Annotated in this window: 49 protein-coding genes and 1 pseudogene (2 of these 50 cut by a window edge); 29 read left to right on the forward strand and 21 right to left on the reverse strand. The window is 69.9% G+C overall.

Features of this window, described 5'->3' with window-relative positions:
* A protein-coding gene (locus FNH24_RS00250; RefSeq protein WP_152360133.1) for a hypothetical protein crosses the window boundary here: on the forward strand, positions 1-3839 show its 3' portion. Its footprint begins 130 nt before the window's first position; only the last 3839 of its 3969 coding nucleotides appear in the window; its start codon lies off the left edge, out of view; the stop codon is at positions 3837-3839.
* Between the two features lie 44 nt (positions 3840-3883).
* Positions 3884-5077, forward strand: a complete 1194-nt coding sequence (locus FNH24_RS00255; RefSeq protein WP_152360134.1) for a GTP-binding protein — start codon at positions 3884-3886, stop codon at positions 5075-5077.
* 3 nt (positions 5078-5080) lie between these two features.
* Here the strand turns inward: FNH24_RS00255 and FNH24_RS00260 are convergent, their stop codons facing one another.
* Positions 5081-5860 carry a DsbA family protein gene (locus tag FNH24_RS00260; RefSeq protein WP_152360135.1) on the reverse strand — a complete coding sequence of 260 codons (780 nt, stop codon included), beginning with the start codon at positions 5858-5860 and terminating at the stop codon, positions 5081-5083.
* A gap of 381 nt (positions 5861-6241) precedes the next feature.
* Here FNH24_RS00260 and FNH24_RS00265 point away from each other — a divergent pair, with 381 nt between their 5' ends.
* The gene (locus FNH24_RS00265) at positions 6242-6871 is read left to right on the forward strand and encodes a 50S ribosomal protein L25/general stress protein Ctc (protein WP_152360136.1); all 630 of its coding nucleotides are present in this window, start codon (positions 6242-6244) and stop codon (positions 6869-6871) included.
* Positions 6872-6900: 29 nt separating this feature from the next.
* On the forward strand, positions 6901-7485 hold the full coding sequence (pth, locus tag FNH24_RS00270) for an aminoacyl-tRNA hydrolase (RefSeq protein ID WP_152360137.1): 585 nt from the start codon (positions 6901-6903) through the stop codon (positions 7483-7485).
* A gap of 14 nt (positions 7486-7499) precedes the next feature.
* Here the strand turns inward: pth and FNH24_RS00275 are convergent, their stop codons facing one another.
* The 4 genes and pseudogenes from FNH24_RS00275 to FNH24_RS00285 all read right to left on the reverse strand — a co-directional run bounded on the left by FNH24_RS00275 (position 7500) and on the right by FNH24_RS00285 (position 10444).
* Positions 7500-7961: a class I SAM-dependent methyltransferase gene (locus FNH24_RS00275; RefSeq protein WP_425486872.1), complete on the reverse strand. Its 462-nt coding sequence runs from the start codon at positions 7959-7961 to the stop codon at positions 7500-7502.
* Positions 7944-8272: pseudogene (locus FNH24_RS31860) on the reverse strand (class I SAM-dependent methyltransferase); the annotation flags it as partial. The gene FNH24_RS00275 and the pseudogene FNH24_RS31860, both read right to left, overlap by 18 nt.
* A gap of 90 nt (positions 8273-8362) precedes the next feature.
* The gene (locus tag FNH24_RS00280; RefSeq protein WP_152360138.1) at positions 8363-9571 is read right to left on the reverse strand and encodes an FAD-dependent oxidoreductase; all 1209 of its coding nucleotides are present in this window, start codon (positions 9569-9571) and stop codon (positions 8363-8365) included.
* 183 nt (positions 9572-9754) lie between these two features.
* The gene (locus tag FNH24_RS00285) at positions 9755-10444 is read right to left on the reverse strand and encodes a PadR family transcriptional regulator (protein WP_152360139.1); all 690 of its coding nucleotides are present in this window, start codon (positions 10442-10444) and stop codon (positions 9755-9757) included.
* A 109-nt stretch (positions 10445-10553) separates the two neighbouring features.
* On the opposite strand from FNH24_RS00285, the gene FNH24_RS00290 reads away from it, so the two are divergent.
* The 3 genes from FNH24_RS00290 (at position 10554) to mfd (ending at position 15910) form a co-directional block, all read left to right on the forward strand.
* Complete coding sequence (locus FNH24_RS00290) at positions 10554-11156, forward strand: Uma2 family endonuclease (protein WP_246186678.1); 603 nt, start codon at positions 10554-10556, stop codon at positions 11154-11156.
* Positions 11157-11223: 67 nt separating this feature from the next.
* Entirely contained in the window at positions 11224-12255 is a 1032-nt protein-coding gene (locus FNH24_RS31865; protein ID WP_217427971.1) for a hypothetical protein, read from the forward strand.
* Positions 12256-12319: 64 nt separating this feature from the next.
* On the forward strand, positions 12320-15910 hold the full coding sequence (gene mfd, locus FNH24_RS00300) for a transcription-repair coupling factor (protein WP_246186679.1): 3591 nt from the start codon (positions 12320-12322) through the stop codon (positions 15908-15910).
* Between the two features lie 15 nt (positions 15911-15925).
* On the opposite strand, the gene FNH24_RS00305 is transcribed toward mfd, so the two are convergent.
* From FNH24_RS00305 to FNH24_RS00320, 4 genes are all read right to left on the reverse strand, one after another.
* Entirely contained in the window at positions 15926-16207 is a 282-nt protein-coding gene (locus tag FNH24_RS00305; protein ID WP_152360140.1) for a hypothetical protein, read from the reverse strand.
* On the reverse strand, positions 16204-17040 hold the full coding sequence (locus FNH24_RS00310) for a hypothetical protein (RefSeq protein WP_152360141.1): 837 nt from the start codon (positions 17038-17040) through the stop codon (positions 16204-16206). The genes FNH24_RS00305 and FNH24_RS00310 overlap by 4 nt, the downstream gene beginning before the upstream one ends.
* A complete protein-coding gene (locus tag FNH24_RS00315; RefSeq protein ID WP_152360142.1) occupies positions 17040-17621 on the reverse strand; it encodes a hypothetical protein in 582 nt (193 codons plus the stop codon). Before FNH24_RS00315 ends, FNH24_RS00310 begins: the two co-directional genes overlap by 1 nt.
* 70 nt (positions 17622-17691) lie before the next feature.
* Positions 17692-19809 carry an alpha-amylase family protein gene (locus FNH24_RS00320; RefSeq protein ID WP_152360143.1) on the reverse strand — a complete coding sequence of 706 codons (2118 nt, stop codon included), beginning with the start codon at positions 19807-19809 and terminating at the stop codon, positions 17692-17694.
* Positions 19810-19991: 182 nt separating this feature from the next.
* Between FNH24_RS00320 and FNH24_RS00325 the strand changes: the two genes are divergently transcribed.
* The 5 genes from FNH24_RS00325 (at position 19992) to FNH24_RS00345 (ending at position 23030) form a co-directional block, all read left to right on the forward strand.
* Positions 19992-20543 (forward strand): hypothetical protein, encoded by a 552-nt coding sequence (locus FNH24_RS00325; protein WP_152360144.1) that lies wholly within the window; start codon positions 19992-19994, stop codon positions 20541-20543.
* A 110-nt stretch (positions 20544-20653) separates the two neighbouring features.
* Entirely contained in the window at positions 20654-21241 is a 588-nt protein-coding gene (locus tag FNH24_RS00330; protein WP_246186717.1) for a nucleoside triphosphate pyrophosphohydrolase, read from the forward strand.
* On the forward strand, positions 21238-21930 hold the full coding sequence (locus tag FNH24_RS00335) for a phosphoribosyltransferase (RefSeq protein WP_152360146.1): 693 nt from the start codon (positions 21238-21240) through the stop codon (positions 21928-21930). The genes FNH24_RS00330 and FNH24_RS00335 overlap by 4 nt, the downstream gene beginning before the upstream one ends.
* Positions 21912-22475 carry a P-loop NTPase family protein gene (locus FNH24_RS00340; RefSeq protein ID WP_217427972.1) on the forward strand — a complete coding sequence of 188 codons (564 nt, stop codon included), beginning with the start codon at positions 21912-21914 and terminating at the stop codon, positions 22473-22475. The genes FNH24_RS00335 and FNH24_RS00340 overlap by 19 nt, the downstream gene beginning before the upstream one ends.
* A 186-nt stretch (positions 22476-22661) precedes the next feature.
* Complete coding sequence (locus tag FNH24_RS00345) at positions 22662-23030, forward strand: hypothetical protein (RefSeq protein ID WP_152360147.1); 369 nt, start codon at positions 22662-22664, stop codon at positions 23028-23030.
* 750 nt (positions 23031-23780) lie between these two features.
* On the opposite strand, the gene ilvY is transcribed toward FNH24_RS00345, so the two are convergent.
* Entirely contained in the window at positions 23781-24674 is an 894-nt protein-coding gene (ilvY, locus tag FNH24_RS00350) for an HTH-type transcriptional activator IlvY (RefSeq protein WP_152360148.1), read from the reverse strand.
* Positions 24675-24831: 157 nt separating this feature from the next.
* Between ilvY and FNH24_RS00355 the strand changes: the two genes are divergently transcribed.
* The 10 genes from FNH24_RS00355 (at position 24832) to def (ending at position 33761) form a co-directional block, all read left to right on the forward strand.
* Complete coding sequence (locus tag FNH24_RS00355) at positions 24832-26298, forward strand: ketol-acid reductoisomerase (RefSeq protein WP_152360149.1); 1467 nt, start codon at positions 24832-24834, stop codon at positions 26296-26298.
* A 107-nt stretch (positions 26299-26405) separates the two neighbouring features.
* Positions 26406-27419, forward strand: a complete 1014-nt coding sequence (locus tag FNH24_RS00360) for a threonine ammonia-lyase (protein WP_217427973.1) — start codon at positions 26406-26408, stop codon at positions 27417-27419.
* Positions 27420-27560: 141 nt separating this feature from the next.
* Entirely contained in the window at positions 27561-28841 is a 1281-nt protein-coding gene (gene eno, locus FNH24_RS00365; protein ID WP_152360150.1) for a phosphopyruvate hydratase, read from the forward strand.
* Between the two features lie 14 nt (positions 28842-28855).
* On the forward strand, positions 28856-29467 hold the full coding sequence (locus FNH24_RS00370) for an FtsB family cell division protein (RefSeq protein WP_152360151.1): 612 nt from the start codon (positions 28856-28858) through the stop codon (positions 29465-29467).
* A 217-nt stretch (positions 29468-29684) separates the two neighbouring features.
* Complete coding sequence (locus tag FNH24_RS00375; protein WP_152360152.1) at positions 29685-30182, forward strand: DUF501 domain-containing protein; 498 nt, start codon at positions 29685-29687, stop codon at positions 30180-30182.
* Between the two features lie 244 nt (positions 30183-30426).
* On the forward strand, positions 30427-31347 hold the full coding sequence (locus FNH24_RS00380; RefSeq protein WP_152360530.1) for a Ppx/GppA phosphatase family protein: 921 nt from the start codon (positions 30427-30429) through the stop codon (positions 31345-31347).
* Positions 31348-31404: 57 nt separating this feature from the next.
* Complete coding sequence (locus FNH24_RS00385; protein WP_152360153.1) at positions 31405-31821, forward strand: helix-turn-helix domain-containing protein; 417 nt, start codon at positions 31405-31407, stop codon at positions 31819-31821.
* Positions 31818-32660: an alpha/beta fold hydrolase gene (locus FNH24_RS00390; protein WP_152360154.1), complete on the forward strand. Its 843-nt coding sequence runs from the start codon at positions 31818-31820 to the stop codon at positions 32658-32660. Before FNH24_RS00385 ends, FNH24_RS00390 begins: the two co-directional genes overlap by 4 nt.
* Positions 32661-32706: 46 nt before the next feature.
* Complete coding sequence (locus tag FNH24_RS00395) at positions 32707-33219, forward strand: glycine cleavage system transcriptional repressor (protein ID WP_152360155.1); 513 nt, start codon at positions 32707-32709, stop codon at positions 33217-33219.
* Entirely contained in the window at positions 33216-33761 is a 546-nt protein-coding gene (gene def / locus FNH24_RS00400; RefSeq protein WP_152360156.1) for a peptide deformylase, read from the forward strand. Before FNH24_RS00395 ends, def begins: the two co-directional genes overlap by 4 nt.
* Positions 33762-34339: 578 nt before the next feature.
* On the opposite strand, the gene FNH24_RS00405 is transcribed toward def, so the two are convergent.
* The gene (locus tag FNH24_RS00405; protein WP_152360157.1) at positions 34340-35260 is read right to left on the reverse strand and encodes a TIGR03620 family F420-dependent LLM class oxidoreductase; all 921 of its coding nucleotides are present in this window, start codon (positions 35258-35260) and stop codon (positions 34340-34342) included.
* 103 nt (positions 35261-35363) lie between these two features.
* On the opposite strand from FNH24_RS00405, the gene FNH24_RS00410 reads away from it, so the two are divergent.
* The gene (locus tag FNH24_RS00410; RefSeq protein ID WP_246186718.1) at positions 35364-36050 is read left to right on the forward strand and encodes a TetR/AcrR family transcriptional regulator; all 687 of its coding nucleotides are present in this window, start codon (positions 35364-35366) and stop codon (positions 36048-36050) included.
* A 103-nt stretch (positions 36051-36153) separates the two neighbouring features.
* Here FNH24_RS00410 and FNH24_RS00415 read toward each other — a convergent pair whose 3' ends face one another.
* The 5 genes from FNH24_RS00415 to FNH24_RS00435 all read right to left on the reverse strand — a co-directional run bounded on the left by FNH24_RS00415 (position 36154) and on the right by FNH24_RS00435 (position 42421).
* Positions 36154-36591 carry a nuclear transport factor 2 family protein gene (locus tag FNH24_RS00415; protein ID WP_152360159.1) on the reverse strand — a complete coding sequence of 146 codons (438 nt, stop codon included), beginning with the start codon at positions 36589-36591 and terminating at the stop codon, positions 36154-36156.
* 75 nt (positions 36592-36666) lie between these two features.
* Complete coding sequence (locus tag FNH24_RS00420; protein ID WP_152360160.1) at positions 36667-38766, reverse strand: heparinase II/III domain-containing protein; 2100 nt, start codon at positions 38764-38766, stop codon at positions 36667-36669.
* A gap of 28 nt (positions 38767-38794) precedes the next feature.
* Positions 38795-40465 (reverse strand): extracellular solute-binding protein, encoded by a 1671-nt coding sequence (locus FNH24_RS00425; protein WP_152360161.1) that lies wholly within the window; start codon positions 40463-40465, stop codon positions 38795-38797.
* A 25-nt stretch (positions 40466-40490) separates the two neighbouring features.
* Positions 40491-41393: a carbohydrate ABC transporter permease gene (locus FNH24_RS00430; protein ID WP_152360162.1), complete on the reverse strand. Its 903-nt coding sequence runs from the start codon at positions 41391-41393 to the stop codon at positions 40491-40493.
* The gene (locus FNH24_RS00435; RefSeq protein WP_246186681.1) at positions 41393-42421 is read right to left on the reverse strand and encodes an ABC transporter permease; all 1029 of its coding nucleotides are present in this window, start codon (positions 42419-42421) and stop codon (positions 41393-41395) included. The genes FNH24_RS00430 and FNH24_RS00435 overlap by 1 nt, the downstream gene beginning before the upstream one ends.
* 317 nt (positions 42422-42738) lie before the next feature.
* Between FNH24_RS00435 and FNH24_RS00440 the strand changes: the two genes are divergently transcribed.
* The gene (locus tag FNH24_RS00440) at positions 42739-43596 is read left to right on the forward strand and encodes a helix-turn-helix domain-containing protein (RefSeq protein ID WP_152360163.1); all 858 of its coding nucleotides are present in this window, start codon (positions 42739-42741) and stop codon (positions 43594-43596) included.
* Between the two features lie 72 nt (positions 43597-43668).
* On the opposite strand, the gene FNH24_RS00445 is transcribed toward FNH24_RS00440, so the two are convergent.
* Positions 43669-44487, reverse strand: a complete 819-nt coding sequence (locus FNH24_RS00445; RefSeq protein ID WP_152360164.1) for an SDR family oxidoreductase — start codon at positions 44485-44487, stop codon at positions 43669-43671.
* 39 nt (positions 44488-44526) lie between these two features.
* Positions 44527-47529 (reverse strand): glycoside hydrolase family 2 TIM barrel-domain containing protein, encoded by a 3003-nt coding sequence (locus tag FNH24_RS00450; protein ID WP_152360165.1) that lies wholly within the window; start codon positions 47527-47529, stop codon positions 44527-44529.
* A gap of 168 nt (positions 47530-47697) precedes the next feature.
* Here FNH24_RS00450 and FNH24_RS00455 point away from each other — a divergent pair, with 168 nt between their 5' ends.
* Positions 47698-49218, forward strand: coding sequence for an alpha-L-fucosidase (locus tag FNH24_RS00455; RefSeq protein ID WP_152360166.1), 1521 nt, complete (start codon positions 47698-47700; stop codon positions 49216-49218).
* A gap of 29 nt (positions 49219-49247) precedes the next feature.
* Positions 49248-51911, forward strand: coding sequence for a family 78 glycoside hydrolase catalytic domain (locus tag FNH24_RS00460; RefSeq protein ID WP_152360167.1), 2664 nt, complete (start codon positions 49248-49250; stop codon positions 51909-51911).
* Between the two features lie 79 nt (positions 51912-51990).
* On the opposite strand, the gene FNH24_RS00465 is transcribed toward FNH24_RS00460, so the two are convergent.
* Complete coding sequence (locus FNH24_RS00465; RefSeq protein WP_152360168.1) at positions 51991-53418, reverse strand: esterase/lipase family protein; 1428 nt, start codon at positions 53416-53418, stop codon at positions 51991-51993.
* Between the two features lie 89 nt (positions 53419-53507).
* On the opposite strand from FNH24_RS00465, the gene FNH24_RS00470 reads away from it, so the two are divergent.
* Entirely contained in the window at positions 53508-54293 is a 786-nt protein-coding gene (locus tag FNH24_RS00470; protein WP_152360169.1) for an NAD(P)-binding domain-containing protein, read from the forward strand.
* Between the two features lie 157 nt (positions 54294-54450).
* Here the strand turns inward: FNH24_RS00470 and FNH24_RS00475 are convergent, their stop codons facing one another.
* On the reverse strand, positions 54451-55371 hold the full coding sequence (locus FNH24_RS00475; protein WP_246186682.1) for an amidohydrolase family protein: 921 nt from the start codon (positions 55369-55371) through the stop codon (positions 54451-54453).
* A 9-nt stretch (positions 55372-55380) separates the two neighbouring features.
* On the opposite strand from FNH24_RS00475, the gene FNH24_RS32085 reads away from it, so the two are divergent.
* Complete coding sequence (locus FNH24_RS32085) at positions 55381-55575, forward strand: hypothetical protein (protein WP_246186683.1); 195 nt, start codon at positions 55381-55383, stop codon at positions 55573-55575.
* 100 nt (positions 55576-55675) lie between these two features.
* Here FNH24_RS32085 and FNH24_RS00480 read toward each other — a convergent pair whose 3' ends face one another.
* The gene (locus FNH24_RS00480) at positions 55676-57208 is read right to left on the reverse strand and encodes a UxaA family hydrolase (RefSeq protein ID WP_152360171.1); all 1533 of its coding nucleotides are present in this window, start codon (positions 57206-57208) and stop codon (positions 55676-55678) included.
* A gap of 141 nt (positions 57209-57349) precedes the next feature.
* On the opposite strand from FNH24_RS00480, the gene FNH24_RS00485 reads away from it, so the two are divergent.
* A protein-coding gene (locus FNH24_RS00485; protein ID WP_217427975.1) for a glucosamine-6-phosphate deaminase crosses the window boundary here: on the forward strand, positions 57350-57671 show its 5' end (the start). It continues 443 nt past the right edge of the window; 322 of the gene's 765 nt are visible here — the first part of the coding sequence; the start codon lies at positions 57350-57352; its stop codon lies off the right edge, out of view.

Here is a 57671-nt window from a genome sequence, read left to right on the forward strand (position 1 = left end):
ACGGCGGGATCTACAACCTGGTGGTGATCAATCTGGCGCCCGCCGGCCCGACCTTCGGGGCGATGGCCGACGACCCCGCCTGGTTCAGCGAGGAGTGGTGGGACCGGTTCGAGTATGCCTGCCGGATCGCGCGCGAGCTCGACCTGAAGATCTGGTTCTACGACCAGATCGGCTTCTCCGGCGCCAACATCCAGGGCCGGATCACTCTTGATCATCCGGAGGTGACCGGGCAGTCGCTGCGCCGGAGCGAGGTGATCGCCGCGTCCGGACGGGTGCCGTTGCGCGGCGCGGAAACCCTGCTCGCCTGCTACGACCACGCCGGTCGCCGGGTCGATACCGCGGCCACCGGAGCCGTGGCCGCGCCGGACGGGGCGGCACTGACCGCGATCACCGTGGTGCCGACCGCCTTCGACTACCTCAACCCGGCCGCGGTCGAGTTGTTGATCGACACCGTCCACGGCGAGTTCGAGCGTCGGCTGCCGGACTACCTCGGCACCGTGATCCCCGGCAGCTTCCAGGACGAACTGCCCGCCACCAACGCCTGGAGCGCGACCTTCGCCGAGGAGTTCGAGCAGCGGACCGGGTACGACCTCCGTGATCATCTGGACAGCCTGTTCCGGAGCGGGCCGGACGGCGAGGCGACGGCGGCGAGCAAGATCAGATCCGACTACTACGCGGTCCGGTCGGCGCTGACCGAGGAGGCGCTGTTCCGGCCGCTGGGGGAGTGGCACACGAAGCGCGGGCTGCTGCTCGGCGCCGACCAGAGCCATCCGGCCCGCGCGGGCTTCCCGACCCAGTCGACCCAGCTCTACACCGACTACTTCCGCACCCACCGCTGGTTCAACGCGGCCGGCAGTGATCATGACGGCGACTCCAAGGTGCACAGCTCGATGGCGCACCTCTACGGGCATGACCGGGTCTGGCTGGAAGCCTTCCACTCCAGCGGTTGGGGCGGCACCCTCGAGGACACGTATGACTGGCTGCTGCCCTTCCTGCGCAGCGGCGCCACCCTCTACGACCCGCACGCCAGCTACTTCGACACGGCGGCCGGCTGGTTCGAGTGGGCACCGCCGTCCACCGACTGGCGGCAGCCGTACTGGAAGCAGTATCGGTCGTTCGCCGAGGCGGTGTCGCGGATCTGTTCGATCATGACCTGGGGCGACTACGACGCCGACGTCGCAGTGCTGCATCCGACGACGACGGCTCAGGCGACCGTGCCGATCGACCTTCCGGTGCAGCATTTCGGCGACGGCCTGCTCGGCGATCCGCACGCGGCCGCGGATCGGGCCCAGCAGACCTACCTGGCGCTCTGCGGCGTCAACAACTGGCGGCACTGGCAGGGCGGATTGCTGGACGCGGCGGGGATCGCGTTCGACGTGATCGACGACGCCTCGATCCAGGTCGCCGACCTCGACGAGGGCCGGCTGTCCGTTCGCACCCAGCGCTACCGGACGGTGATCCTGCCGCAGACGACGGTGCTGGAGACCGCCACCGCCGAGGCGCTGGCCGACCTGCTCGACACCGGCGGCCGGGTGATCACGATCGGCGAACCGCCGACGACGGCCGCCGGGCTCGGCGGTGAGGATCTGGTGGTCCGCCGGCTGGCTGAGCACCCGCGGCTGATCAAGGTCGCCGATGCCGCGGCCGCGGTCGCCGGGCTGGATCCGGCGGAGCAGCACGTGGCCGGCGACCTGCCGCTGCTGGTCCGGCGCTCCGGCAGCACCGGCGTCGCGTTGATCACCGGAGTCCATCCGAACGCGAGCCAGCAGCCCGACGGCCCGACCGGCCGCTGGACCGACGACTTCGACCGCAGCCGGTACGCGAGCCGCCGGCAGCTCAGGATCCGTGCCGAAGTGGCCGAGGCCGAGGTCTGGGACCCGGCCGGCGGCGAGCGTCGCCCGGTGCTGATCACGGCCGCCGGCGACGGCACGACCATGATCGACATCGACCAGCAGGGCGCCCCGGCGCTGCTGCTGGTCTGGCGCGAAGGTGCCGCCGAGCCGACCGGCTCCGCGCCCTCCGGCTCCGCCCCGGCCGAAGCCGAACCGGCGGCGACCGGAGGCACCGCCGACCTCAGCGACGGCTGGACCGGCACCCTGGTGCCGACCCTGGACAACAGCTGGGGCGATCTGGCCCGCCCGGCCGGCCGGGAGCTTGATCAGCTCGAGCTCTGGCACGTCGAGGCCGCCGACGGAGACGGACCGTGGCAACCGAGCCGGTCCGGCTACGGCCAGCGGGTGATGATCAACACCGGTCCGGCGCCGGAGCCGCTGACCGTGGCTCAATGCGACCAGATCGCTGCCGGGGCAGGGGAGTTGGCCGGACCGGGCTGGCAGCCGTACGTCTTCTCCGCCAGCCGGGGCGTCGAACGCGACCCGGTCAGCCCGCTGGGCGGCAAGGGCCTGGTGCCGGCCGAATTCGTCCAGGCCCCGAACCCCGAGCCGGGCGAACAGACCACCGTGCGCGCGGTGTTGCGGCTTGATCATCGGGGCCCGGCCGACCTGGTCGTCACGGCCAGCGCGGCCAAGCGGGTCAGCTGGAACGGCGTGCCGCTGGCGGCGCCGGATCACTACGCTGCGGTGCACCGGGTCCCGGTCGACCGGGAGATCAACATCCTCGAATACGCGCTGACCGAGACCCGGACCGCCGGCCGTCGGTCGGAGGCCGGGTCCGGCTTCACGCTGGTGCCGCCGGACGGCTACGGCCCGCGGCCGGAATACATGGCCTTCGGCGACACCGGGGCGAGTGGCGAGCCGGCGATCAGCGACGGCCTGATCACCTTCTCGACCACGATCAGCCTGGCCGAGGCCGCGACCACCGCCGCGCTGGTGGTCGGTGCGGCCGGCTCGGCCACGGTGCTGATCGACGGGACCGTCGTCGGTCGGCAGGAGAAGGTCGAGTACTACGACTGGGGCGCCCGGCCGATGTATTTCCGGCACGACGTGACCGGGCTGCTCGGCGCCGGTGATCATGTGCTGGCGGTGCGGCTGGAGTCGTCCGACATCACCGATCTGATCTTCGTCGACCTGGTCGCCCACACCGAGGCCGGCCCGGTGGTCGCGGTCAGCGGTCCCGGCTGGACCTGCACCACCGCCGGCCAGTCGGCGCCGTCCGCGGTCCGGCCGGAGCAGTGGAATGCGATCGAGACCATGCACGCCGGGCACCGGCCGCATCCGTTGCGGCGCGCGTCCTGGCTGCGCGGCGAGGCCGAGGTCGGCGTACCGTCACTGGACTTCGACACCGCCGACTCGGCCGCGGCCCGGCCGCGACGTCTCCGCACCCGGGTGCCCAGCGGCACCGCCCGGCTGCGGGTGCCGCTGCGGGTGCCGGCGGAGATCACCATCGACGGCAGCGCGCAGACGCCGGACCCCGACGGCTGGATCACCCTGGCCGACCCGCCGGCCGCACCGGCGTGGCTGGAGTTGATCACTGAACCGGTCGCCTTCCTGCCCGGCGCCTCGGTGCTGGACGGCCCGATCGAGGTCGAGCACCGGTCGGCGCCGATCACCCTCGGCGACTGGCGCGGGCTCGGGCTGGGCGACTACAGCGGCGGCCTCAGCTACCGGCGCACGCTCGAGGCGGGCGACCGGCCGCGGACGCTGGACCTCGGCGACCTCCGCGGCAGCGTGGACGTGCTGCTGGACGGTGAACCGGTCGGCTCGGCGTTCTGCGCCCCGTTCCGGTTCACCCTGCCGCCGACCGAGCGGCCGGCGGAGTTGGAGATCGTCGTCTACAACACCCTCGGGCCGTATCTGCACGCGGCCACCTCGACCACCTGGGTCTTCCCGACTCAGCTCTCGTCCGGGCTGTACGGTCCGGTCACCATCGATCGAACCTGAGACAGTTAGGTAAGCCTAAGCAAATTCCGTGTAGGGTTCGTGGGGTGACGGCCCATGTCAGTTGTGTGTCCGGCCTGGACGCCAGGCAGGTCCGCGACGTTCGTGATCATTTCCGGCACAGCGGCCTGCGGTTGCCGACGATCGACTACCACATCGATGACCGCGGTCAGCTGATCCGGGCGACGAGCTCCGGCTGGGCCGAATGGGACAGCCGGGCCATCGCGACGGCGGCGTCCTGCCGGGCCTGCTCGGTGCACCGGGACCTGATCCGCTGTCTCGACCAGTACGCGAGCTCGGGTTGGGACTCGGATCTGCTGGTCACCCTGCCGCCGGGGGTGTCCGGAACGACGGTGCTGGACGCGGTCGAGGCGGTGCCGGAGGCGGGCCCGAGACCGGTCGGGTACGCGATCGGATCGATCATGACCGTGATCGATCCGGGCACCCTGACCGCCACCCTGCGATCCACCGAAACCCTGGCCGAGAAGGGATTCTGCCTCGGCTACGGGGATCTGACCTGCGGCCGGCTGCTGGTCGAGGACCTGCTGCTCAGCGACTGCTACATCCTGGCCCACGACGGCCCGGACCGGGCCGGCCTCGAACTCGGGGTCGAGCTGGCCCACCACCTCGCGCCGCAGAGCCGGGCGACCGCGCTGACCTCGGCTAGCTCGGCCGGGCCGCTGCCCCTGCCCACCCTGGAGTACCGGTTCGATCAGCTCGAGGTGACCTGGCGCGCCTCCGCCGGTGCGGTCGTGATGCCGCTGGTGGCGGACGGCCGGCGGGTCCGGACCCATCTCGCCTCGACCCGGCGGCCGCTCCATCCCGCCCGGCTGCGCGCTGCCCTGGGCGAGCTGACCGCCGGCAGCGTCTGGGCCCGGGGCCGGATCTGGGCCGCCTCGGTGCCGGACCGCAAGTTCGGGATGACCGTGATCGGGCACTGCGTGGATTTCGCCGACGGCGGCCCCTGGCTGGCCGACCGGCCCGGCTCGATCGAATCGACCACCGACACCGAGGGACTGCTGAACTGGCAGGACGACTGCGGTGACCGGGGCACCTGGCTGGCCTTCACCGGCGAGGCCGTCGACCCGGCCCGGATCGACGCCTGCCTGGCCGGCTGCGAACTCACCGACGACGAGCTCGGCTTCGGTGCCGCGCGCTGGCGGGAGCTCGACGATCCGCTGCAGCTCCGCTCCGTCATCTGCGCCCACTGCCCGAACCACCAGGCCGACCCGGCCTCGTAGGAGTCAGGATCCGGCCAGCTGCCGGACCCGGTCGGCCAGGGCCTCGGCCGGCAGCAGCTCGGTCGGCTGGCCGTTCAGCAGCAGCGTCGGGGTCTTCCGGTAACCGGCCTTGACCGCCTGCTCGGTGTTGTCCTTGATCCAGGATGTGTAGCGCCCCTCGTCGATGGAGGCCAGGGCCTCCGGTGCCGCGATCCCTTGCTGGCTGGCGAAGTCGCGCAGTTGCGGAGCCTGCCAGCCTTCGGTCGCCGCGGACTGGTTGACGAACAGGGCGGAGTGGAAGGCCAACCAAGCCTCGGGTTGGTGCGCGGCCACGGCGGCGCTCGCGTTTCCGGCCAGCGGCGCGTAGCGGGACTCGGTCGGGATGTGGACCAGGTGATAGCTGACGGCCACGTCGCCGCCGGCGATCAACTCCTCGAACGTGCTGGCGGTGGCGGCGTCGTAATCCTTGCAGTGCGTGCAGCCGTACGACTCGTACAGCTCGATCTGCACCTTGGCGTCCGCCGGGCCGAGCCGGACCGTCGAGCCCTCGACCCGGAACGGGACCTGGGCCCCGCCGACGGGAACGACCGTGTCCGCGGTCGGCGTCTGGCGGCCCTGGGTGACGACCGAGATGATCACGGCGGCGGCGATGATGCCGATCACCACCACGGCGACCCCACCGATGACCAGGACCTGCATCAGCCGACCCCGCCGCCCGGCCGCCGCGGCCTCGGCCCGGGCCCGTTCGCGGGCCGAAGTCCGGGAGCCGCTGCCGGCCTTCTGGTCCCGCTTGTCCTGACTCATCCGCACTTCTCCTGTCAGCCGTCGAGCTGTCCGCAGCCGCGTTGTCCGCAGTCGAGACGACACACCCTAATCGCCGGCCGGTCACCGGAGAGGACACCGCGAACCGCCGGCAGCTCAGCCGCCGAGCCGTCAGATCCGTTGCGACACGCCGCCGAAATGGCCGCGGAGGTGACGGGTCGGCGGATTAGGGGTGGGGCGGAGGTGTCCGCTAGGGTGAACCGGTTGCCTCGGCGAGGGTGACCCCGGCCTCGGTCGGCGGTCGACCGTGATCGACATTGGGCGACGCGCTCCGACGATTCCCGTCGGTCCGCGGATCTCAGCGGTCGCTCGCTCGCCGCGGAACAGCCGATTCCACACATCAGTCGTTCGAGGAGTTCGTTCGTGCCCGAGGTCAAGCTCACCGCCGAAACACGTACCGAATTCGGCAAGGGCGCTGCCCGCCGGATCCGTCGTGCCGACAAGGTCCCCGCCGTCCTGTACGGGCACGGTGCCGATCCCGTTCACATCACCCTGCCCGGTCACGAGACGCTGCTCGCGCTGCGGGTCGCGAACGCCCTGCTGTCGATCGACATCGCGGGCTCCAAGTCGCAGCTGGCCCTGCCGAAGCAGGTGCAGCGCGACCCGATCAAGGGCCTGATCGAGCACGTCGACCTGGTCATCGTCCGCCGCGGCGAGAAGGTCACCGTCGACATCCCGATCCACGTCGAGGGCGAAGCCGCTCCCGAAACGCTGGTCGTGGTGGAGAACTCCACCATCTCCATCGAGGCCGAGGCGACCCACCTGCCGCAGCAGATCGTGGTCTCCGTCGAGGGCCTGGAGGCGGGGTCGCAGATCACCGCCGCCGAGCTCGACCTGCCGAGCGGTTCCGCGCTCGCGGTCGAGGACGACCTGCTGATCGTCAACGTCACCAACGCGCCGGTTGCCGAGCCCGAGCCGGAGACCGAGTCCGAAGGCGAGGCGACTGCTGAGGCCGCCGCCGAGGGCGAGGGCGGCGAGTCCGAGGAGAGCTGAGCTCACCTCGCGCCGGTACGAGCTGAGTGATGCAGCCCTGGCTGGTGGTCGGCCTCGGTAACCCGGGGCCGGCCTACGCAAACCATCGTCACAACGTCGGTCACCTCGTCGTCGACCGGCTGGTCGCCCGCGCCTCGGCCAAACTCAAGGCGCCGCTCGGCATGCGGGCCGAGCTGGCCGAGTTGCGGGTCGGGCCGCCCGGGTCCGACGCGCCGCGGATGATCGTGGCCAAGTCCCGGACCTACATGAACGAGACCGGCGGTCCGGTGTCGAAGTTGATCAAGTACTACAAGATCACCCCGGCGGCGCTGATCGTCGTGCACGACGAGCTGGACATCGATCCCGGGCAGCTGCGGGTCAAGTTCGGCGGCGGCGACAACGGGCACAACGGTCTCCGGTCCATCCGGGCCTCGCTGGGCACCGGCGACTTCTACCGGATCCGGTTCGGCGTCGGCCGTCCGCCCGGCCGACAGGAGGCCGCGGACTACGTGCTCAGCAACATCCCCGCCGCCCAGCGGGCCGACTACGACGTCGAGGTCGAGCGCGCCGCCGACGCCGTCGAGTCCTTGATCACGGCCGGTCTCGACCGGACCCAGAGCGCCTACAACAGCTGACCCGGCCGCACTGATCACTCCCCGGGCAGTCGGCCGCGGACGGCCCAGGCGCGGGCCGGCAGGCTGAACGCCCCGGCCGGGGACTCGAGTTCCGTGAACAGGGCGGCCCGCAGTGCCGTCTGCCGTTCGTGATCGAGGCCGGCGCAATAGGCCCCGGCTGGTCCGATCTCGTACGTCAGCGGCTGCCAGAGGTCGTCGAAGTCGGCGTACCGGGCGCTGACCGTGAGTGGGGCGGTCTCGATCTTGATCAACCCGGCGCCGTGCCACAACGCGGTCAGGCTTTCGGCCGTGCGCAGCCGTTGGTGGCCCTCGTCCGGAGCCGCCGGATCGAGCGTCGCGGCAGCGCGCCAGAAGGCGGCCAGCATCCGCATGCCCACGGCGTAGTCCCAGGTGCAGGCGACGATCGTGCCGCCGGGGCGGACCACTCGGGTCAGTTCGACCAGTCCCGCCTCCGGGTCCGGGACGAAGTTCAGCACCAGCTGGGCCAGCGCGGCGTCGAACGCGTCGTCCGGCCACGGCAGCCGGTCGATCCCGGTCTGCCGGACCGTCGCGCCGGGCACCGGTCCCGGCAGGCGTCGACGAAGGAGGCCGACGGGTCCACCGCGGCGACCCGGTCGGCCCCGACCCGTTCCGCCAGCCGCGCGGTCAGGGCGCCGGGGCCACACCCGACGTCCAGCACCCGCGACTCGGGCTCGAGCTCCGCGAAGTCGATCAGCCGAGGTGCCAACTCGCGCGAATAGCGCCCCATGAACCGGTCGTACGCGTCGCCGGTGACTGCGAAGCTCATGGCTCCATTGACCGCCCGGGCGCGGCGGCTGTCAATGATCCCGACCGGTGCGCACCGTGCCCATGATCGCCGGACACGGTGCGCCCGGCATCAGGCCCGGACGGCGGAGAGCTCCGTCCGCACCGGTGCCTCCCAGTCGATCCGGTAGCGCTGCTCGGCGCCCATCGTCTGCTCCGGATCCATCTTCTTGATCATCATCGGCATCAGCACCGACATCATCCGGCGGGCCACCGGCCCCGGAGTCTTGCTGTGGTTGATCTTGCGCGCGCGGGCGGCGACGCCCTCGACCCGGGGCCGCCGGAGCCGTTCGTAGGCGGCGAAGGCCGACGAAGGATCGGGCAGGTCACGCAGGCAGCGAGCCAGCTGGATCGAGCTCTCGATCGCCAGCGAGGCGCCCTGGCCCGAGCTGTTGGACGGAGCGTGCACGGAGTCGCCGACCAGCACCATCCGGCCGCGATGCCAGCGCGGCACCGGCGGCATGATGTGCAGCGCGCCCTGTGTCTCCAGGTTCGCCGCGGTGGTGTGCCGGACGAACTCGGCCCCGGGATCGTCGTCGCTGTAGGTCTCCCGCAGCCGTTGCAGCCAGTGCTCGGCCGGGATCGCGCGGGCCTCGGTCAGCGACAGATAGTCCGGGTGCGGCAGGTTGGCGCCCCACATGATCCGGTCCTGATCCAGCGCGCCGTAGAGGTAGTAGGCCCGCCGGCCGAAGGCGAAGACCATCGATCCCGGCGTCAGCCCGAGGTGGTTGTCGATGATCGCGCCGAAGCCGATCATGCCGGTGTAGTCCGGTCCCGGATTGGCCGGATCGATCTGCCCGCGGACGGTGGACCGGACGCCGTCGGCGCCGATCAGGACGTCGGCGGTGGCGGTGCTGCCATCGGCGAAGTGCGCGGTGACGCCGGCATCGTCCTCGGTGACCCGGACCAGGCGCTTCTCGTACTCGAACGGTACGCCGGCGGCGACCGCGTGATCATGAAGGATCCGATGCAGATCGTTGCGATCGACCAGCTGCAAGGGTTCCAGGCCGGCCGGCTGCGGAGTCGACAGCCTCTTTCCGCCGACGGACAACTCCATCCGCGAGATCGGGTCGGCGACGGCACGGACCAGATCACCGGCGCCGATCAGGTCGAGCGCGGCGACCCCGTTCGGGGCCAGGGCGAGGCCGCTGCCGATCCCGAAGGTCGGGCCCGGGTAGGCCTCGTAGACGCGGGCGGCGATGCCGGCCTTGAGCAGGGCGGTGGCGGTGACCGGACCGGCGATGCCGCCGCCGATCACGAGCGCGGATTGGGTGGTGGACATGGGCGTGCTCCAGTTCTGTGCGGTACGGGTTTGGTTCGCTGACCCGTCCGACCTGCACACACCCGGTTATCCTGTGGATTGCCAGCCTGGGCCGGTTGCGTCGTCAGATGCGGACGGTTCGGGACTGCATACATCGGGCTCGGCGGTGGTGTTGCTGCACCTCGTCGGGCCCGATCTGATTTGTCACTCCTGCCGATGGTTGCCGGCTCCGGAATTGGTGTTCGCCTGGTCGGCCATCCTCCTTTCGACCAGCTCCACGACCTCGGCGGGTCGCAGGCCCTCGGTGTGGAAGCTCCGCCACAGCTCGACCTCGGGGAACTCGCCCCGGGCGATCTCGTCGCGCAGCGATCGCGCCCACGTCGCCTCGGCCTGCAGCATGGCCAGGTCGTACTCAACCTCGACGATGAACAATCTGGGCAGCCCGGTCGTCGCGTGCTCCTCGACGATGCGGCGGACCGACGCGATGCTGCGGTCCAGCGCCTCGGCGCGGCGGCCGAGCAGGTCGGCGACCTCGTCCGGCGGCAGGGCGGCCATCACGGAGAGCCCGGCGGTGAAGCGGTGCGCCTCGTACTCCGGCTCGGCGATCAGCTCCCGGGTCCAGTCGGCCATCTCGGCCCGGCCGGCCTCGGTGATCGCGTAGATCGTCCGCTCCGGGCGGGCGCCGGCGCGTTCGCTGCCGACGATCTCGAGGAAGCCCGCCTTCTCCATGTTCTGCACGACCGTGTAGAGCGACCCCCACTTGATGTCCATGTCGCGGTCCTTGCCGCGCTCCCGCATCGTCGTGGCGATCTCGTAGCGGTGCAGCGGCCGTTCGACCAGCGCCGCCAGCACGGCCAGGGCCAGCAGATTGTTCACCTTGCGCTTGGTAGCCATCGCACCTCCTTACTCGTCTACGAATATACGTCGACGACTATTCCGACGCAAGGGTGCTGAGTTGTCCACAGGGTTCGCCGGTGGAGCGTGACAGCATTCGCGGTCCGCCTTGGCGTCGCCTGATGGGGAGAAAGGTGGAACTACCATGGCGTCCATGACTGCCGAGGCAGAGGCCTGGGGCCTGCCGCACGGTCGATCGCTCACCCGGGCGGATCTGGCGGATGCTCCCGATGACGGGCACCGCTACGAGCTCATCGACGGGGTCCTGATCGTGTCGCCGGCTCCGACGCAGCGACATCAACGAGCGGCCTTCCTGCTGGCGATGCAACTTGAGATCGCATGCCCGCCAGGGCTTCGGGTGATCCCTGCCCCGTTTGACGTGGTGCTCGCTGTCGACACGGTGATGCAGCCCGACATTGTGATAGGTCGGATCGCTGAGCTGACCGATGCGGATCTTCCGGCGGCTCCCGTATTGGCGGTCGAGGTGCTGTCGCCGTCAACCCGACGATTTGATCTTGTACTGAAGCGGTCCCGGTTCGAATCCGCCGGTGTGGCTCACTACTGGGTCATCGATGCGGCGGAGCCATCGATCACGGTGTGGACCCTGGTCGACGGCCGCTATGGCGACCCGGTGCGGGTCACGGGGGATGAGCCGCTGGCGGTCGCCGAGCCGTTCGCCCTGCGGATCACGCCGAACGACCTGGTCGACTGAGGCCTCCGCAGGGTGCGGAGCGCGTCGTCGTGGCCGATGAGCCGACGGATTGAGAGAATCGGCCGCCATGATGGACCGAGCGGCTGCAGTGTGGGCGTCGAACCCGAAGCGATACGTCCGGGCGACGGGTGAGGTCCTCGACGAGGACGCAGGGTGGGATGGCGACGGTTCGCGCCGCGCGGCTGCGGTTTTCCGAACCTCCTACCTGGTGCCGAACGATCCCGCGCTGATCGACGCGCTGCCGACCGCGCACCGCCTGTTCGTGGGATTCGGAGTGAACGGGGCAACTCCGCCGGAGGGGCAAGGAGCAACGGTCACAGCCAGAGCCGCGAACCTGTACCGCGAGTTGCTGAGATCGTTCGACGACGCGGCGCGGGCACGGCTGGGGAACGACAGTCAGGGCTTCCTGATCGCGATGTCGCGCAGCTTCTCCGTCATTCAGGCCATCCATCAGTTCGCCGCGCACCGTACGGTCGAGCGAGCGGCGATCGAGCGCGCGGCGGCCGAGCACGCGGCGGCCGAGCGAGCTGCAGCCGAGCGCGCGGTCGCCGTGCAAGCTGCGACCGGCCCGGCGGGGGTCCCTTACGTGGCGCGGGCCGGCTTCACCGTCTCGACGGCGTTCACCCTGTTCGGCAGTGCCGGCTTCGTTCTGTTGGGGTTGCTGTTGCCGTACGAGCAGGCCGGCCCGATCTCGCTGATCATCGTCGTCTTCTTCGGCGCCTGCGGGCTGCTCAGCCTGCTGGACCTGGCGCTACGCAGGGTCAGGCTCCGGGTCGATGCCGAAGGTGTGACCCTCGGCGGGCCGCTTCTCAACTACCGGAGGTCCACGAAGCGGCTGACCTGGTCGGAGGTTCGCCGCGTGGTGCTGTTCCGGGGGATCGGTGTCATCACCTGCGTCGGTGTCGAACCGTGGACCGGAGCCGGGGTGAGGAAGCCGTTGTCCATGTCCGACGAGTTGAACCAGCTGATGGCGCCGCACGTGCCGGCCGCCGTTGTCCGGCACAGCGTGATGGTCCACGGGTGGCGACTGGACCGCGATCGACTGGTGGCGGCGGTGCGAGACTTCGCGCCCTCGGTCGAGATCGTGGAGGCCGGCTGACCAGCGAGATCGCTTCCAGCGAATAGGACGGGTGAATGTCGGCGGGGAGTTGTAGGTTGTCTCGGTGACCCTTTCGGGACTCGTCGACCTTTTCCTCCAAGAACCCACCGTTTCCGAGACCATCGGTGACGCGCGCTCGCGTACCGTCAAGGCTCTCGACCTGACCGCCCCCGCGCCGATGCGACCGCTGATCGCCGCCGCCCTGGCCGCGGCCACCGACCGTGGCGGCGCGGACCGCCCGGTGCTGCTGGTCAGCTCCACCTACCGCGAGGCCGAGGAGCTCACCACGGCCCTGCAGTCCTTGCTGAGCGAGGACGACGTCGTCTACTACCCGGCCTGGGAGACGCTGCCGCACGAGCGGCTCAGCCCCCGGTCCGACACGGTCGGCCGCCGGCTGGCCGTGCTGCGCCGGCTGGCCGGCACCGGGGACGAGGCGCCACCCAAGATCATCGTCGCTCCGGTCCGCAGCGTGCTGCAGCCACAGGTGAAGGGGCTGGCCGAGCTGCGGCCGGTCCGGGTCGAGGCCGGCAGCGACTACGACCTCGACTCGCTCGCGCACGATCTGGTCGGCGCCGCCTACGTGCGGGTCGACCTGGTCGAGCGGCGGGGCGAGTTCGCCGTCCGCGGCGGGATCCTCGACGTCTTCCCGCCGACCGAGGAGCACCCGGTCCGGGTCGATTTCTTCGGCGACACGGTGGAGGAGATCCGGCACTTCTCGGTCGCCGACCAGCGCTCCGACGAGGAGACCATCAGCACCTTCGTCGCCTCGCCCTGTCGCGAGTTGCTGCTCACCGACGAGGTCCGGGAGCGGGCGAAGGCGCTGGCCGTCGAGCATCCGGAACTGATCGAGATGCTGGACAAGATCGCCGCCGGGCACGCGGTGGACGGGATGGAGTCGCTGTCCCCGGCGCTGGTCGAGGGGATGGAGTTGCTGGTCGAGCTGCTGCCGGTCGAGACCCACGTCCTGCTCTGCGATCCGGAGCTGATCCGCGGCCGGGCGCAGGATCTGGTCACCACCAGCCAGGAGTTCCTGCAGGCGTCCTGGGCCGCTGCGGCCGGCGGCGGCAAGGCGCCGATCGATCTCGGCGCGTCGGCCTATCGGGGCCTGGCCGAGGTGCGCCAGGTCGCGATGGATCGCGGCCTGGCCTGGTGGACCCTGTCGCCGTTCAGTTCCGGCCCGGCGCCGGCGGGCGCGGACCCGATCCGGACCGAGGACGGCGAGCTGATCGACTTCTCGACCCGGATCAGCACCGCCGGCGTGGAGTCGCGGGTGATCGCCGGCCAGGTCGGTGAGACCTATCGCGGCGACACCGAGGCGGCAGTTCGTGATCTTGCGGCCCGGGTGCACGACAACTGGCGGCTGGCGGTGATCGCCGAGGGTCAGGGCCTGGCCCAGCGGATGATCGAGGTGCTGTCCGAACATGATCTTCCGGTCCGGATCGGCGACGGCACCGAACCTCCCGCCGCGGGCACGATCACGGTCAGCACGGGCGCGCTACGGCACGGCTTCGTCGCCGATGAGCTGCGGCTCGCCGTGCTCACCGCCGGTGATCTTTCCGGGCGCGGAGCCATTGCGGACAAGGAATCCCGGTCGATGCCGAGCCGGCGTCGCAACCAGATCAACCCGCTGGAGTTGATCCCGGGTGACGCCGTCGTGCACGAGCACCACGGCGTCGGCCGCTATTTGGAGATGGTGCAGCGGACGGCTGCCGGCACCACCCGGGAATATCTGGTGGTCGAATACGCGGCGTCCAAGCGCGGCCAGCCCGGCGACCGGCTCTACGTACCGATGGATCAGCTCGACCTGCTCACCCGCTACGTCGGTGGCGAGCACCCGAGCCTGGACCGGATGGGCGGCGCCGACTGGAACAAGCGCAAGGGCCGGGCCCGGCGCGCGGTGCGCGAGATCGCCGCCGAGTTGATCAAGCTGTACGCGGCGCGGCAGGCCAGTCGCGGTCACGCCTTCGAGCCGGACACCACCTGGCAGCGCGAGCTGGAGGACGCGTTCGGCTACGTCGAGACGCCGGACCAGCTGGCCGCGATCGACGAGGTCAAGCGGGACATGGAGCAGATCGTGCCGATGGACCGGCTGATCTGCGGCGACGTCGGTTACGGCAAGACCGAGATCGCCGTCCGGGCCGCGTTCAAGGCGGTCCAGGACGGCAAGCAGGTGGCGGTGCTGGTGCCGACCACCTTGTTGGTGCAGCAGCACTACGCCACCTTCGCCGATCGCTACGCCGGTTTCCCGGTCCGGGTCGCGCCGATGAGCCGGTTCCAGTCCGACTCCGAGATCAAGGCGACCAAGGAGGGCGTCACCGACGGCAGCGTCGACGTGGTGATCGGCACCCATCGACTGCTCAGTGGCGAGGTCAAATTCAAGGATCTCGGCCTGGTGATCATCGACGAGGAGCAGCGGTTCGGCGTCGAGCACAAGGAGCAGTTGAAGAAGCTGCGGATGGACGTCGACGTGCTGGCCATGTCGGCCACCCCGATCCCGCGCACGCTGGAGATGGCGGTCACCGGGATCCGGGAGATGAGCACGATCGCCACCCCGCCGGAGGAGCGGCATCCGGTGCTCACCTTCGCCGGCCCGTACGAGGACGCGCAGGTGACGGCCGCGATCCGGCGCGAGCTGCTCCGCGAGGGACAGGTCTTCTTCATCCACAACCGGGTGCAGAGCATCGACAAGATGGCCAAGCGGCTGTCGGAGCTGGTGCCCGAGGCCCGGGTGGTCACCGCGCACGGGCAGATGAGCGAGCAGCGGCTGGAGCAGGTGATGGTCGACTTCTGGGAGCGGCGGGCCGACGTGCTCGTCTGTACCACGATCGTCGAGGCCGGGCTGGACATCTCCACCGCCAACACGCTGTTGATCGAACGGTCCGACCTGCTCGGGCTGTCCCAGCTGCACCAGTTGCGCGGCCGGGTCGGCCGGGGCCGGGAGCGCGGCTACGCGTACTTCCTCTATCCGCCGGAGAAGCCGCTGACCGAGACGGCCCATGATCGACTCGCGACGATCGCCGCACACACCGATCTCGGCGCCGGGATGGCGATCGCGATGAAGGACCTGGAGATCCGCGGCGCGGGCAACCTGCTCGGCGGCGAGCAGTCCGGGCACATCGCCGACGTCGGCTTCGATCTCTACATCCGGCTGGTCGGCGAGGCGGTCGCGGAGTATCGCGGCGTCGAGACCGACGAGCAGTCCGAGGTCCGGATCGAGCTGCCGGTCGACGCGCGGCTGCCGACCGACTACGTGGAGTCGGAGCGGCTCCGGCTGGAGATGTACAAGCGGCTGGCCGAGGTGCGCACGCTGGACGACGTGGCCGAGGTCCGCTCCGAACTCGAAGATCGTTACGGTACGCCGCCGGCCGAGGTGGGCAACCTGTTGGCGATCGCGGAGTTCCGGATCCTGGCCCGGCATGCCGGGCTGTCCGAGGTGGTCGGCCAAGGCAACTACATCCGGTTCGGCCCGGCCGAGCTGCTGGAGTCGAAGGCGCTGCGGCTGAAGCGGCTCTACCCGGGCAGCGTGATCAAGGAAGCCGCCGGCTTCATCCTGGTCACCCGGCCGCGGTCCCGGACCATCGGCGGGCCGCCGATCGTCGACACCGAGCTGCTGTCCTGGGCCACCGAGGTGATCAACAACATCTTCCTGGCCTGAACCCTTGGCGAGGGTTCAGGATCCCTGGTAGGTCGGCGCGGGCTCGCCGAAGAGGTGTTCGTAGGCCTTGGCGATGTCGGCGTAGACCTGATCCTCGGTCTCGTACTCGAGGTCGGTGCGGGTCAGGTCGTAGAACTCCATGAGGGAGAGGGTTCGGGTCCGCAGCAAGGCTGCCCAGCCGTCCCTGATCGACTCCCGATACTCGGTGGACGAGTTCCAGAGGCTCTTGCGCCAGTCGGCATCGGCTGATTCGGGATCAAAGTATCCCGCCAGAATGTCGAGGGCCTTTTCGTTCATGGTCCGCTTCTACCCTTCCTGCTGTCCGGGCCCGGTTCGGGGAACATCGTTACGCAGCGCAGATCCCCATTGTCTTCTTTCTCGTACACAGCCTTGATCGTTCCTCCCGTGAAGTCCAACTCCGCGAGCGCTCCACCGACGGCCCGGTCGTGACGAAACCCCCGCATGCGTGGCTCGGCGTCTTTGCCCAAGGCATCTTCGATGGTCGCTTTCGGGCGGAGATGCCCGTCGACGGCAACCTGCGCACGCAGGTAGGCCTCCGCTGCGACGTAATCCTTCGGGTCCGAGAATGCAGTCGCGAAATCGCCGCACCGATGTGGGCGGCCGTGGACTCCGTCGGTGGTGGTTCCGGTCATCGGGTCGATGTGGTCACGCGACCTGACCTCTCCGTTGGGTTTCAGGACCGGCTTGCCGTCCGGACCGACTTCCGGGGTCCCCATCCGAGCTCTGAGTTGATCATCGCGGGCGTCGAGATGGCGTTGCGGGCCGTGGCCATCGATTCTGAGGTCGGCGAGGCGATCATCGATCTCCGAGTCGTCGGTCGACTTGTCAGGGCTGTCCTCGGCCTGCTCCGTCGCCGCTTCCCGTGGCTCCTCGTCCTGCGCAGAGTCGGCCTCGGAGCGGCGGCCGTACAGGGTCCGCGGGTTCTCGGCGAGGTGTTGACGCCTGGCCCCGCGCGCTGCGTGGAAATCACGGTCGCGGTCCTCGTCGGTCTTCGCCCACGGATCGTCGTCCCGGATCTCAGTGGAATCCGACCGGGTCTCGACCTGCTCGACGTCCTCGAGCCGGCTTTCTACGCCACCGCTCTCCGATCGCTGCCGGTCGAGCGCCACTATCGGCCACCGCCGAGGTAGCGGATCGGCCAGTGTGACGGGGCGAAATCCTGAAGATGCTCAGCGAGCCGGATCGACCAGGCCGGGTCGTCGATGCTGCAGCCGATCGCCGTCTCGAGCCGGGACGGGCGGTTCGCTCCGAGGAGCACCAACCGTCGTTCGCTCGTCCCGGCACCGACGTCGATTCGCCAACGTCGCCAATCGCAGGAGTGGTCGGCGGCGTCGTCGCCGGTCACGGCCGCGTTCAGCGCCGTGTTGACATGTACGGCGAGGTCGGCGGGACCGAGTTGCCGGGCGAACGTGAGGCTGCGCTCCTCGACGGCTCGGTCCACGGCGTGCGACAGAGTGCATTCGCGGTGTTGCGACTCGAATCGGGCCAGCGCGTCGAGCATCCCGGCGGTGAGGAACGGCATCGGCTCGCCGATCAGGTGACACATCACGCTGAGCTCGGCCCAGCTGACCAGTACGGGTTCCGCCTCCAACTGGCGCTCGGCGTACCGGATCCGGCGCAGCGTGCAGGGGGAGGATCGGCAGGCCGTCCCGCAGGTCGCGCTCCGCGACCGCACGAGCGATTGCGCCATCGTCCGCATGGCAAGGATGGTAGCCGCACCGCACGTCCCGCATCGCTGGAGAGCCTGATCGGCGGGCTGCTCAGCGAGACCAGCTGAGCCGGACCACCTCCAGCAGCTCGAACGGGTCGATCATGATCACCGCGCGGCCGTCGACGATCCGCACCGGCACCGCGCGGTCGGTGATCATCAGCCGGGCGGTCACGGCGCTGACACCCTCCGGCACGGCGACGGACAGCCGTTGCGGCGGCAGCGGCACGGTCTCGTACTGCTGGCCACGCATGGCCATCGGGTTGGTCAGGTTGACCAGCGAGACGACAAGATCATCATCGTTCTCCCGGACCGCGAGGTCGACCAGGCCCGGCCCGTCCAGGACGACCCGCGGCTCGTCCCGCAACGCCCAGCGGACCGCGTTGGTGATCAGTCGGCCATGATCGGCCTGCAGCGCCTCCCAGTGCACCTCGCCCAGGTTGAAGGCGACGTAGACGGTCCGACCGCCGCCCGGATGGTCCCTGGTGATCACCGCCGGCCGGTCCGCCGGCAGCCGCGGATAGACCTCCTCCATCGGAAGATCGGGATAGTCGGGGATGAACCGGAACCAAACGCCGGCCCCGGGCTCGGCGCTGACGCCGATCACCCGGGTGCCGCCGATGATCCGGTCGGCTCCCTCGAAGCCGGCGGTGATCGGATGGTCCCCGGTCAGCTCGATGTAGTTGTTCTTGATCGGCCCGCGGGCCGGCTCGATCAGCCGGACCCCGAATTCGGCGGCCAGCCCGAGGTCGTGACGGGGCCGCTGTCGCTCGTCGTACAGGGTCGATTCGTGGGCGGCGACGATGCTGCCACCGCCGGCCAGGTAGCGGCGCAGCACGGCGAGTTGATCATCGCTCAGGGCCTGGCACTGCGGCAGCACCAGCACCTTCACGCCGTGCAACCGATCCGGCCGGAGTTCCTCGGCGGCCAGATAGCCGAAGGGGATCCGGGCGGCGACGAGCGCCTGATAGAAGCCGTCCTCGTGCGTGGTCGGCGTCGCGTAGCCGCCCCAGGGCCGAGTCGGGTCGAGCGCGACGTTGTCCAGGATCGCCACCTCGGCGGTGGGCTCGGTGATCGAATACAGCGGTTCGCACCGCTCGTGCAGTTCGTACGCCTCCGCGATCGGCTCCACCCAGCGAGTGTCGAAGCACTGCGCCTTGAACTTGGTGAACCACGGGTCGGCGCCGTGCACGAACCCGTCGACGATCCAGGCCCGGAGCTCGTGCGGGTCGGCGACCGCGTCCTTCCACCGAGTGGCGTGGTGCTCCGGGCCGACCGAGGTGATCAGGCACACCGGCCGGTCCGGAAACATCCCGCGGCTCCGCTTGCCGATCCGGCCCGGCGCCCAGCTGGCCTCCAGACCGGACCGGCCCTGCTTGTCGATGAAGAACATCGGGTAGCGGTCGTCGATCAGCTCCCGGGACAGGTCGCGGGTCAGCATCGCGCCGCGGTTGGGGATGAACCGGACGTGCGGCCGGACGGCGCGGACGGCGTCGTCCCAGCGCACCACCAGTTCGCTCAGCCGCCGACTGCGCCAGCGGGTGTAGTCCGGCCAGGCGGGATCGCCGGGGTGGTCCGTCGCGGGCAGCCGGCGGCCGGTGTCGGCGGTGAACCGGCGGGCGGTGCCGGAGGCGTACGACACCCCGCCGTGCCCCTCCCACCGGTTGGCGAACAGGGCGTCGATCTCGTACTCACGGGTGATCTCCACCGCGACCTCGGTAATGAAGTCCTGGTGATAGTCGCTGAACGGGTCGGTCAGCCACACCCCGGGAAAGGACCAGTGCGGAATCGGGTCGCCCGCGGCGTCGCGGGCCAGCCATTCCGGGTGCGCCTCGGCGGCGTCGGCGTGGATCGCGTGTGGGTCGACCCGGGCCATCACGTGCAGCCCGAGCCCGCGGGCGGCCTCGACCAGGTCGCCGAACGGATCGCTGTCGCCGAGGTGCCGGCTGCGATAGTGGTACGGGATCCGGGTCGGATAGAACGCCATGTAGCCGCCGGCGCTGAGACAGATCGCGTTCGAGCGGGTCCGGCGCAGCACGTCGACCCAGAAGTCGAGGTCGAGATACAACGGGTCGTCCTCGACGAAGGTGAGCTGGGTCCACCGGGTCGCGGTGCGATACCACTCGGCGCTGCCTGAGTGGTCGATGGCGGTGGGATCGGAGACGGTCATCGACACCCTCCCTCTGAGCAATATTGTATGACATGATGTCATGTAGGACATCTTCTCGTGATCACTGGGGAGTGTCCGGAGCATGATCAACTTCCGGCCGGAGTTGATCAGCTGGTCGGCTGCCGGGCGTCGGGGGACCGGCAGCGGGGCATCCGGTCGGCATCGCCGGTACCATGACGCCGGTGAAGAACCTGCACCGTATCCGTCCGCGCCGGGTCGCGGGCCTGGTCGCGGCCCTGACGGCCGTCGTCGCCACGGCCGGCTGTGCCGGCGCCGCGCCGGACGTGGCCGCCTATGTCGGGCCGTCCACCATCAGCGACTCCCGGCTGCAGGAGGTCACCGCCGCGGCCGACGCGATCTTCAGCACCCAGGGGGCGCGGGCCCGCAAGGATGGACTGCTCAGCGTGCTGGTGCTGGGCGAGATCACCGAGCAGCTCGCGGAGCAGCGCGGGATCCGGATCTCCGACGGCGAACGCAATGCGCTGATCTCGAACTCGCCGCTGGGCCCGCTGGTCGGTGACGCCCGGACTCGCGAGTTGGCCTACGACTACGCCGATGCCGAGCTGGTCCGGATGCGGGTCGGTGACCAGACGTTCGTCCAGACGCTGATGGAGGCCCAGGTGCGGCTCAATCCGCGCTACGGCACCTGGCAGCCCGAGGCCTACGCCCAGGGTGCGTCGATGGTCGGCGCCGGGTCGGAATCCCTCTCGGTGCCCATCGCCACCCAGTCATGAGCACCACCCCCGGAAACGTCCCGCCGCCGGCCGCGTTTCCGCGGGGATCCCGAGACGACCCGGCCACCGGTGCCGGTGATCATCCGGGGCTGAGCCGGCTGGCCGAGGTGATGGCGACGCTGCGCCGGCGCTGCCCCTGGGACGCGGAGCAGACGCACCGGTCGCTGGTCCAGTACCTGATCGAGGAGACCGGCGAACTGGTCGAAGCGATCGAGACCGGCGACCGTGATCATCTCGCCGAGGAGCTCGGCGACGTGCTGCTGCAGGTCTATTTCCATGCCGAGATCGCGGCCGAGGCGCCGGATGGTTTCGACATCGACGACGTCGCGGCCGGGGTGGCGGACAAGCTGGTACGGCGCCATCCGCATGTCTTCGGCGGCGAGGGCGTACCGGCTGATCTGCACGGTAGCTGGGAGCAGCGCAAGGCCGAGGAGAAGGGCCGGACCTCTGTCCTGGAAGGGATTCCGGAGCAGCTCTCGGCGCTGGCTCGGGCCGGCAAGATCATCAGCCGGACCCGGTCGCGGCGGGTCGCGGTCGAGCTGGCGGACGAGCCGATCGACGCCGCCGAGCTCGGCCGCCAGATCGTGGCCCTGGTGGCCCGCGGCCAGGCCAGCGGGATCGACCCGGATCAGGCCGTCCGGGACGCGGTCCGCGACCTGGAACGGGGCGTACGCTCCGCGGAGAACGGCGGCTCATGATCTTCGGCCGGTACGCGGACCGTGCTGAGGCGGGGCAGCGGCTGGCCGCCCTGCTGGCGGACGTGATCGGCGCCGACCGGCTCACCGCGCAGTCCGCCGGATCGAGTCGTCCGGTGATCTTGGCGCTGCCGCGCGGCGGCGTGCCGGTGGCGGCGCCGATCGCCGAGCGGTTCGGGCTCGACCTCGACATCGTGGCGGTCCGCAAGCTCGGGGCACCCGGGCAGCCCGAGCTGGCGATGGGCGCCCTGGCCCGGATCGGGGACCGGGTCGAGCAGCTGCGCAACGCCGCGGTGATCACCGCGATCGGCGTGTCCGAGGAGGCCTTCCGGGGCGTGCTCCGGCGGGAGTTGCAGCTGCTGGACGAGCGGCACCGGATGCTGCGTACGGACCGGCCGGAGCTCGCGGTCAGTGACCGGCCGGTGATCATCGTCGACGACGGGCTGGCCACCGGCACCACCATGCTGGCCGCGATCGAGGCGGTCCGCCGGGCCGGTGCGGCCATGATCATCGCGGCGGTGCCGGTCGGCTCGCCACGGGCGGCCGAGCTGATCCGGTCCGAGGTCGATCACCTGGTCTGCCCCCAGTTGCCCGAGACCTTCCGGTCGGTCGGCCAGGCCTACGCCGGCTTCGAGCCGGTGCCGACCGCGGAAGCCCGGCAGATCCTGGATCGGTGGGGCCCTCGGTCATGATCATCGGCGACGACCTCGGGATCGAGGCGCCGGTCCGGCGGGTGTTGGTGTTCGGCGTCACCGGAACCGGCAAGTCCACCCTGGCCGCGCAGCTCAGCGAACGGACCGACCTGCCCTGGCACGCGGTCGACGACCTGACCTGGCAGCCCGACTGGGTGCCGGTGCCGGCCGAGGAACAGCGACGGATGATCCGGGAGGTCTGCGCCGGCGACGCCTGGGTCCTTGATCACGCGTACGGGAGGTGGCTGGACGTGGTGCTGGAACGGGTGCAACTGATCGTCGCCCTCGACTACCCGCGGCTGTTGTCCCTCGGCCGGCTGCTGCGCCGCTGCGTGATCAACATCGTGGCCCGCCGGCCGACCTGCAACGGCAACTTCGAGACCTGGCGCAAACTGGTCGGCCACGACTCGATCGTCCGCTGGCACTTCCAGTCCTTCGCCGGGAAACGAGCGCAGATCCGACGCTGGGCCGCCGACCCGGACGGTCCACAGGTGATCGTCTTCCGCCGCCCGGCCGATGCCGAACGCTGGCTGCGCGAACTCTGACCCACCTCGGGAGGGTCGTCCCCGAGCCCGTCGAAGCATGTCCTGAGCCTGTCGAAGGGGGCAGGCACGATCGAACCCGCGTCCTCGTCGGCCGCGATCGGGGTTCGTCCCGATCGACCCGGAACGCCGCCCGGGGTTCGTCGGAATCGATATCCGGCATTGCCGCAGCCGAGTAATGTTCCTCGGGTGAGCGTTCCGCACCCGGAGACCCGCCGCGACGTCGAGGCGGCCCTGGCGGCCCGCCGCGAACTCGGGCCGGAATTCGATGATCAGATCGCCGCCGGCCTGGCCGAGCGGATCGAGTTCCTGGCCCAGCAACGCGCGGTCGAGCTGCAGTCGCAGCAGCACCTCGAGCACTCCGAAGCGGCCGCCGAACGGCTCAACCGAAACCAGCGACTCGCACTCGCCATCGTCTCGCTCGGCACCGGCATCCCGATCACCGCGATCGCCGGCGCCATGGTCGACCCTCCGCTGATCGGCATCCTCGTCTCCTGGGGCGGCATCGTCGCGATCAACGTCGCGAACGCCCTCGGCGGCCGCCGCCGCAACCGCTAGCTCCGCCGACCCGCCACAAACGCACGCGGTTCTGCGGCGTGTCGGGGCACACGGACGTCTCGGCGGGCAGCCGGCCCGCCGATCGTCGACCGGCTGCTGAACTGCGGACAACTCAGTCCTGTTCCATCCGCCGCCACGGGACCGGCGGCGCTCGACGGGGGGGTGCCGAGGTCGCTTCCGTTGATCCGGCCAGCCCAGGCGACGAGGCGGCGCCAGGTTGGCATCGACCTCCGCTGGCAGCTTGGAGGATCGGGGTTTGGTCGAGATCGTGACCGGCGGCTGATCGTTTCGGTCGGCGGGCGGGTCACGGTCGATCTACTACGAGAGCAAGCTTTCGACGAGGGCGGCCCGGTAGCTTGCGGACCGAGTCTGCCGCCGGCCGTCGGTCTGCGACCGGGGATCGTCCCCTCGCGGTGGCGTCTCCGCCCCCCTTCGTGGTCTTCGCGCCGGCTGTTGGTGCCGCGGAGGTACCGCAACGGGGGCGAAGGTGGTTGGTGAGTGGGTGCGGTCGGTTCGGCGTGGGGCGGAGATCGGGTTGCTTCGGCGGCAGGGCCGAGCGGATGGCTTTGATCTTCGTCGGGTCGTGGTGGTTGTCCGTACGGCGACTTCGCCCCACCTACGCGGACTTCGCGCCGGCTGTTGGTGTCGCGGAGCTCGCGCGACGGGGGCGAAGAGGGCGGCGGTTGACGGGGCGGGCCGACCATCCGCTGTGGCGAGCACCGGCGGCAACGGTGCCGCGAAATCCGGGAGTCACTCGCGATGGGTCCCCGTTGATTCCGGCAGCTCGGGGGTTCGGGACCACAGTTCGGCGATGATCGGGCGGCGGAGGCTGGTGCGCTGGGCGCAGAGGCCGATCCGCAGGGTCGGCAGCGGCGGTCGCGGGGACAGCACTCTGACCTGGTCCCGCAAAGTGCTGGTCTCCAGCACCAGTCGCGGCACGACGCCGAGGCCGTAGCCGAGGGCGACCAGGGCCAGCAGGGCCTCGTGGCCGGGCGGCTCGGCGACGACGGTCGGCGCGATCCCGCTGGCCCGGAACCAGGCCTGGGCCGCGTCCCGGCCGAGCCCGGTGCGGGGCAGCAGGTACGACGCCGCCGCCCAGTCGAACCGGCCGTCGACCGGGCCGGACCCGGCTGGCGCGACGAACTCCAGGCTGGTCTCGGTGACCACTCGGCTGACCATCGAGGCCGGCACCCGGGCGGGGATCGCGGCCAGGGCCAGGTCGACCGAGCCCTCGTCCACCCGGGCGATCGCCACCGCCGCGTCGCCGGTGGTCAGCTCGAGCCGGACGTCCGGATGGTCGGCCCGGAACGGCCGGATCAGGTCCGGCAGGATCGCCTGGCAGGCGGTGACGGTGGCGAAGATGCTGATCTGCCCCTGCAGTCCGGTGCCGGTCGGCTCGGCGGCCCGATAGCGGTCCCAGAGTTCGACCGCGCCGCGGGCGTACTCCCGGAAGCGCAGCCCGTCGGCCGTGATCGACACTCCGCGCGGCCCCCGCTCCAGCAGTTGCCGGCCGGCTCTGGCCTCGAGGCGCTGGATGGCGCGGGTCAGGGTGGCCGGGCTGACGTGACTCTCGGTGCTGCTGCGGCCGAAGTTGAGGGTCTCGGTGACATGCAGAAAGAGCCGAAGGTCGCGAAGGTCTTCCATCGCGGATCTCCTTTCTTTCAGTTTTCGCAACGGACCGCTACGAATCCTGCGCTTGTCGAAACGCTGGTCCGAAGCCTAGAACTGATCGCATGAGATCACCCCACGACGTTCCTCTCCTCCGCTTCGCTCCCCCGAACAACGCCGCGGGGACCCCGGAATGAGCACGTACAGCAGCGCGGTCTTCCCGACCGAGACCATCACCCTGCCGGCCGGGCCGGAGACGATCGTCCGCGGCGGACGGCAGCTCTTTCCGTTGCTGGACAGGGGATTCGCCGGCGTGCGACGGATCGGCGTGCTCGGCTGGGGTCCGCAGGGGCGGGCTCAGGCCCTCAACCTGCGGGATTCGCTCGCCGGCACGAAGATCACGGTCAGCGTCGGACTCCGGCCCGGCTCGGCCTCGGCTGCCGCCGCTCGGGCCGAGGGCTTCACCGAGGAGGCGGGGACGCTCGGCGACTGGCTGGACGTCGCGGCCGCCAGCGATCTGTTGTTGATCTTGATCTCCGACGCCGCCCTGGCCGAGCACTACCCCGAGATCTTCGCGGCGGTACGGCAGGGGGCGACCATCGGGCTGTCGCACGGCTTCCTGATCGGACACCTGGCCGAGGTCGGTGATCAACTCCCGCAGGGAGTCGGGGTGATCGCGGTCTGCCCGAAGGGGATGGGCGACTCGGTGCGCCGGCTCTATCTGCAGGGCGCGGAGGTCAACGGCGCCGGGATCAATGCCAGCTTCGCGGTCGAAGTCGATCATGACGGCCACGGTGTCGACCGGGCGCTGGCCTGGTCGATCGCGCTCGGCGCCCCGTACACCTTCCCGACCGACCTGCGCTCGGAGTATCTCTCCGACATCGTCGGCGAACGGGGGATCCTGCTCGGCGCGGTGCACGGCATCGTCGAGGCGTTGTTCCGCCGGTTCCGGGCCGCGGGCGACGACCCGGAGCGCGCCTATCTCCGGTCCTGCGAGAACATCACCGGCCCGATCGCCGCCGCGATCTCCGACCGCGGACTTCGGTTGCTGCGGGATGATCTCGCCGGGCCCGACCGGGCGATCTTCGATCAGGCCTACGCGGCGTGCTATCCGGTGGCCACCGAGTTGATCACCGAGATCTACGACGAGGTCGAGGCGGGCACCGAGCTGCGCAGCGTGATCCTCGCCGGCCATCGACTGCGGCGGACGCCGATGTCGGAGATCAACCGATCGCCGATGTGGGCCGTGGCGAAGGAGATTCGCGAGGGGCGGCCGGGACGGACGGTGCCGATCGACCCGTACACGGCCGGGGTGTTCGTCGCGACCATGATCGCCCAGGTGGACCTGTTCGCCGGCAAGGGTCATGCCTGGTCGGAGATCATCAACGAGTCGATCATCGAGGCCGTCGACTCCCTGCTGCCGTACCTGCACGCCCGCGATGTCGGTTACATGATCGACAACTGCTCGACCACCGCCCGGCTCGGCGCCCGCCGCTGGGGCCCGCGGTTCCAGGCGGTGCTGGAGCAGATCGTCTTCCCCGCCACCGATGAAGCCGACATCCCGGATCCGGAATTGGTCAAGAACTTCGACACCAACCCCGCCCACGACGCGCTGGCGGTGATCGCCGAACTCCGCCCCTCGGTCAAGATCGCCCTTTGAAACCCCGACTTGTCAGAACTAGGGCACGCCCTGGCGTCCCCTGGTTCTGACAAGTCGGCGAGGAGTGGGGCTGCGGGGGCGGGGAGGGGCGGGATTACCGTGGGAGGGTGACTGACCTGACGGTCTCGGCCCCGTGCTCGGCCGAGTTGATCACCCTGGATGACATCACCGCCGCCGCGGAACAGATCGCGGGCCGGGTGGTGCCGACGCCGACCGTGTCGAGCCCGGGGCTGGCCGCCCTGCTCGGCGTGCCGGTCACGGCCAAGCTCGAGCTGCTGCAGCGATCCGGGTCGTTCAAGGCCCGTGGCGCGTACGCCAAGCTGCTCGGGCTCAACGCCGCCGAGCGGGCGGCCGGCGTGGTCGCGGTCAGCGGCGGCAACCACGGCACCGCGTTGTCCGAGGCGGCCGGCTCGCTCGGGATCACCGCGACGGTGGTGATGGCCAGGACGGCGCCGCGCAGGTCGATCGAGGCCTGCCGCGCGGCCGGTGCCGAGGTCCGGCTGACCGAGGACATGGCCGACGCGTTCGCGCTGATGGACCGGCTCGTCGCCGAGGGCCGGACGCTGGTGCACCCGTTCGACGACCCGGCGGTGATCGCGGCCCAGGGGACGGTCGGCCTCGAGTTCGCGGCCGCGGCGCCCGACGTGACCGATGTCCTGGTCAGCATCGGCGGCGGCGGGCTGATCGCCGGTGTCGCCGTGGCGATCAAGGCGCTGTTGCCCGCCGTCCGGGTCTGGGGGGTCGAGACCGAGGGTGCCGACGCGATGACCCGCGCCCTGGCGGCCGGAGCCCCGGTCGACTTCCGGCCGACCTCGATCGTCACCACGCTGAGCGCGCCGCACGCGTCACCGCTCACCCTGGCCCACGTCCAGGCCCTCGTCGAGGACGTGATCGTCGTCTCCGATGCCGAGGCGGTGGCCGGCACGATCACGCTGGCCGAGCAGGCCGGCGTCTGGGCCGAACCCGCAGCCGGCTGCCTCATCCCCGCCGCCCGCCGCATCCTCGACCGCGTCGGCCCTGGCGTACACCTCGGCCTCGTCCTCTGCGGCCGCAACGCCTCCTTCGCCGACTTGTACCGGCTGAGCGGTATCGGGCTACCCGGATCCAAGACCTCGGAGTAGGGGCGGGGACCAGTGGGGCGTTGGTCTGCAATTCATGGGACGCGCCCCCGGAGTTGCACCGTGCGCGTCGGAATCCGGGCAGCGGTGTCGTTACGCTGGGGGCGACATTCGCAAGTGACATGGTGAAAGGCAGCTACCTTCGTGGCCAGTATCGAGTTTGTCGGCGCCCGGGAAATCCTTGATTCCCGAGGGAATCCAACCGTCGAGGTCGAGGTCATCCTCGACGACGGCGCCGAGGGACGTGCCGCGGTGCCGTCCGGTGCGTCGACCGGTGCCTTCGAGGCGGTGGAGCTGCGCGACGGCGGTGATCGCTATGGCGGCAAGGGCGTCAACAAGGCCGTCCTCGGGGTGATCGACCAGATCGGCCCCGAACTGCTCGGGTACGACGCCACCGAGCAGCGGCTGATCGACCAGGCGATGCTCGATCTGGACGACACCGACAACAAGGCCAAGCTCGGCGCCAACGCGATCCTCGGGGTGTCCCTGGCCGTCGCGCACGCCGCCGCGGACTCGTCCGATCTGCCGCTGTACCGCTACGTGGGTGGGGCCAACGCCCGGACCCTGCCGGTGCCGATGATGAACATCCTCAACGGCGGAGCGCACGCCGACTCCGATGTCGACGTGCAGGAATTCATGATCGCACCGATCGGCGCGATCACGTTCTCCGACGCGCTCGAGCAGGGTGTCTCGGTCTACCACGCGCTCAAGTCCGTACTGAAGCAGAAGGGCCTGGCCACCGGCCTCGGCGACGAGGGCGGCTTCGCCCCCAACCTGCCGCAGAACGTGGCCGCGCTCGAGCTGATCGCCACCGCGGTGGAGAAGACCGGCCTGACCCTGGGCACCGACATCGCGCTGGCCCTCGACGTGGCGGCGACCGAGTTCTTCGCCGACGGCGCGTACACCTGGGAGGGGGAGAAGCACAGCGCCGACGAGATGACGGCGATCTACGCCAAGTGGGCGGCCGACTTCCCGATCGTGTCGATCGAGGATCCGCTGGCCGAGGACGACTGGGCCGGCTGGGCCACCCTGGTCAGCCAGCTGGGCGACAAGCTGCAGATCGTCGGCGACGACCTGTTCGTCACCAACGTCGAGCGGCTGCAGCGCGGCATCGAGGAGAAGGCGGCCAACGCGCTGCTGGTCAAGGTCAACCAGATCGGTTCGCTGACCGAGACCCTGGACGCGGTCGAGCTGGCCCATCGGAGCGGCTTCAGCTGCATGATGAGCCACCGGTCCGGCGAGACCGAGGACGTCACCATCGCCGATCTCGCGGTCGCCACCAACTGTGGCCAGATCAAGAGCGGCGCCCCGGCCCGGTCCGAGCGCGTGGCCAAGTACAACCAGCTGTTGCGGATCGAGGAGGACCTGGACGACGCGGCGCGCTACGCCGGTGCCTCGGCCTTCCCGAGATTCACGCTCCGCTAGGAGACAATGGAGCGATGTCAGCCCGGCGCAACCTTCCCCGCCCTGCCGCGGCTCCCGGACGCAAGTCGGCCCGCACCAAGAATCCCCGGCGAACCGCCGGAGACCGATCGGCCGGGCCGGCCGCTCCCGGATCGCTCGATGACCAGACCGGCGACTCGTCGTCGGCCCCGGTCCGTCGCCGTCGGACCAGCATCACCACCCGAGCCATCGCGCTCGCGGTGGTGTTGCTGATCTTGACCATTTCGTACGCCAGCAGCATGCGCATCTACGTCGAACAGCGGCAGGAGATCGCCGCCACCAAGGCCAAGATCGCCGAGCGCGAGGCCGCGATCGGCGGCCTGCAACAGAATCTGTCCCGGTGGCAGGACGACGCCTACGTCGAGGCCCAGGCCCGGGAACGGCTCGGCTGGGTGCTCCCGGGCGAGTACGGCTTCCGGGTGATCGAGGGCGAGCGGAAGGCCGAGAACGTCGCTCCGGAAGAAGAGAAGGAGCAGCCGGCCTGGTGGGATCGACTGCTCGGCTCGCTCGAACAGGCCGACAAGCCGCCGGCCGCGCCCGCTCCGGAGCCGAGCGCCGAGCCGACGATCACCGCCAGCACGACCCCGAAGCCCCCCGCCGATCGATGACTCAACCGCACCCAGGTGCCACCGCCCCAGGCGCGGGGGGAGTCGCGATGGCCGCTCCAGCTCCTTCCCGGAAGGTGCCCCAGCCAGGTGGCACTGCGGCGTGTCCGAGCAGCGACCATGATGCCGGTCAGTTTGTCCGGGTAGTCGCGGCACAACTGACCGCTATCTCCCCCTGGCACGGGATCTGCGGTTCGTTCCCTGAGCCCGGGCAAGCCCGATGAGCCCCGAGCCGATGACTCCCGCGGACGAGGCGGCGATCGCCGAGCAGCTCGGCCGGCCGCCGCGCGGAGTCGCGGGCATCGCGCATCGCTGCCCCTGCGGCAAGCCGGCGGTGGTCGCCACCGAACCGCGGCTGCCGGACGGCACCCCGTTTCCGACGACCTACTACCTGACCTGTCCGCGCGCCGTCGCCGCCTGCTCCCGGCTGGAATCGACCGGGGTGATGGTCGAACTCACCGACCGGCTGGCCGCCGAGCCCGAGCTGGCCGACGCCTATCGGGCCGCCCACCAGGCCTATCTGGCCGACCGGGCCGAGCTCGGCGACGTGCCGGAGCTGGCCGGGGTCAGCGCCGGCGGGATGCCGGACCGGGTCAAGTGCCTGCACGCCCTGGCCGGCCACGCCCTGGCCGCCGGCCCCGGCGTCAACCCGATCGGCGACGAAGCCGTAGCCCGCATCACCCCCTTCTGGACCCCCACCCCCTGCCTCCCCCAATAACGCCGACCCGTCACTTGTGCACCGGCTTTTGCGGCGTGTCGGAGCAGAAGTGACGTCTCGGCGAAGGAGCGAGAGGATCTGAGGACCAGCGGAACTGATCATCGGCGGACTCAAAGGGGTGGAAGTGAGCGAAGGCGTGGGGGCCGAGGCAGGTCGATCCGAGTCGGCCGAGTCGGCGGGATCCGAACCGGGCCAGGGACCGTCGACCGGTTCGGGCCGACCGACGGACAGATTGATCTCGGCGATCAGGGTGGCCGCGATCGATTGCGGCACCAACTCGATCCGCCTACTGATCGCGGAACCCGACGACAGCGGCGGGCTGCGGGAGGTCCACCGGCAGACCGACATCGTCCGGCTCGGTCAGGGCGTGGACGCCACTGGGGAGTTTCATCCCGACGCGCTGGCCCGGACCTTCGCCGCCACCGAGACCTATGCCGGCCTGATCCGCGAGGCCGGAGTGCCGACGGACAAGATCGACTTCGTCGCGACGTCGGCGGCCCGGGACGCCCGGAACCGCGAGGAATTCTTCGCCGGCATCCGGGATCGCCTCGGCGTCACGCCGGAGGTGATCAGCGGCGAGCGGGAGGCGGCGCTCTCCTTCACCGGTGCGGTGAGCGGTCTGGACGCCGGCCCGGAACCCCTGCTGGTGATGGACATCGGCGGCGGCTCGACGGAGTTGATCTTGGGCGAACGAGAGGGCGGGATCCGATCCTCCGTCTCGCTCGACGTCGGTTCGGTCCGGCTCACCGAGCGCTTCCTGGGCGCCGGACCGCCGGACCCGGCCGACCTCGGCCGGGCCGCGTCGTTCGTGGACGGGGTGCTCGACGGTTGCGGGGTCGACCTCGCCACCGCCCGGACCTGGATCGGCGTCGCGGGCACGGCCACGACCCTGGCCGCGATCCACCTCGAGTTGCCGCAGTACGACCGGAGCAGGGTGCATCGCGCGACGATCACCGTCAACGCCCTCGCCACGCTGCTCGCCGACCTGGCCGACAAGACCGTCGAGGAGATCCGGGCGATCCCCTCGATGCATCCGGGCCGTGCCGACGTCATCTGCGGCGGCACGCTGATCGCCGCCCGGGTCGCCCGCCGGGTCGGCACCGACCAGTTGGTGGTCAGCGAGACCGACATCCTGGACGGCATCGCGCTGTCCCTACTGTCCTGACAGTTTCCGCAAAATACCCAATGCGGTCGCACTGATCCGTCAGATACAGTCCTTTGTGTGACTGATCAGCTCTATTCGGTACGGGACGTGGCGGCGCGTCTGGGCGTTCACGAACGCACCGTGCGCAACTACCTGCGCCGCGGCGCCCTGCAGGGCACCCGGATCGGCAAGCAGTACCGGATCTCCGGCGACGCCCTGACGGCGTTCGCCGGCGGTCCGGTGATGGCTCCGGGCCCGGCGGCGGATCCGGTGCGGTCCGAGGTGTCCGCCATCGTCGAGATCGAGCCGATCACCGCCGAGCGCCGGGCCCGGCTGGAGACCTTGATCATCAGCCTGCCCGGCGAGCTGCGGCCGTCACCGCTGCGGGTGCAGACCATGATCGACGAGCAACGGTCCCGGATGAAGATCATCGCGACCGGCGACCTCGGCACGATCACCCGTTTCCTCCAAGCACTGGAAGGAGTGCTCCGATGACCACGATCTACCGCACCGAGGGCGGCGCCCGGCGGCTCGAGCAGCAGTATCGGGCGGTGCTGGACGCCTGGCCGGTCGAGGCAGAACACCGGCTCGTGCCGACCCGGGAGGGCGACACGTTCGTCAGCGTTTCCGGTCCGGCGGAGGCGCCGCCGGTCGTGCTGCTGCACGGTTCCGGGGCCAACGCGACGACCTGGCGGGGCGACCTCGCGGCCTGGTCGGCCGAGTTCCGGACCCACGCGGTCGACCTGGTCGGCGAGCCAGGCCTCAGCGCCCGGTCCCGCCCGGTGCTCGACTCGCCGGCCCCGGCGGCGTGGCTGGACGACGTGCTGGACGAGCTCGGTCTCGATCACGCCGCCCTGGTGGCGATGTCGCTCGGCGGCTGGCACGCCCTCGATTACGCGATCCGGCGACCGGCTCGGGTCGACCGGCTGGCCCTGCTCTGCCCGGGCGGGATCGGTCGGCAGACCTACGGCTGGCTGCCGGCCGCGATGCTGCTGCGCCTGTTCGGGCCCTGGGGTGTCCGGCGCACCGCCGGCCTGGTCACCGGCCTCGACCGGCAGACGCTCGGGCCAGTGCTGGACAGCATCGTCGACACGTTCGCCGAGTTCCGGCCCCGGACCGAGCGTTTGCCGGTGTTCGGTGACCAGGCGCTCGGCGGGCTGGCCATGCCGACCATGATCATCGTCGGTGACCGAGACGTCATGTACGACAGCGCCGAGACCGCGCGGCGCGCGGAGGCACTGCTGCCGAACTCGTCGGTCACGGTGTTGCCCGGCGTCGGTCACGCCGTGCTCGGCCAGACCGAGCAGGTGCTGGAGTTCCTCCGGTCTCGCTGAGGCCACCGTGGAGCGCGGGCGCCGGGAGGTTTGGCAGAATGCCCGGGTGACCAATCTCGCCATCACCGTTCTGGGGCACGACCGTCCCGGGATCATCGCTCGGACGGCGGACCTGCTGGCCGAGCTGCAGATGAATCTCGAGGACTCTTCGATGACCCTGCTGCGGGGTCACTTCGCGATGACGCTGATCTGTTCCGGCACGGCCTCCGCGGCCGACGTCGAGGCGAAGCTGGCCAAGATCATCGATGACTCCCTTTCGGTCAGCGTCCGCGAGGTCGACCCGGAAGCTGATCATGCCGCGGTGGGGGAGTCGTACTTGATCACCGTGCACGGTGCCGACCAACTCGGCATCGTCGCCCGGCTGACCGGTGTGCTGGCCGAGTCCGGTGGCAACATCACCGACCTGAGCACCCGGCTGTCCGGTGGGCTCTACGTCCTGCTCGCCGAGGTCGACATCGCGGCCGACGCCGTCGAGGGCGTACGGCAGCGACTGCAGGAGGTGGCCTCCGGCCTGGGGGTCGAGGCCAACCTGCGGCCGGTGGAGCGCGACGAGCTGTGAGCCTTGAACTTCCGGCGCTCCCCGAGGGACGCGTCCGCAACGTCGTGCGCGCCCCGGACCCGGTGCTGTCCACCGCCTCACCCGAGATCGACCCGACCAGTGACGAGTCCGCCCAGCTGTGCGCCGACCTGATCGCGACGATGAAGGTCTCGCCCGGCTGCGTCGGTCTGGCCGCGCCACAGATCGGCGTCTCGGCCAAGGCCTTCTGCGTCGACGTCTCCGATCACCCGAAGACCCGATCCAGCCACGGCCTGATCGTGTTGATCAACGCCGACGTGGTCGCCACCAGCCGGAACGAGAAGTCGCGGGAGGGCTGCATGTCGGTGCCGGACCTCACCGGCGACGTCAAGCGCGGCAACCGGGTCACCGTTCGCGGGCAGTTGCCGGTCACCGGCGCGATCGTGGAGATCGTCACCGACGCGTACGAGGCGCGGGCGTTGCAGCACGAGATCGATCACTGCTCCGGCCTGCTGTTCCTCGACCGCGTCGCCGGCGCCCACGCCGTCTTTCCGCGCAAGGTCTACCAAGACCCCCGCGCGTGACCTTGTTCGTTCCCTGAGCCCGTCGAAGGGCAAGCCAGGCCAGCGCCATCTCGGGTTCGGGTCGCGGGGATCGACGCTCCCGTCGAGTGGGGTCGGGACGGCAGGATTCGCCCGCCCCGGGTCGGCTGGACAAGTCCGCTCGGTGCATGCCGAGGATTAGAAAGACGCGCCAAGGACGGGCGGGTTACGGCGTTTCTGGGAATGTCCGGCCGGCCGCCGGTTGGGCTGCGTTGGGTTCATCGACTGTGACGTTTCCCGGCTCAACCGGCGCCGAACGGGCGGGAAACGTCACAGTCGATGCCCAGCCGGCGACTTTCGCCGCCAACTCCGGCGCTCGGCAGCATGACGCGGCGGACCGCCTTGACCCGTCCGCTTCCTGGCGCGTCTTTCCGGCCGTCAGGCCGAAATCCGGAGGGGCACGCGTCTGGCTTGCCCTTCGACAGGCTCAGGGAACGAACAACCCTCGCTCCGACCATCAAAACCCGCCGGCCCGGCTTCCAGCCCGAACAGAAGTCGCGCGACACCACAGATCCAAGATCATCGGTGGATCCAGGGAACGAACAGCCAGGGATCGCCTTTCAGGCCGGGACGGCGAGGGCGGTCAGGGCGGGGGCGAGGCATTCGAGCTGGTCGGTGATCGTGCCGAGGTTCGCCCCGGGCACGCTGATCACCACGTGATCGGCGCCCGCGTCCAGATGATCTTGCAGGCGGGCGGCGATCCGGGGCGGGTCGCCCCAGCCGAAGCGGGCGTCGATCACCGCGTCGGTGCCGCCGCCGGCCAGGTCCGCTTCGCTGTAACCCAAGCCGCGCAAGGCTTTCGTGTACGGCGAGCTCGGAAAGTCCGGCATGCCGAAACCGCGGATGATCTTGCGGGCGGTGGTGGGGTCGGCTTCCGGGATGATCAACTGCTGCACGATCAGCAGCGGCTCGGGGCCGAGCAGGTGCCGGGTCCGCCGGGTGTGTTCGACCGGCATCGCGGCCGGGATCGCGCCGTCGGCCCGGTCGCGGGCCAGCTCGGTCATCTTCGGGCCGAGCGCGGCGAGCAGCCGGGGATAGGGCACCGACGGCCGGGGCGCCCGTTCGACGGCCGTGTCCATCCGGTCCAGGTAGTCGCGCATCCTGGTCAGGGGCCGGGTCCAGGTCTGGCCGCTCTCCTCGACCATCAGATCCATGCTGACGCCGAGGCCGAGCGCGAACCGGCCCGGATAGGCGTCGGCCAGCACCGCGGCGCCGCCCTGCATCGCGGCCGGATGCCGGGCCCAGGTGTTGGCGATCGACGAGCCGAGGACGATCCGCTCCGAGGCGGCCAGCAGCAGCCCCAACTGGGCGAACACCTCCCGCCCGCCGATCGCCTCGTTGACCCAGGCCGCGCCGAAGCCGGCCCGCTCCACCCGCCGGATGCTGTCCCGCCAGTCGTCGGCGGGCGCGATCGGCACGGTCAGCCCGACGCCGACCCGGCCGAGCCGTCGCCTGGATTCCGCAGCAATAGTCGTTGACATCGAGATCTCCTCGCTAGAATCGGAACGAACCACCCGTTTCGACCGAGCGTACCGGAACGCAGAGCCCGTTTCGAACCCAGGAGTGACCGCCGTCTTGAGCGAAGTGAGCGAAGTCCCGGCCCGGCGTGCCGATGCGCGCCGCAACCGGGATCGGGTGCTGGCCGCCGCGCAGCAGGCCTTCGCCGAGGACGGCATCCTGGTGCCGCTGGACGAGATCGCCCGGCGCGCCGGAGTGGGGGCCGGCACGGTCTACCGGCACTTCGCCACCAAGGAGGCGCTGTTCGCCGAGGTGGTGACGGACCGGCTCGAACGCGTCGTCGACGAGGCCCGGAAACTGATCCACGCGGACGATCCGGGCCAGGCGTTCTTCGGCTTCTTCACCACCGTCGTGGAGCGGGCGGCGTTCAATCGTGCGGTCTGCGAAGCCCTGGAGAGCCGGGCCGGGATCTGTCCGATCCGGGTCGAGCAGGACTTCGATCACCTGATCGGCGAACTGCTGCGCCGGGCCCAGGCTGTCGGGGCGGTCCGGGCCGACGTCGACACCGCCGAGGTGCGTGCCCTGCTGGCCGGCTGCGTTGCGATGGAGCGGGGTCGGGCACGGCCCGGTCGGATGGTCGAGCTGATCGGCGACGCCCTGCGACCGACCGTAACGAAACCGGTCGAACGTAACGAAACCTGTGAGATCTGTAACGCTCCGCTACCGGCCAGCACGACCGGCCGCCCGGCCCGCTACTGCAGCCCCGCCTGCCGCCAGAAGGCGCACCGCCAACGCCGTCGCTCCTCTTCCTGACGCACCACCGCGAGGGATTGTTCGTTTCCTGAGCCTGTCGAAGGTCGGGCCCGATCATCACCAAGGCCCTTCGACAGGCTCAGGGAACGAGCAGGCTCCGAGGTCAGGAATCGAAGGCCTGGAGGACGGCGAGGCTGTCTTCGTACATGTGGTGCCGGGTGATCAGTCCGCCCTCGATCGTGAGGTGCAGGGCGAACACCATGTCGAAGCGCCGGCCGGTCGCTTCGACCAGCTGGCTGCTGGTGCCGATCAAGACGGCGTCGGGGCCGTCGATCAGCAGCCGGTCGATCGCCACCCGGGCCTCGCTCGAGGGACAGCTGCGACCGAAGGTTCGGAAGTGGTCCGCCACGTCGGCGCGAGTCGAGCGGGGCCGGATCCAGGGCACGACCGGATGGTGCTCGACGGGCCAGTCGACTCGCCAGTCGATCTTCGCCGCGTACAGCTCGGCGATGTCGTCCGGGTCTCCCCGACCGGTGCGCCGCAGCAACTCCTCGACCACGGTCCTGGTGTCTGGTTGCGTTCCTTGATCGACATCAGCCATGGCCGGAGAGTAGCGACGGGTCACTGACACGTCGTGTCAGTCGAGCCGGAAATCCTCGCGGCGCGAGCCGATCGATCAGGCCGGCGTGGGGGTGCCGTCCAGGGGCAGGTGCCAGGAGTCGGTGCGGCCGTCGAGCTGGACGGTGACGACCAGCCCGTCGGAGTCCTCGCTCCAATCGACCCGCTCGATCGCGCTGTCGCCGCGGCCGGTCTCGATCACCGAGGCGAAGAGGGCGTCGTTGCCGGTGGTCCGGCGCAGCAGGGTGCATTGCGGCTCGGCCGGCGGATTGCCGGGCGTGGTCGCGGTCAGCACCTCGGCGCCGGCGGGATCGTGCGCCCAGAGCCGGGTGGTCACGCCCTCGACCTGCCATGCCGCTTGCCATTCAGGGCCGCTGTGCGGCAGCCGGTGCACGTCGGCCAAGATCGCGTACGTGTCCCGCATGTCGCCCTCGCCCGGCGGCTGCCAATCGACCGGCTCCAGTTCGGTCGGAGTGATCATGGTGCCGCGGTGGTGCCAGGACAGCTCGATCGGCACCGCGTGTCCGAGCCCGGCCGCCGGCGCCTCGACCCGGATCAGATCGACGAAGTAGCCCGGCGCGAAGATCACCGACCGGCGCAGCATGGCGCCGGCGTAGGCGGGCACGTGGGTCCGCCGCGGCTCGCGCAGCCAGGATCCCTGCCGGCCGACGATCTCGTCCGGATCCTCCGGCCAGGCGACGATTGCCTCGGCCAGACCGTACGGATGCTCGGCCGGATCGCGGAAGTCGATCAGCCGCCCCTCCGCCTCCGGCTGCGAGGTGTGATCGAGCGACACGGTGTTGTGCGACAGGGTCTGCCGGATCCACGGCCCCTGCAGCGGCGAGGTGTAGGCGGGGGAGCCGGCGTCCGGGGCCAGTCGCACGCCGTGCGCCCACAGGTCGAGCTGCAGCTTGTCCGGATGACCGTGGCCGCCGCCGTGCGGCCCGTACTTCAGCAGCAGATAACGATCATCGTCGGTCAGGATCGCGTAGCCGCTGGTCGGGTGCACCGTCCGCAGCGGCCAGGAGACCGGCGCGGCGACCCCGGCCAGGTCCGGGCCCTGCGTCAGCGCCGCCTCGCCGACCCGCTCCCGGCCGTGCTGATAGAACGCAGCCAGGACCTGGGCGAACCGATCATCCGGCCACAGCCCGTAGCCCTGCTCGTAGTGCCCGGCGTACTGGGCCAGGCCGTCCGGATAGGCGATCGAGTTCCAACCGTCGTTGGTCGCGGGCAGGCTGAAGTCGGATCTGATCATGGACAGCGGCGTCAGCAGCATGTCCCGCAATCCACGCGTGGACAGGAATTCCGGCCGGCGTTCGCGCAGCGCCGCCGCGGCCGACAGGGCGCCGGACAACATGTAGTAGTGATAGGTCGGCGAACCCTCGGCCCACCAACCGTCGTCCAGGATCCCCTCGGCGAACTGCGCGGTGAGCCCGGTCTCGCCGTCCACCGCGAGCCGGACCAACGCGTCGTCGTCCAAGATCACGCCGAGGTGCGCGAGGGAGGACAGGTGCCAGCACTCGATGTTGTGGATCTTGTGGAACAGTTGCCCGGTGACATGATCGGCCAGCCCGCGGAGCAGCCCGTCCTCGATCGTCGCGCGCTCATCGGCGGACAGGTGATCACGGATCGCGTCGTAGGTCCGGCAGGCACCGATCGCCCAGACCGCCTCCTCCAGCGACTGCCCGGTGATCTTGCCCTTCCCGGCCCAGCGGCCGTATTCGGGCAGTTCCGGATAGCGGGTCGCGTAGTCGAGCAAGATCTCCCGCGGGTACGCCAGGTAGCGTGCCCCGGCCTCCGCTCCGAGAGCGGCGACGACCGATCCGCAGGCCTGGATGCCGCCCATGATGCGGCCGTTCAACGCACACCGCCAACCGCCGTCGAAGTCCTCGCCCTGCCACAGCCTCCCGTCCACGGGGCACCGGTGCTGCGCCGGCCCGGACGGGTCGAAGTCGAGCGGCACCACATGATCGGGGCAGTGGAAGGAGTGGCCCCAGCCACCGCCCTCGGCGACCGGGCGCAGGTCCTGCTCCAGCGCCGCGTCCGCCTGCTGCAGCAGGGAATCCCGGGCGACGGCGAAGTCGGGATCGGTCCAGCGGGAGCGGAGTCGTTTCAGTTCGTCATCGGTGCGCAGCCGCGTGCTTGAACTGACGGGCATGAGATGATCACATCCTGGGTCGGGGGGACTACTGTTCGGTCAGGGCTTGCTCGTACTCGCGGCGGACGTCGTCGCCGCCGTTGGTCTTCCAGCGCTTGCGCAACTCCTGAAGATCACTGATCGGCCGACGTCCGGTGACGATGCCGTTGACGTGATCTTGGACCAGTGCGGCCAGTGCGTCGCCCTTGGAGTAGGACGATTCGGAGTCCAGGCCGGCGGTCGGGTCGGCGACGAAGCACTCGGTCATCTCCTCGGCGTAGCGCTGGCAGGTCAGCGCCTCCTCGGCCGGCGCGCCGGGAAAGAAGAAGCCGTAGTTGAAGGCGCCGAGCTGGTTGAGGAACGACTCGGTCATGATCTTCTCGTCGGTCGAGCCGACCGGCAGCCCGTCCTTCACCGTGTAGTTGTGGCCCTCGACGCCGTAGTGCACCAGGTTGTATTCCTGGCTGCCGGCCGGCGCGGCCAGGAAGTCGATCACCCGGAGCAACTCGTCGATCCGGCCCTCGTCGGTGACCGAGGACGGAATGCTGAGCATGCAGTAGAAGCCGAGGTCGGGGCCGATCACCCCGCGGCCGCCGTCGCGCCCGGGCGGCACCAGCACGTCGCACTGCGCGTTCGGCTCCCGCTCGCGGACCTTGGCGAACTGCCCGGCCAGCCCGAAGTAGGCATCGATGCTGCCGTTGCAGACGCCGACCCGGCCGCTGGTGAAGTAGCCCGTGTATTCGGCCGAGTTCGGGGTCAGGGTGAGCACGTCGGGGTGCACCAGCTCGGCCTCCCAGAGTTTGTTGGCGAAGACCAGCGCCGCCTCGTACTCGTCGGTCTCCAGGTCCTTGATCAACTTCCCGCCCTCCTCCCGCCAGCCGGTCGGGGTGCCCTGCACCTGACCGCCGCAGAAGTTGAACGTCTGGTCGATCGTGGCCAGCGGGTAGGTGCCCTCGCCGCCGCCCTTCTTCATCGCCGTCAGCCACTGGAACAGTTCGTCGGCGTTGGCCGGCTTGCCCTCGAAGCCGCCGCGAGACGCCCAGTCGGAGCGATAGGAGATGGTCCCGCCGATGGTCCGGTTGCGATAGCAGGGCACCCCGTAGAGGGCGCCGTTGATCCGCGAGTTCTTCCAGGCGTACTCGGGCACCAGCGCCAGATTCGGATACTTCTTCACCTTGTCGCCGCCGAGATATTTCCGCAGGTCATGGAACACGCCCTGCGGCAGGTACTTGCGGGCGGCGCGACCGCGATAGCTCGGCTCGTTGGTGGTGATGTCGGGGATGTCGCCGCTGGCGATCGTGGTGACCAGCTTGTCGCCGAACGTCTGGGCCGGCGTGATCACCGGCTTGAGCGTGACGCCGAGGGCGTCGTTCAGCGTGTCGTACCAGGTGTTGCCGTCCAGCTTCGCCGGCACGCCCCAGGTGATCGTGAACGTCGACACCTCGCCGCCCTGACCCGGCTTCTGCGCCACCGACTGGACGCCCGGCATCGGCAGCTTGCTGTACGCGGGCGGCACGTCCGGCACCTTGCTCAGCGTTGTCCCGTCCAGCGCCGGCCGCTCCAGGCTGATCGGCAGTTGCAGATCACCGCCGCCCTCCGGTCCGGGCTGCACGCCCCGCCCTTCGTTGGAGCAGCCCACAGCCGCCGCTCCGAGCGCCCCCGCGCCGAGCCCCAGGGCCGCTCGGCGGCTGATCGAGTTGATCATGGCCTCGTTGCGCATGATGATTCCTTTCTGTTGAAGGGGGTCAGCCCTTGATGGCGCCGGTGAGCACGCCCTTGGTGAAGAAGCGCTGCAGGAACGGATAGACGATCAAGATCGGCACGGTGGCCAGCACCAGCACGGTCATCTGGATCGTCTCGGGGGTGAGCTGCACCTGGGTGTTCTCGATCACCGAGCCGGGCAGCGGCTCGGCCTGCAGCACGTACTGCCGGAGCACCAACTGCACCGGCCACATCGACGGGTCGTTCAGATACAACATGGCGCCGAAGAAGGCGTTCCAGTAGCCGACGCCGTAGAACAGGGCGATCACCGCGAGCACGGCCTTGGACAGCGGCAGCACCACCCGCCAGAGGATCTGCAGCTCGCCGGCGCCGTCGATCCGGGCCGCGTCCAGCAGCTCCTCCGGAATGCTCATGAAGAAGTTCCTGATCACCACCAGGTTGAACGCGCTGATCGCCCCGGGCAGGATCAACGCCAGCCAGTTGTCCAGCAGGCCGAGGCCGCGGACCACCAGATAGTTCGGGATGATGCCGGCCGAGAACAGCATGCTGAACAGCACGATCAGCAGGATGAACCGGGAGCCGGGCACCCGCCGGGTCTGGGTCAGGCCGTACGCCATCGTCACCGTCATCACCATGCTGATCAAGGTGCCGACGATGGTGACGCCAATGCTGACCAGCAGCGACCGGGGCACGATCTCACCGCCGAGGACGAGCTCGTACGCGGCGGTGGTGAAGCCCTTCGGCCAGAGCAGCAGATCACCGGGGGTGTAGAAGGCCGGGTCGGAGAAGCTGACCGAGATCACGTGCACGAACGGATACAGCATCACGATCACCGAGAAGGCGAGCACGATCACCTTCAGCGCCTGGGTGACGACGCTCGGCTTCTCCTGCCAGGCAGGCCGGGTGGCCCGCACCTTGGTGGCCATCAGAACACCCCCTCGCCGCCGAAGACCTTGGCCAGCTTGTTGGCTCCGAGCACCAGGATCGTGCCGATCAAACCTTTGACCAGACCGGCCGCGGTGGCCAGCCCCCAGTCACCGCCGTTGATGCCACGGAAGTAGACGAACGTGTCCAGCGTCTGCGCCGCGTCGGCGCCGAAGATCGGTTGTTGCAACAGGATCTGCTCGAAGCCGACCGACAAGACGCTGCCCAGCCGCAGGATCAGCAGCAGCACGATGATCGACGCCATCCCGGGCAAGGTGATGTGCCAGATCCGGCGCCACGGCCCGGCCCGGTCCAGCGCGGCGGACTCGTACCGCTCCTGCGGGATGTTCAAGATCGCGGCCAGGAAGATGATCGTGCCCCAGCCGACCTCCTTCCAGATCACCTGCAGCGTGACCAGGGCCGGAAACCAGTCCGGGTTGCCGATGATGTCGAGCTTGGGCAGCCCGAACGCGTTGAACAGGCTGTTCATCACGCCGAGCGGGCCCAGCATCTCGTTCCAGATCGACACCACGATCACCCAGCCGATGAAGTGCGGCAAATAGACGATCATCTGGATCGAACGCTTCACCCGGTCGGACAGGATGCTGGTGAGCAGCAGGGCCAGTGCGATCGGGGCCGGGAAGGCGAAGACGATCTGCAGCGCGCTGAGCAGCAGTGTGTTCCAGAGCGCGTCGATCAGCTCCGGGTCGACGAAGATCCGTTCGAAGTTCTCCCAGCCGACCCACAGGCTCTTGCTCAGCCCGAGAAAGGGAGAGTAGTCCTGCCAGGCGGCGGCGTTGCCGCCCAGCGGGAGATACTGGAACAGGACGAAGTAGACGAAGCCGGGGAAGATCAGCAGATACATCCAGCGCTCGCGCCAGATCCGCTTCAGCAGTGGGACCCGGCGGACCTTGCGCCCGTCCAGCGCTTCGGTGATCTTGATCTTGCGTCCGCCCCGCGGTGGCTCCGTCGGCGGCTCGGCCGGCGGGGTGGGCGGATCGAGGGGCAGCGATCGGGAGCGGTTCGACATGTCCGGCCGCACTCACTCGGAACGGGCGCCGGGCAGCCGGCTTCCCGCGGGGCGGCTCCCGATCTGACGGTGGAACCCGGTCCGGCGACAGAACACGTGATCACCCCGATCGTCGATGAGCAGGCGGTGCCGAGTCGCGACACGCATGGGCTTGCAGGTGAACATAAGCGCGCGAAATCGGACCTGTCAACGATCATGATCATGTCCGGACCGAGGCCGTGATTCGGTCCAGACTTCGGCCCTGTTGCGCCATGGATCGGCGCGGCCCACCGGGACTAGAATCACGCCCTACGACTCGAATGCCCTACGGTCTGGGTATGGACGAGTCGGTCGATTATCGCGAGCCGGACTCCTGGCCGCGGATCGCGGAGTTGCTGGCCCGGACCCCTCCGGTGCCGTCGTCCAGCGCCGACGTCCATCATTGCCCACCGGACTGGTCCTGGCAGCCCCGGATCCCGGATTTCGATCTGTGGCTGGTCTTCGACGGCCGCGGTCATGGCCGGCTCAACGACCGGCTCGACCTGCGGCTCGAAGCGGGATCGCTGCTGGTGCTGCGGCCCGGTGATCATGGAACGATCGGTCACGACCCGAGTCGGCCGCTGTCGGTGCTGTCCTGCCACTTCTCCTTCACCGACCCGGTCACCGGCGAGCCGGTGCAGCCCGATCCGCGGCTGCTGCCCCGGCGATCACAGCTGGTGCCGGAGCGGGGCCTGCTGACCGGCACCTTCCGGCACCTGGTCCGTGCCGTGCACGACCCGTCGCCGCTGCGTACCGTCGACGCCCGGGCCCGGCTGCTCGAGGTGCTGGCCGAGATCTACCGGCAGGACGCGCTGGCCCAGGGCGTACCGGCGGGCACCCTCAGCCCGCAGCTGGCCGACGCGATCGACCTGATCCGGGCCGCGCCGGAAACCCGGCACTCGCTGGCCGCAACCGCCGCCGCGGTCGGCGTCTCCACCCGGCAGCTGAGCAGCCTGTTCTCCCGCCAGCTGCACACCACGTTCCGGGACTATCTGGTCGAGTCCCGGCTGGACCGCGCCCGCTCGCTGCTGACCGAGACCACGATGACCATCCACCAGATCGCCCGTGCCCTTGGCTACAGCGACCCGTTCCTGTTCAGCCGCCAGTTCCGCTCCCGCTACGGCCTACCCCCCTCCCACTACCGCTCCGCCCCCTGAATCCCCGCTCCAACCCCGACTTGTCAGATCTAGACCACGTCATAGCGTGGTGTAGATCTGACAACTCGGGGTTTAGGCGAGGACGAGGCTGAGGGCGGCGTCGGCCCAGATCTCGGTGCCGGTGATGAAGGAGGCGCGGTCGGAGAGCAGGAAGGTGATCAGCTCGGCGATGTCGGCGGGCTCGGCGGCGACGCCGTCGGTCAGCACGCTCAGGCCCTTCGGGTAGTCGACCGGCCAGCGGATCCGGTCCAGGTGGCGCGGATGGGTCGCCTCGCCGAGGTTGGTCCGCACCTCGCCGGGGCAGACCACGTTGATCCGGATCCGCTGCTGCGCCAGCTCGACCGCGACCATCTTGACGAAGGCCAGCTGGCCGGCCTTGCTGGTCGAGTACGCCGCCGCGCCCGGATAGTTGAAGACGCGGGTGCCGTTGACCGACGAGATGACCACGATCGAGCCGCCGTCCCGACGGAGCAGCGGCTGGGTCGCCTTGGTGGTGAGGAAGGTGCTGGTCAGGTTGGTGACCAGGGTGTTGTTCCACTCCTCCAGGGTGAGCTCGTCCAGCGGGGCGAAGACTCCGTTGATGCCGGCGCTGATCACGACGTGGTCCAGCCGGCCCCAGGTCTCGTCGATCCGGCGCACGGCGTCGAGCAGCTCGGCTTCCTGCCGGACGTCGCCGGTGATCACCAGCGCCTCGCGGCCGAGTGCCTCCAGCTCGCCCTTGACCTCCTCGTTCCGCTCGGCGTCGTAGGAGAACACCGCGACCCTGGCCCCGCGCCGGGCCAGCTCGAGGGCCGCCCCGCGGCCGATGCCGGAGCTGCCTCCGGTGACCAGCGCGACCTTGCCCTCGAACTCCGCCGCCGTCCCGTCTTCCCGCCCGACCTGCTCGCCCATCTCGCCCCTTCCGCCGTCGATGCGGGGGAGCGTAGCCGTTCAGTCGATCGTGATGGTGATCGCGTACGCATACCGGGTGATCGGCAGCCGGTGGCGCTCCGGCAGTGGCGGCCCACAGGACGCACTGCCGAGACCCTGCTGACCATGATCGAGATTGAGCCAGACCCGGCCCGAATCGATCAGTTGGTACGGGTGATCAGCGGCGGCGAGCGTCTCACTGGTCCAGCGGCGGACCGTGAAATCGAGGTGCGGGTCGCCGTCGAACCGGAGCGCCGGCAGCCCTTCGCCGGTCAGCCGGAGCCATCGCGCGTCGACGTGATTGCCGTTCTCCTGCGGCACCGGGTACGGCGTCTGCAGCGCGTCGATGCTCACGGCATGACGGCCGACCCGGGCCGCGGCGCGGCTGTCGCGATAGGACTCGCCCGGACCGGGCCCGAACCATTCCACGTCGCGATAGCCGCCGGGCAGACCGAGCCGGAGGCCGACCCGCGGCGGGGTCACCGCATGCTGGCCGTACGGGGTCTCGTGCCAGGGCCCGACCGGCTCGGCCTCCACGCCGAGCTGCAGCCGGCCCTCGACCAAGCGCCAGGTGAGCCGGGTCTCGAAGCCGAACGGCTGGGTCGCCGGAGCGCTGCGACCGATGATCACCAGGCCGTCATCGCTCCGGCGCACCTGATCGGTCCGGTGCAGGATCCGATCCAGCCCCACCCGTTGCCACAGCCGGGCCAGATCGTTGCGATCACCCTGGCCCCGATCGTTCTCCGTCGGGGCCCGCCAGAGATCCAGCGTCGGCCCGTCGATCGGCTGGCCGGCGAGCTCGATCATGCGGCCGGTGCGCGGATCGAAGGTCGCCGGGCCGAGGTGGAGACCACTCGGCTCAGGCGGCTTGCGCTTCGACAGGCTCAGCGAACGATCTGGCTCCGAGTGTTCGTTCCCTGAGCCCGTCGAACGGCAGGCCACCTCGCCTTGGCCCTTCGGCGGGCTCAGGGAACGGAACCCCTTCCCACGACTGTCGTCCGCCGGATGATCCAGCCGAGCCTGGGCCCAGGTGATCTCGTGCCCGGCGGCGGCCCAGAGTTGATCTTCGGTGAGCCGCGCGGTGACGGTCAGCCAGGCCTCACCGGCCAGGGCCGGCGCGAGGGTCGGCAACCGGATCGTTGCTCGGACACCGGGTGGGCAGTCCGGCGTGGGCAACGAACCATGATCGACAACGACGCCGTCGACCTCGACGCGCCAGTCGAAGACCAGGTCTTCCAGCCCGGCGGTGTGCTGCCGGTTGTGAATGATCACGGCAGCAACGTCGGGATCAATCGTGATCACCACCGGCTCGATCGCCTTCTTCAGCTCGGCCAGCCCTGGCGACGGGGTGCGGTCGGCGAAGAGCAGGCCGTCCAGGCAGTACGTTCCGCCGTTCGGCCGGTAGTCGATGTCGCCGCCGTGCCGGTGGTACGCCGTGCCGTCCGCGGTGTGGCCGGTCAGACCATGATCGATCCACTCCCAGACGAAGGCGCCGGCGAACCGGTCCGACGACTCGAGCACCTCCTGGTAGTCGATCAACGAGCCGGGCCCGTTGCCCATGGCGTGGGCGTATTCGCAGAGCAGGAACGGCAGCGCCCGCCGTCGTTGATCATCGGCGGAGTCCGGTTCGACCCCGTCCGGCGCCGGCTCGGCCCGGTCACCGATCGCCCGCAGCTCATCGAGATCGAGATACATCCGGCTGTAGAAGTCGGAGTGCCGATAGCTCGGGTCGCGCTCGTAGTGCAACGGCCGGCTCGGATCGCGGTCCCGGATCCGGCGCTCCAGGTCGGCCAGGTTGCTGCCGGTCCAGCTCTCGTTGCCGAGCGACCAGCTGATCACGCTCGGCCGGTTCTTGTCCCGTTCGATCATCCGGTCGACCCGGTCCAGCGGAGCGTCGCGCCAAGCCGGCTCGTCCAGCGGATTGCCCTGCCAGCCGGCGTAGATGAAGCCGTGGGTCTCGATGTCGCACTCCTCGATCACCCAGAGCCCGTACTCGTCGCAGAGCCGGAGGAACTCCGGGTGGGGCGGATAGTGCGCGGTGCGGACCGCGTTGACGTTGTGCCGCTTCATCAGCACGATGTCGGCGATCATGGTCGCCCGGTCCAGGGCCCGGCCCCGCTCCGGATGGTGCTCGTGCCGGTTGACTCCGCGCAGCCGGACGGGGCGGCCGTTGATCAACAACCGGCCGTCGGTGATCTCCACCCGACGGAAGCCGACGGCCAGCTCGATCCGCTCGCCACCGGCACTCAGCGTGCCGCGATACAGCCGCGGTCGCTCGGCACTCCACGGCTGCACCGCGACGCGTACGGTCTCGCCGGTCGTCATCCGGACGCCCAACTCGGGCAGCTCGATGAGTCCCGGGAGATCGGCGTCGACCCGGAGGACTCCGGTGCCCGTCGCCGGCTCGAAGTCGGCCCGGACGAAGAAGTCGTCGATGGACCCCTCGGGCCGCGCCAACAGCTCGACGTCGCGGAAGAGGCCGGGCAGCCACCACATGTCCTGGTCCTCCAGGTAACTGCCGCTGGACCAGCGCTGGACCCGTACCGCCAGCCGGTTGCCGACCGGTCGGACCCGCTCGGTGACGTCGAACTCGAACGGCAGCCGGCTGCCCTTGGAGTGGCCGAGCAGGACGCCGTTCAACCACACGGTGGCGCAGGAGTCGACGCCCTGGAACCGCAGCACGGTGCGACCGGCCGGCCAGCCCGGCGGCAGATCGAAGGTCCGGCGGTAGTCGCCGGTCGGATTGTCCTCGGGCAGCCGCGGCGGATCGATCGGGAACGGGAAGGCGGTGTTGGTGTAGAGCGGCCGGTCGTGGCCCTCCAGCACCCAGTGCGCCGGGACCTTGATCGGCGTCCAGCCGGTGCTCGCCGGATCCAGCAGTTGATCACCGGTCCCGGCGGCGGTGGGGGACAGCCGGAAGTCCCAACTGCCGTTCAGCGACAGGGTCGCGGCGTTGGACCGGAAGTCGGCCCGCGGGGTCCGGCGACCGGACCCGGGGCAGGGATCCTCGACGAAGTCGATCATGACAGCGATCCGACGATGATCACCGTGGCTGTCGACTCCGATGCGCCGATGATTGACAATGGAGACCTCACTCGCCTACCGTGATGATGAATCGCTTCAATATGCATCCTTGCCTAGATATGCGATCCCGGCAAGTGAAGCGAAGTCATCCACCGCCAGGGAGGGCGTGTGAGCACGGACGCGGGCTACCGGCCGACCTGGCAATCCCTGCGAGCACACGGAATCCCGGCCTGGTTCGGGGCGGCCAAGTTCGGCATCTGGTCGCACTGGGGGCCGCAGTCCGTCGGCCGGTCCGGCGACTGGTACGCCCGCCACCTGTACGGTCCGCAGGCCGGCTCGGGGCCCTGGGAGCGGCGCCGCGCCGAACGGCAGTACGCCCACCACCGGCGCGAGTTCGGCCTGCCGGCGGAGCGCGGCGCGGCCGATCTGGCCCGGCGCTGGCGGGCCGAGCGGTTCGATCCCGAGGCGCTGATCGATCTCTACCGGCGCAGTGGCGCGCGCTACTTCGTCGCCCTGGCGGCGCACTGCGACAACGTCGATCTCTGGGACTCGCCGCACCCGTGGAACACGACCAAGATCGGCCCGGGCCGCGACATCGTCGGCGCCTGGCAGCGGGCGGCGCGATCGGCCGGGCTGCCGTTCGGGCTGAGCTTCCACCACAACTGGACCTGGCGGTGGCTCGACGTCGCCCACGGCACCGACCCGGAGACGGGCGAACCGCACGACGGCGCCCGCGCCGCCGCCGGAACCCACGACGGCACCGGCCCGGACCCGGCTCGGCTCTATCCGCCACCGCATCCGGCCGGCGCGGCCCCACCACCGGAGATCGCCGCCGACTTCTACCGCCGGGTCGGCGCGGCGCTGAGCCGCTACCGGCCCGACCTGGTCTATCTGGACGACGGCCGGCTGCCGTTCGATCTCGACAGCGTGGTGCAGTCCACCCCGCCCAGCACGCTCGGACTGGAGTTGCTCGCGGAGTACTACGCGGCCAACCGCGACGGCATCGTCACGATCAAGGACGTGCCGGAGGAGGACCGGACGGCGGTGCTGTTGGACTGCGAGCGGCGGCAACTGGACGGGATCCAAGATCATCCGTGGCAGTTCGACACCAGCGACGGGGAATGGTTCGACTGCGCCGGAACCGAAGACTTCTTCCATCCCCGTAAGACCTCCCGCCAGGTGATCCACACCCTGGTCGACGTGGTCAGCAAGAACGGCACCCTGCTGCTCAACGTGCCGCAGCGCGCCGACGGCACCCTCGATGATCACGCCGTAACCTTGCTGTCCGAGGTCGGTGCCTGGCTCGACGTGTGCGGCGAGGGGATCTACGACACCGTCCCGTGGCGCCGGTTCGGCGAGGGCGGGACCGGGCTCGGACAGACCCAGGGCTACGAGCACTACAACGAGGCCGACCGCGACTACCGGTCCGACGACGTGCGGTTCACCCGTCGTGATCACCGGCTGTACGCGACACTGCTCGGCTGGCCCGAAGACCGCCGCGCCGTGCTGACCAGCCTCGGCACCGAGCCGCCCGATCGACATCGGCCCGATCCGGACCCGGTCGAGGTGGTGCTGCTCGGCCACGGCCCGGTGCCCTGGCGGCGCGAACCGGGCGGCCTGGTGATCGACCTGCCGGCCGAGCCACCCACCCGCTCCGCGTACATGATCAAGATCAGCACACTGACCTGACCCGACCTCGGACAGCCACCGGAGGACCGATGCCCGACCAGCCCATCCCCTTCCCTGCACCGGCCGAAGGGCCCGAGTCCACCCCGGTTCCCGGGCCGATCGCGCTGCGCACCCTGGCCATGACCGACCCGATCGGCATCGGCGACCCGCGGCCGCCGTTCGGCTGGCGGCTGCCCGACACCGGCCCGCCGCTGTCGGCCGGTTACCGGGTCCAGGTCGCCACCACGGCCGAGTTGCTCGCCGCGGGATCGCCCGACCTGTGGGACAGCGGCGAGGTCACCGGCGATGATCAACAGTGCCGCTACGGCGGCCCCGAGCTGCCGGCCCGGGCCGCCGCGTGCTGGCGGGTGCGGGTCCGGGACGCGTCCGGCCGCTGGTCGGACTGGAGCGCGACGGCCCGGTTCGAGCTCGGTCTGCTGACGCCGGACGACTGGTCGGCGGCCTGGATCAGCCACCCCAACTGGTACGCCGACGGCGATCCCCGGGTCGGCGAGCCGCATCCGCTGCCGCTGCTGGCCGGCGAGTTCACGCTGTCCGGGACACCGGTCCGGGCCCGACTGCACGTGGCCGGCGCCGGGGTCTACTACGCCTCGATCAACGGCCGCCCGACCTCGGACGCCGTGCTCGAGCCGGCCTACACCGACTTCCGGCGGCGGGTCTGCTCCGCCACCCACGACGTCACCGGGCTGCTGACCGAGGGCGGCAACGTGCTCGGCCTCGAGCTCGGCCCGGGGATCGCGCACGTGTTTCCACACCAGGACCGCTACATGAAGTTCTACGGGTCGCAGCTGTCACCGCGGGCGATCGCCCAGCTCGAGGTCGATTACGCCGACGGCCGGTCGGAACGGTTCGGCACCGACACATCGTGGCTGGCCACGGCCGGGCCGACGCTGCGTTCGCACTGGTTCGGCGGCGAGGACTACGACGCCCGCCGCGAGATCGCGGGCTGGGACCGGCCGGGCACCGACCGGTCCGACTGGCGGCCGGCGGTGATCATCTCCGGCTCGGCGCCGACCCCGGCGGCCCGGGTCTGCCCACCACTGCGGGTGGTCGAACGGATCCCGGCCGTGGCGCGGCTGACCGCGACCGACGGCACGCCGATCTTCGACGTCGGCGTGGTCCAGGCCGGGCTGGCCGAGGTGAGCGTCGACCTGCCGGCCGGCCACCACCTGCGGATGCTGCCCGGTGATCAACTCGACGACTACGGCCGGGTGCTGCAGTCCAAGCCGACCACCGGGTCCCCGGTCTTCAACACCTTGATCACCGGCGACGGCCCGACGACCTGGCACTCGCGGTTCCGCTACGACGGCTTCCGCTATCTCGAGATCCAGGGCCTGCCGGCCGACGCCGAGGTGACGGTGTCGGCCCTGGTGGTCCGGGCCGACAACGAGCGGGTGGGCGAGTTCAGCAGCTCGGTGGAGTTGATCAACGACATCCACACGATCATCGACCGCGCGGTGCAGGGCAACATGTACAGCGTCCTCACCGACTGCCCGCACCGGGAGAAGCTGGGCTGGCTGGAGGAGACGCATCTGCTGTTCGACGTGATCGCCTACGGCTACGACGTCGCCGCCTACTACCGCGAGCTGCTGGTGACGATCGCCGAGGCGCAGACCGAGGACGGTCTGGTGCCGGACATCGCGCCCGAATACGTGGTCTTCGCCGACGGCTTCCGGGACGATCCCAACTGGGGTAGCGCGATCATCCAGGTGCCGTGGCAGCACTACCGCTGGTACGGCGATGCGGCCGTTCTGGATGATCACTACCCGGCGATGGTGCGCTACCTGGACTACCTGACCGGCCGGTCCGAGGACGGGCTGCTGACGTACGGGCTCGGCGACTGGATCACCACCGATCGGACCACGCCGGTGCCGCTGGTCGGCACGTGGGGCTACTGGCGAGCCGCGTCCGCCATGATCGACATCGCCACCGCGCTCGGCCGCACCGACGACGCCGAACGGTTCCGGCGACTGGCCGCCAAGATCAGCGCCGCGTTCGGGGCGGCCTTCCTGGACCCGGAGACGGGGCACTACGGCAACGGCGGCCAGGCCTCGGAGGTGCTCGCCCTCGACGTCGGCGCCGTGCCGGCGGAGGCGATCGACGCGCTGCTGGACCGGATCTGCGACTCCTTCGACGACGGGCTCAACGTCGGTGAGATCGCCCTGCCGGCGGTGTTCCGGGTGCTCGGCGAGGCCGGCCGGCACGACGCACTGTGGCGCTTCGCCAACTCCACCGAGCATCCCAGCTACGGCTATCAGGTGCGGCACGGCGCGACCTCGCTGACCGAGGCCTGGGACGGGCCGACCCGCGGCCTGTCCCAGAACCACTTCATGCTCGGCGCGATCGACAGCTGGTTCTTCAAGCATCTGGCCGGCATCGACCAGGCCCCGGGCTCGATCGGCTGGCGGGACCTCGACATCTCCCCGGTGCTGGTCGACGGCCTGGACTCGGTCACGGCCCGGACCCGCGGCGCCCGCGGCGACATCGCCGTCTCCTGGCAGCGCGACACCGCCGGATTCCGGATGGAGGTGGAGATCCCGCCCGGCTCGACCGCGACCGTACGCCTGCCGGCCCTGCCCGGCACCACCGCCACCGCCCCCGACTCCGCCCGCCCGCTCCCGTCCGCCGACGGCCGCCCGACCTGGCAACTCCCCACCGGCCACTGGACCTTCGCCGCCCGCCCCACCCCGTGAACGCTTTATGAAGGTTGCAACGTTCACAAAGCGACAGGAAAGTTCATGAAGCAGGAGGGCGACGGACCAGGCCGGCAGGTCAGAAGCCGCGGTCCTTCAGGTCCGCGACGATCTTGATGTACGTGTCCAGCACGTTGAAGCCGGGGTAGTCCTCGCGGTGCATGTCGACCAGGTCGCCGTGGGACACGCCGCGCTTCGAGGTGCTGCGGAGCACGCCGCGGAACTCGCCCCACTTCGCGGAGTCCACCGAGACGAGGCCGTCGTTCTCCTCGCCGAGAGTCTTGATCACGCGGTACGGGACGGCGAGCAGTCGATCACTCGCGGCGCAGCTCATCACCGAGGTGTAGCTCTGGTAGTGGACCGACGGATCGTCGGGCGTGTTGCGGTTGAACTCCCGGGACAGCTCGGTGCGGAAGGCCATCGTCGAGGAGAGGAAGTCCGGCGTCTCGTCGCCGGCCAGGCCGAAGACGAAGTTCACCGCCGACGCCAGCCGTTGATAGAGCGGCTGCCTCAGCTTCGTCGCGGTGTCGGCGAACCGGACGCCGTGATGCGGCGTGTTCATGGTGGTCAGGCTGGCCACCCGGTGGCCGAGGCCGAGGGTCGTGATCGCGTAGCGGGCATCGATGCCGCCGCGGCTGTGCGCGATGATGTTGATCTTGGACGCCCCGGTGAGTTCGGCGACCTCACGGATCCGGGCGGCGACCTGCTCGCCGTTCTGTTCGATCGATCCCCAGGCCTCCTGCTCGCCGTAGAACAGGTTCGCGCCGTGCCGCTTCAGGTACGTCGGCACCCGGCCCCACGCGTTGAACCGGATCCGGTCGCGCCAGCCCACTCCGTGCACCAGCAGGATCGGGTAGCGGGTGGCGCATTGGTTGTCCTGAGGTAGCGTCCGCTCCCACGCCACCCGGTCGGTGGCCGCGCGATACTCCCGGCGTACGCCCCGAGCCGCCCCCGCGCCGACCAGCCAACCGAGGGCCGGGATCCAGACCGCCGTCGCGATCAGGAATCGGCTCAGCACACTCAGGCTCTTCGACGCCAGGATGGCCCGGTAGCCGCCGTTGAGATAGAGGACGAGGCAGCAGCCGAGGGAGTAGATCGCGTTGGTCACCAGCAGTTCGGTCGGCAGCGTTCCGGAAAGCAGGACGAAGGAGAGCGGCAACACCGCCGACTGCACGATGATCGCGTAGACGAGGGAGTAGAGGATCGGCGGCGCACCACCGAGCGCCTTCAGCCGGAAGCCGACCGGGATGCCGTCCATGATCGGGAAGACGTTGAGCCGGAGCCAGACGTAGAGGAACAGCACGCCGGGAATGATCAAGGCCCAGAGCCACGGCCCACCCAGCTGCTGAAAGATCACGAAGCCGAGCAGCGGCAGATTCACCGCGAGCGGCAGGTAGATCGCCAACACGACCGGGCTGATCAACGAGACCTTGCGGGCGAGATCCAGCAGGATCAGCACGAACAGCAGCAGGCCCGAGACGATCAGGACCGCAGCCAGGATCGGCATGGTCTTCCTCCGGAGGTGTGCTGGCCGGTTGAGTCGGCCGGCGCGCGTCAAAGTTACCGTGGGGGAGGTTCGACAAAAGAGGAGGACGGATGGCGTACGGATTCGTGGGCACCGGCGAGATCACGGCGGCGATCGTGACCGGGCTGAGCGACGGCGTCGCCGATCCGCCCTCGGTGTTCCTGTCGCCGCGCGGCCGGGCCGTCGGGCGCGGGCTGGCCGACCGGTTTCCGAACGTCCGGGTCTGCTCCGACAACGCCGAGGTGGTCGAGCAGGCGACGACCGTCGTGCTGGCGGTACGGCCACCGATCGGCCGGGAGGTGCTGAGCGAGCTGAGCTTCCGGCCGGAGCAGGTGCTGATCAGCGCCCTGGCCGGCGTATCCCTGGCGACCCTGCGCCGCTGGGCTCCGACGGCCGGCGAACTCGCCCGGTCGATCCCGCTGCCGCAGGCCGCCCAGCGCGCGAGCCTGACCGCGATCCATCCCGATCACCGGATCGCCCGGGAGCTGTTCGGCGCGGTCGGTCAGGTCGTCGTCGCCGACAGCGAACCGGCCCTGGACGCGATGAGTGCCGCGACCGCGACCTTCGCCGCCCAGCTCGACGCCCTCGCCACCATCGCCGACTGGCTGGCCGGCCAGGGTCTGGCTCCGGACGCGTCCGCCGGCTACCTCAAGCACCTGTTCGGCGCCCTCGGCCAGACCCTGCTGCACAGCACCGACACCCTCGCCACCCTGACCACCAAGCACATGACGCCGGGCGGGATCAACGAGCAGGTGCTGCACGATCTCCGCGACGCCGGCCACGGCGAGCAGCTCCGGCACGCCCTGGATCGGGTGCTGACCCGCCTCCAGGGGCCACCGCCCGGCGATCACGAGTAGTCGAAAACCCTTGCGCCGTAAGCCAGTCGCTCGAGTACCCTCAGGATGGCGGCTCCATCCGGGTCGTCGAGGGCTCTAACTGGGGTTCGCCGGTCGCAAAATCCGCATGCGGCAGTGATCGGCCGAGGGGTTCGACTCCCCTAGAGTCCACCGGACATCAGCCGGGAAGATCGAACAAGGCCGCCGCGTTCCGCCCCAGAATCTTCGCTCGGTCCTTGGGTCGGAGTCGCACTTTGTCCAGGCTCGACATGATGACCTCAGGTTGGACCCAAGGATGATCGCTGGCGTACAGAAGTCGATCGACTCCGGTGAAATCGACGGCGAACCGAATGGCCTCCGGTAATGGCGAGACGATGTCCAGATAAATGCTGCGCAGATAGTCACTCGGCTTGCGTTCGAGATTCTGATTGCTGCGTTTGAGTACGAGCACCTGATGATCGAATCGCCCGGCGATATAGGGCAGGGTGCCACCCAGATGGGGACAGACGAATTTGAGCTTCGGGAATTCGTCGAACAAACCGGCGGCGACGAGGCGGGCGAGGGAGATCGTGTTCTCGAACATGTTGCCGAGCAGGCCGGTCAGCTCATGGCCCTTCGTCTGGGGCAGGGTGGTCGGCAGGGCCGGATGCAGCACGATCGGCACGCCGAGCTCCTCCGCCCGGGCGAACAGCCAGCGGAACCGAGGCTCGTCCGGCCACTCGCCGGCGAGGTTGCTGTAGAGCAGGATGCCCTTCATTCGAAGGGTTTTGACACACCGGTCCAACTCGCGTTCGGCCGCGGCCTGATCCTGCAGGGGCAGCACACAGAGTCCGGCGAACCGACCCCGATACGTCCGGACGATGTCACTGACGCCGTCGTTGAGCAGTTGGGCGACGGTCGGACCGTCGGCCCCGAACCACTCCGGTCCGGGATCATTGCTGGTCAGCAGCGTCACGTCGATGCCGTTCTTGTCCATGGCAGCGATCTTCCGCTCGAGGTCGAGATATTCGGGTGGGATCTTCCGTACCCAATCTCCCATTTTCAACAGCGTCACGCCGTCCTTGTCGAAGACACGGGGATCTTCGGTCCGGCCGCGCATGAATTCGACATGATCGCGAAAGAAGAGGTGGCTCTGGCAGTCGACGATCAGCGATCGTTGCGGCGGTTGGGCCGCCGCCGCTGGTTGTGCACCGACGGCCGCGGCAGCGGCGACCGGGGCGGTGGTGGCGATGAAATTCCGGCGATTGATATTCCTCATGAATCGGCAGATTATTCAGGCCCTCATCGTCGAACAACGTTTTGATAACGCAAATGTTCGCAGGTACAGAAGGCTAGGGACGACGGTGGCACAGCCGCAGGGCGCGGGTACGACCTCGGGCCCTGGCGCCGTGGCGGCGCCGGCGTCAGGTGACGGCGCCGAGCTGCCAGGGCACGAACTCGTCCTGGCCGATGTCGAGCTCCTCGCTGGCGGTCGGGGTGCCGGAGGCGACGGCGAGGATCCGGTCGAAGATCACCTGGCCGACCTCGGTCACGGTCTCGGTGCCGTCGACGATGGTGCCGGCGTTGATGTCGATGTCCTCCGGCATGGAGCGGGCCAGCTCGGAGTTGGTGCCGATCTTGATGCTGGGCGCGGGCTTGCAGCCGAAGACCGAGCCGCGGCCGGTGGTGAAGCAGACGATGTTGGCGCCGCCGGCGACCAGGCCGGTCACCGACACCGGGTCGTAGCCCGGGGTGTCCATGAAGCCGAAGCCGGGCCGGTCGATCCGCTCCGCGTACTCGTAGACGGCGGTCAGCTCGGCCTGGCCGCCCTTGGCGACGGCGCCGAGCGACTTCTCCAGGATCGTGGTCAGGCCGCCGCGCTTGTTGCCGGGGGACGGGTTGTTGTCCAGGGTCCCGCCGACGGCGGCGACATAGCCGCGCCACCAGTCGATCCGGTCCAGCAGCTTCCGGCCGACCTCGGCCGAGACCGCGCGCCGGGTCAGCAGATGCTCGGCGCCGAAGATCTCCGGCGTCTCGGCCAGCACCGAGGTGCCGCCGAGCCCGACCAGCAGGTCGGAGGCGACGCCGAGGGCCGGGTTGGCGGTGATGCCGGAGTAGCCGTCCGACCCGCCGCAGTTAAGGCCCAAGATCAACTCGCGGGCGTCGATCGGGGTGCGCTGCCGAGCGCCGATCGCCGGCAGCATCTCCTTGATCTTCCGTACGCCCTCGGCGACGGTGGCCCGGACCCCGCCGGACTCCTGGATCGTCATCCGCTCCACCACCAGGTCGCTGGACAGCTCCAACTCCGCCGTGATCAGGTCGAGCTCCATCATTTCGCAGCCGAGCCCGAGGATGAGCAGACCGGCGAAGTTGGGATGCGCCGCGTAGCCGCGCAGCGTCCGCAGCAGCACGCCGGCGCCCTCGGACCCGTCGACCAGGCCGCAGCCGCTGCCGTGGGTCAACGCCATCACCCCGTCGACGCCGGGATGATCATCGAGGGCGAAGCCGCCGAACTGGTTGGCGATCAGCCGGGCCGCCGTGGCCGAGCAGTTGACCGAGGTGAGCACGCCGATGTAGTTCCGGGTCCCCGCCTGCCCATTGGCCCGGCGGTAGCCGAGGAAGGTCGGCCGGTCCCCGGGCGGCGGGGGAGGCGTGGTCCGGGCCGTGGCGAACTCGTACTCCCGCTCGATCTCGGCCATGCCGAGGTTGTGGGTGTGCACATGATCACCGGCGGCGACCGCGGTCAGCGCCTGCCCGATCGCCTGCCCGTACTTGATCACCGGACTGCCGGCGGCGATGTCGCGGATCGCGATCTTGTGGCCCCGCGGGATCCCGGCCGCCGCGGTGACCGGCGCCGTCCCGGCCACCGGGATGGGCTGCCCGGCATCGACCTCGCCCAGGCTGACCGCGACGTTGTCGCCCGGATCGAGCTGGAGCACCGTCGTCGGCTGAGTCATGCGTTCTTCCCTCCGGCTGGCTGGCTGAGATGGCGTTTCTGCAAAAGGCTGCATATGCTGAATGCGCTTGCAGGATCCAGACTATCGGTCCGGCCGGCCTGGCCGATCCCGAGGTCACGCCGGTCACGGAAGGAGAAGCCAGTGTCCGCCCCGATCACGACCATCTTCGACCAGCTCGCCGTCGAGGTCCACCCGGACGAGGCCAGCATGGGCGCCGCCGCCGCCGAACGGGCCGCTTCGGTGATCAACACCGCCCTGGCCGAGCGCGGCCTGGCCAGGGTGGTGATCGCCACCGGCAACTCCCAGTACGCCTTCACCGACGCCTTGGTCCGGCAGGACATCGACTGGTCCCGGGTCACCGTCTTCCACATGGACGAGTACGTCGGCATCGACGCCGATCATCCGGCGAGCTTCCAGCGCTGGATCCGGGAACGGATCGAGGACAAAGTGCAGCCGGCGCGGG

The organism is Microlunatus speluncae (genome assembly GCF_009299835.1).
Taxonomy (GTDB): domain Bacteria; phylum Actinomycetota; class Actinomycetes; order Propionibacteriales; family Propionibacteriaceae; genus Microlunatus; species Microlunatus speluncae.

Bases quoted from the DNA above. Each gene is read 5' to 3' on its own strand.
- FNH24_RS31865 (WP_217427971.1), top strand. From the start codon at position 11,224: ATGATGGACCGAGCGGCTGCAGTGTGGGCGTCGAACCCGAAGCGATAC.
- FNH24_RS00415 (WP_152360159.1), bottom strand. From the start codon at position 36,591: ATGGCTGATGTCGATCAAGGAACGCAACCAGACACCAGGACCGTGGTC.
- ilvY (WP_152360148.1), bottom strand. From the start codon at position 24,674: ATGGAAGACCTTCGCGACCTTCGGCTCTTTCTGCATGTCACCGAGACC.
- FNH24_RS00375 (WP_152360152.1), top strand. From the start codon at position 29,685: ATGAGCCCCGAGCCGATGACTCCCGCGGACGAGGCGGCGATCGCCGAG.
- FNH24_RS00430 (WP_152360162.1), bottom strand. From the start codon at position 41,393: ATGGCCACCAAGGTGCGGGCCACCCGGCCTGCCTGGCAGGAGAAGCCG.
- FNH24_RS00370 (WP_152360151.1), top strand. From the start codon at position 28,856: ATGTCAGCCCGGCGCAACCTTCCCCGCCCTGCCGCGGCTCCCGGACGC.
- FNH24_RS00470 (WP_152360169.1), top strand. From the start codon at position 53,508: ATGGCGTACGGATTCGTGGGCACCGGCGAGATCACGGCGGCGATCGTG.
- FNH24_RS00420 (WP_152360160.1), bottom strand. From the start codon at position 38,766: ATGCCCGTCAGTTCAAGCACGCGGCTGCGCACCGATGACGAACTGAAA.
- FNH24_RS00305 (WP_152360140.1), bottom strand. From the start codon at position 16,207: ATGAACGAAAAGGCCCTCGACATTCTGGCGGGATACTTTGATCCCGAA.
- FNH24_RS00315 (WP_152360142.1), bottom strand. From the start codon at position 17,621: ATGGCGCAATCGCTCGTGCGGTCGCGGAGCGCGACCTGCGGGACGGCC.
- FNH24_RS00335 (WP_152360146.1), top strand. From the start codon at position 21,238: ATGATCTTCGGCCGGTACGCGGACCGTGCTGAGGCGGGGCAGCGGCTG.
- FNH24_RS00475 (WP_246186682.1), bottom strand. From the start codon at position 55,371: ATGCGCGGCCGGACCGAAGATCCCCGTGTCTTCGACAAGGACGGCGTG.
- FNH24_RS00330 (WP_246186717.1), top strand. From the start codon at position 20,654: ATGGCGACGCTGCGCCGGCGCTGCCCCTGGGACGCGGAGCAGACGCAC.
- FNH24_RS00260 (WP_152360135.1), bottom strand. From the start codon at position 5,860: ATGAGTCAGGACAAGCGGGACCAGAAGGCCGGCAGCGGCTCCCGGACT.
- FNH24_RS00480 (WP_152360171.1), bottom strand. From the start codon at position 57,208: ATGACTCAGCCGACGACGGTGCTCCAGCTCGATCCGGGCGACAACGTC.
- FNH24_RS00355 (WP_152360149.1), top strand. From the start codon at position 24,832: ATGAGCACGTACAGCAGCGCGGTCTTCCCGACCGAGACCATCACCCTG.
- FNH24_RS00435 (WP_246186681.1), bottom strand. From the start codon at position 42,421: ATGTCGAACCGCTCCCGATCGCTGCCCCTCGATCCGCCCACCCCGCCG.
- FNH24_RS00460 (WP_152360167.1), top strand. From the start codon at position 49,248: ATGCCCGACCAGCCCATCCCCTTCCCTGCACCGGCCGAAGGGCCCGAG.
- FNH24_RS32085 (WP_246186683.1), top strand. From the start codon at position 55,381: ATGATCGCGAAAGAAGAGGTGGCTCTGGCAGTCGACGATCAGCGATCG.
- FNH24_RS00440 (WP_152360163.1), top strand. From the start codon at position 42,739: ATGGACGAGTCGGTCGATTATCGCGAGCCGGACTCCTGGCCGCGGATC.
- FNH24_RS00445 (WP_152360164.1), bottom strand. From the start codon at position 44,487: ATGGGCGAGCAGGTCGGGCGGGAAGACGGGACGGCGGCGGAGTTCGAG.
- FNH24_RS00450 (WP_152360165.1), bottom strand. From the start codon at position 47,529: ATGATCGACTTCGTCGAGGATCCCTGCCCCGGGTCCGGTCGCCGGACC.
- pth (WP_152360137.1), top strand. From the start codon at position 6,901: ATGCAGCCCTGGCTGGTGGTCGGCCTCGGTAACCCGGGGCCGGCCTAC.
- FNH24_RS00465 (WP_152360168.1), bottom strand. From the start codon at position 53,418: ATGCCGATCCTGGCTGCGGTCCTGATCGTCTCGGGCCTGCTGCTGTTC.
- FNH24_RS00425 (WP_152360161.1), bottom strand. From the start codon at position 40,465: ATGCGCAACGAGGCCATGATCAACTCGATCAGCCGCCGAGCGGCCCTG.
- FNH24_RS00285 (WP_152360139.1), bottom strand. From the start codon at position 10,444: ATGGCTACCAAGCGCAAGGTGAACAATCTGCTGGCCCTGGCCGTGCTG.
- FNH24_RS00320 (WP_152360143.1), bottom strand. From the start codon at position 19,809: ATGACCGTCTCCGATCCCACCGCCATCGACCACTCAGGCAGCGCCGAG.
- FNH24_RS00280 (WP_152360138.1), bottom strand. From the start codon at position 9,571: ATGTCCACCACCCAATCCGCGCTCGTGATCGGCGGCGGCATCGCCGGT.
- FNH24_RS00390 (WP_152360154.1), top strand. From the start codon at position 31,818: ATGACCACGATCTACCGCACCGAGGGCGGCGCCCGGCGGCTCGAGCAG.
- FNH24_RS00405 (WP_152360157.1), bottom strand. From the start codon at position 35,260: ATGTCAACGACTATTGCTGCGGAATCCAGGCGACGGCTCGGCCGGGTC.